Origin of the sequence: Microbacterium sp. zg.Y1084 (assembly GCF_024623595.1) — a bacterium.
Taxonomy (GTDB): Bacteria; Actinomycetota; Actinomycetes; order Actinomycetales; family Microbacteriaceae; genus Microbacterium; species Microbacterium wangruii.
This window is the reverse complement of record NZ_JANJGV010000010.1, coordinates 115,344-173,014: the sequence shown is the minus strand read 5'-3', so window position 1 is coordinate 173,014 and position 57,671 is coordinate 115,344. Positions and strand designations below refer to the sequence as shown.

At 71.1% G+C, this 57,671-nt stretch carries 49 protein-coding genes (2 of these 49 cut by a window edge); 26 read left to right on the top strand and 23 right to left on the bottom strand.

The features are described from left to right. A protein-coding gene (gene add, locus NQ165_RS12575; RefSeq protein ID WP_257533708.1) for an adenosine deaminase crosses the window boundary here: on the top strand, positions 1 to 762 show its 3' portion. It extends 279 nt beyond the left edge of the window; the window shows 762 of its 1,041 coding nt (coding positions 280-1,041); its start codon lies off the left edge, out of view; it ends in the stop codon at positions 760 to 762. Here the strand turns inward: add and NQ165_RS12570 are convergent. The 4 genes from NQ165_RS12570 to NQ165_RS12555 all read right to left on the bottom strand — a co-directional run bounded on the left by NQ165_RS12570 (position 683) and on the right by NQ165_RS12555 (position 7,040). Then, a complete protein-coding gene (locus tag NQ165_RS12570; RefSeq protein ID WP_257533707.1) occupies positions 683 to 1,300 on the bottom strand; it encodes a 13E12 repeat family protein in 618 nt (205 codons plus the stop codon). The genes add and NQ165_RS12570 overlap by 80 nt on opposite strands. A gap of 163 nt (positions 1,301 to 1,463) precedes the next feature. After that, a complete protein-coding gene (locus tag NQ165_RS12565) occupies positions 1,464 to 4,823 on the bottom strand; it encodes an ATP-binding protein (protein WP_257533706.1) in 3,360 nt (1,119 codons plus the stop codon). Next, the gene (locus tag NQ165_RS12560) at positions 4,820 to 5,578 is read right to left on the bottom strand and encodes a DUF4194 domain-containing protein (protein ID WP_257533705.1); all 759 of its coding nucleotides are present in this window, start codon (positions 5,576 to 5,578) and stop codon (positions 4,820 to 4,822) included. The genes NQ165_RS12565 and NQ165_RS12560 overlap by 4 nt, the downstream gene beginning before the upstream one ends. Beyond that, a complete protein-coding gene (locus NQ165_RS12555) occupies positions 5,571 to 7,040 on the bottom strand; it encodes a DUF3375 domain-containing protein (RefSeq protein ID WP_257533704.1) in 1,470 nt (489 codons plus the stop codon). The genes NQ165_RS12560 and NQ165_RS12555 overlap by 8 nt, the downstream gene beginning before the upstream one ends. Before the next feature lie 397 nt (positions 7,041 to 7,437). Between NQ165_RS12555 and NQ165_RS12550 the strand changes: the two genes are divergently transcribed. Continuing rightward, positions 7,438 to 7,572: a hypothetical protein gene (locus NQ165_RS12550; RefSeq protein ID WP_257533703.1), complete on the top strand. Its 135-nt coding sequence runs from the start codon at positions 7,438 to 7,440 to the stop codon at positions 7,570 to 7,572. 42 nt (positions 7,573 to 7,614) lie between these two features. Here the strand turns inward: NQ165_RS12550 and nagE are convergent, their stop codons facing one another. Together nagE and NQ165_RS12540 are read right to left on the bottom strand one after the other, a co-directional pair. Beyond that, positions 7,615 to 9,573 carry an N-acetylglucosamine-specific PTS transporter subunit IIBC gene (gene nagE, locus NQ165_RS12545; RefSeq protein ID WP_257533702.1) on the bottom strand — a complete coding sequence of 653 codons (1,959 nt, stop codon included), beginning with the start codon at positions 9,571 to 9,573 and terminating at the stop codon, positions 7,615 to 7,617. Between the two features lie 196 nt (positions 9,574 to 9,769). Next, a complete protein-coding gene (locus NQ165_RS12540; protein WP_257533701.1) occupies positions 9,770 to 10,453 on the bottom strand; it encodes a GntR family transcriptional regulator in 684 nt (227 codons plus the stop codon). 151 nt (positions 10,454 to 10,604) lie between these two features. Between NQ165_RS12540 and NQ165_RS12535 the strand changes: the two genes are divergently transcribed. Both NQ165_RS12535 and NQ165_RS12530 read left to right on the top strand, forming a co-directional pair. After that, the gene (locus NQ165_RS12535; RefSeq protein WP_257533699.1) at positions 10,605 to 12,335 is read left to right on the top strand and encodes an L-lactate permease; all 1,731 of its coding nucleotides are present in this window, start codon (positions 10,605 to 10,607) and stop codon (positions 12,333 to 12,335) included. Beyond that, positions 12,332 to 15,184 carry an FAD-binding and (Fe-S)-binding domain-containing protein gene (locus NQ165_RS12530; protein ID WP_257533698.1) on the top strand — a complete coding sequence of 951 codons (2,853 nt, stop codon included), beginning with the start codon at positions 12,332 to 12,334 and terminating at the stop codon, positions 15,182 to 15,184. Before NQ165_RS12535 ends, NQ165_RS12530 begins: the two co-directional genes overlap by 4 nt. 12 nt (positions 15,185 to 15,196) lie before the next feature. On the opposite strand, the gene NQ165_RS12525 is transcribed toward NQ165_RS12530, so the two are convergent. Further along, on the bottom strand, positions 15,197 to 15,670 hold the full coding sequence (locus NQ165_RS12525) for an acyl-CoA thioesterase (protein WP_257533697.1): 474 nt from the start codon (positions 15,668 to 15,670) through the stop codon (positions 15,197 to 15,199). A gap of 90 nt (positions 15,671 to 15,760) precedes the next feature. On the opposite strand from NQ165_RS12525, the gene NQ165_RS12520 reads away from it, so the two are divergent. Together NQ165_RS12520 and NQ165_RS12515 are read left to right on the top strand one after the other, a co-directional pair. Further along, positions 15,761 to 17,329 carry an MDR family MFS transporter gene (locus NQ165_RS12520; RefSeq protein ID WP_257533696.1) on the top strand — a complete coding sequence of 523 codons (1,569 nt, stop codon included), beginning with the start codon at positions 15,761 to 15,763 and terminating at the stop codon, positions 17,327 to 17,329. A 55-nt stretch (positions 17,330 to 17,384) separates the two neighbouring features. Beyond that, positions 17,385 to 19,058, top strand: coding sequence for an MFS transporter (locus tag NQ165_RS12515; protein WP_257533695.1), 1,674 nt, complete (start codon positions 17,385 to 17,387; stop codon positions 19,056 to 19,058). Between the two features lie 58 nt (positions 19,059 to 19,116). Here NQ165_RS12515 and NQ165_RS12510 read toward each other — a convergent pair whose 3' ends face one another. Continuing rightward, positions 19,117 to 19,515 (bottom strand): NUDIX domain-containing protein, encoded by a 399-nt coding sequence (locus NQ165_RS12510; RefSeq protein WP_257533777.1) that lies wholly within the window; start codon positions 19,513 to 19,515, stop codon positions 19,117 to 19,119. 37 nt (positions 19,516 to 19,552) lie between these two features. On the opposite strand from NQ165_RS12510, the gene NQ165_RS12505 reads away from it, so the two are divergent. The 3 genes from NQ165_RS12505 to NQ165_RS12495 all read left to right on the top strand — a co-directional run bounded on the left by NQ165_RS12505 (position 19,553) and on the right by NQ165_RS12495 (position 23,136). After that, entirely contained in the window at positions 19,553 to 21,097 is a 1,545-nt protein-coding gene (locus tag NQ165_RS12505) for an SDR family NAD(P)-dependent oxidoreductase (protein ID WP_257533694.1), read from the top strand. Continuing rightward, entirely contained in the window at positions 21,091 to 21,312 is a 222-nt protein-coding gene (locus NQ165_RS12500) for a hypothetical protein (RefSeq protein ID WP_257533693.1), read from the top strand. The genes NQ165_RS12505 and NQ165_RS12500 overlap by 7 nt, the downstream gene beginning before the upstream one ends. A 390-nt stretch (positions 21,313 to 21,702) precedes the next feature. After that, entirely contained in the window at positions 21,703 to 23,136 is a 1,434-nt protein-coding gene (locus tag NQ165_RS12495) for an HNH endonuclease signature motif containing protein (protein WP_257533692.1), read from the top strand. On the opposite strand, the gene NQ165_RS12490 is transcribed toward NQ165_RS12495, so the two are convergent. After that, positions 23,133 to 23,708: a GNAT family N-acetyltransferase gene (locus NQ165_RS12490; protein WP_257533691.1), complete on the bottom strand. Its 576-nt coding sequence runs from the start codon at positions 23,706 to 23,708 to the stop codon at positions 23,133 to 23,135. The two genes, NQ165_RS12495 and NQ165_RS12490, sit on opposite strands and share 4 nt — an antisense overlap. Before the next feature lie 65 nt (positions 23,709 to 23,773). After that, positions 23,774 to 25,492, bottom strand: a complete 1,719-nt coding sequence (locus NQ165_RS12485) for an FAD-dependent oxidoreductase (RefSeq protein ID WP_257533690.1) — start codon at positions 25,490 to 25,492, stop codon at positions 23,774 to 23,776. A 195-nt stretch (positions 25,493 to 25,687) separates the two neighbouring features. On the opposite strand from NQ165_RS12485, the gene NQ165_RS12480 reads away from it, so the two are divergent. From NQ165_RS12480 to NQ165_RS12465, 4 genes are all read left to right on the top strand, one after another. Beyond that, positions 25,688 to 26,341 (top strand): hypothetical protein, encoded by a 654-nt coding sequence (locus tag NQ165_RS12480; RefSeq protein WP_257533689.1) that lies wholly within the window; start codon positions 25,688 to 25,690, stop codon positions 26,339 to 26,341. Then, positions 26,338 to 28,185: a YhgE/Pip domain-containing protein gene (locus tag NQ165_RS12475; RefSeq protein WP_257533688.1), complete on the top strand. Its 1,848-nt coding sequence runs from the start codon at positions 26,338 to 26,340 to the stop codon at positions 28,183 to 28,185. Before NQ165_RS12480 ends, NQ165_RS12475 begins: the two co-directional genes overlap by 4 nt. Before the next feature lie 62 nt (positions 28,186 to 28,247). Beyond that, entirely contained in the window at positions 28,248 to 29,414 is a 1,167-nt protein-coding gene (locus NQ165_RS12470; RefSeq protein ID WP_257533687.1) for an acetyl-CoA C-acyltransferase, read from the top strand. Positions 29,415 to 29,451: 37 nt separating this feature from the next. Further along, on the top strand, positions 29,452 to 29,991 hold the full coding sequence (locus tag NQ165_RS12465) for a YaeQ family protein (RefSeq protein ID WP_257533686.1): 540 nt from the start codon (positions 29,452 to 29,454) through the stop codon (positions 29,989 to 29,991). 6 nt (positions 29,992 to 29,997) lie between these two features. On the opposite strand, the gene NQ165_RS12460 is transcribed toward NQ165_RS12465, so the two are convergent. From NQ165_RS12460 to NQ165_RS12450, 3 genes are all read right to left on the bottom strand, one after another. Next, entirely contained in the window at positions 29,998 to 30,999 is a 1,002-nt protein-coding gene (locus NQ165_RS12460; RefSeq protein ID WP_257533685.1) for a DUF2804 domain-containing protein, read from the bottom strand. Beyond that, on the bottom strand, positions 30,996 to 32,234 hold the full coding sequence (locus NQ165_RS12455; protein WP_257533684.1) for an MFS transporter: 1,239 nt from the start codon (positions 32,232 to 32,234) through the stop codon (positions 30,996 to 30,998). The genes NQ165_RS12460 and NQ165_RS12455 overlap by 4 nt, the downstream gene beginning before the upstream one ends. A gap of 171 nt (positions 32,235 to 32,405) precedes the next feature. Continuing rightward, positions 32,406 to 33,878, bottom strand: a complete 1,473-nt coding sequence (locus NQ165_RS12450; RefSeq protein WP_257533682.1) for a sodium:alanine symporter family protein — start codon at positions 33,876 to 33,878, stop codon at positions 32,406 to 32,408. Between the two features lie 59 nt (positions 33,879 to 33,937). Here NQ165_RS12450 and NQ165_RS12445 point away from each other — a divergent pair, with 59 nt between their 5' ends. From NQ165_RS12445 to NQ165_RS12430, 4 genes are all read left to right on the top strand, one after another. Continuing rightward, a complete protein-coding gene (locus NQ165_RS12445) occupies positions 33,938 to 34,447 on the top strand; it encodes a MarR family winged helix-turn-helix transcriptional regulator (RefSeq protein WP_257533681.1) in 510 nt (169 codons plus the stop codon). An 86-nt stretch (positions 34,448 to 34,533) separates the two neighbouring features. Next, entirely contained in the window at positions 34,534 to 34,770 is a 237-nt protein-coding gene (locus NQ165_RS12440) for a hypothetical protein (protein ID WP_257533680.1), read from the top strand. 78 nt (positions 34,771 to 34,848) lie between these two features. Next, positions 34,849 to 35,208, top strand: coding sequence for a hypothetical protein (locus NQ165_RS12435; RefSeq protein WP_257533679.1), 360 nt, complete (start codon positions 34,849 to 34,851; stop codon positions 35,206 to 35,208). A gap of 4 nt (positions 35,209 to 35,212) precedes the next feature. After that, the gene (locus NQ165_RS12430) at positions 35,213 to 35,530 is read left to right on the top strand and encodes an ATP-dependent DNA ligase (protein ID WP_257533678.1); all 318 of its coding nucleotides are present in this window, start codon (positions 35,213 to 35,215) and stop codon (positions 35,528 to 35,530) included. A 17-nt stretch (positions 35,531 to 35,547) separates the two neighbouring features. Here NQ165_RS12430 and NQ165_RS12425 read toward each other — a convergent pair whose 3' ends face one another. Beyond that, entirely contained in the window at positions 35,548 to 35,880 is a 333-nt protein-coding gene (locus NQ165_RS12425) for a hypothetical protein (RefSeq protein ID WP_257533677.1), read from the bottom strand. Positions 35,881 to 36,000: 120 nt separating this feature from the next. On the opposite strand from NQ165_RS12425, the gene NQ165_RS12420 reads away from it, so the two are divergent. After that, entirely contained in the window at positions 36,001 to 36,147 is a 147-nt protein-coding gene (locus NQ165_RS12420; protein ID WP_257533676.1) for a hypothetical protein, read from the top strand. Here NQ165_RS12420 and coaBC read toward each other — a convergent pair. Then, positions 36,135 to 37,361, bottom strand: coding sequence for a bifunctional phosphopantothenoylcysteine decarboxylase/phosphopantothenate--cysteine ligase CoaBC (coaBC, locus tag NQ165_RS12415; RefSeq protein ID WP_257533675.1), 1,227 nt, complete (start codon positions 37,359 to 37,361; stop codon positions 36,135 to 36,137). The two genes, NQ165_RS12420 and coaBC, sit on opposite strands and share 13 nt — an antisense overlap. Before the next feature lie 53 nt (positions 37,362 to 37,414). Between coaBC and NQ165_RS12410 the strand changes: the two genes are divergently transcribed. Further along, entirely contained in the window at positions 37,415 to 38,140 is a 726-nt protein-coding gene (locus NQ165_RS12410; protein WP_257533674.1) for an NRDE family protein, read from the top strand. Here NQ165_RS12410 and NQ165_RS12405 read toward each other — a convergent pair. The 5 genes from NQ165_RS12405 to NQ165_RS12385 are packed head-to-tail and all read right to left on the bottom strand — an operon-like array spanning position 38,130 to position 43,788. Further along, positions 38,130 to 39,302: an ROK family protein gene (locus NQ165_RS12405; protein WP_257533673.1), complete on the bottom strand. Its 1,173-nt coding sequence runs from the start codon at positions 39,300 to 39,302 to the stop codon at positions 38,130 to 38,132. The genes NQ165_RS12410 and NQ165_RS12405 overlap by 11 nt on opposite strands. Continuing rightward, positions 39,274 to 40,224, bottom strand: a complete 951-nt coding sequence (locus NQ165_RS12400; RefSeq protein WP_257533672.1) for a sugar kinase — start codon at positions 40,222 to 40,224, stop codon at positions 39,274 to 39,276. Before NQ165_RS12400 ends, NQ165_RS12405 begins: the two co-directional genes overlap by 29 nt. Next, complete coding sequence (gene manD / locus NQ165_RS12395) at positions 40,221 to 41,459, bottom strand: D-mannonate dehydratase ManD (RefSeq protein WP_257533671.1); 1,239 nt, start codon at positions 41,457 to 41,459, stop codon at positions 40,221 to 40,223. The genes NQ165_RS12400 and manD (NQ165_RS12395) overlap by 4 nt, the downstream gene beginning before the upstream one ends. Next, positions 41,456 to 42,808 (bottom strand): mannitol dehydrogenase family protein, encoded by a 1,353-nt coding sequence (locus tag NQ165_RS12390; protein ID WP_257533670.1) that lies wholly within the window; start codon positions 42,806 to 42,808, stop codon positions 41,456 to 41,458. The genes manD (NQ165_RS12395) and NQ165_RS12390 overlap by 4 nt, the downstream gene beginning before the upstream one ends. Continuing rightward, a complete protein-coding gene (locus NQ165_RS12385; protein ID WP_257533669.1) occupies positions 42,805 to 43,788 on the bottom strand; it encodes an acetylxylan esterase in 984 nt (327 codons plus the stop codon). Before NQ165_RS12385 ends, NQ165_RS12390 begins: the two co-directional genes overlap by 4 nt. A gap of 175 nt (positions 43,789 to 43,963) precedes the next feature. Between NQ165_RS12385 and NQ165_RS12380 the strand changes: the two genes are divergently transcribed. From NQ165_RS12380 to NQ165_RS12355, 6 genes are all read left to right on the top strand, one after another. Beyond that, positions 43,964 to 44,974: a sugar ABC transporter permease gene (locus tag NQ165_RS12380; protein WP_257533668.1), complete on the top strand. Its 1,011-nt coding sequence runs from the start codon at positions 43,964 to 43,966 to the stop codon at positions 44,972 to 44,974. 17 nt (positions 44,975 to 44,991) lie between these two features. Then, positions 44,992 to 45,915 (top strand): carbohydrate ABC transporter permease, encoded by a 924-nt coding sequence (locus NQ165_RS12375; protein WP_257533776.1) that lies wholly within the window; start codon positions 44,992 to 44,994, stop codon positions 45,913 to 45,915. Positions 45,916 to 45,941: 26 nt separating this feature from the next. Beyond that, positions 45,942 to 47,630 carry an extracellular solute-binding protein gene (locus NQ165_RS12370; RefSeq protein ID WP_257533667.1) on the top strand — a complete coding sequence of 563 codons (1,689 nt, stop codon included), beginning with the start codon at positions 45,942 to 45,944 and terminating at the stop codon, positions 47,628 to 47,630. A 72-nt stretch (positions 47,631 to 47,702) separates the two neighbouring features. Beyond that, on the top strand, positions 47,703 to 49,730 hold the full coding sequence (locus NQ165_RS12365; protein ID WP_257533666.1) for a beta-galactosidase: 2,028 nt from the start codon (positions 47,703 to 47,705) through the stop codon (positions 49,728 to 49,730). A 29-nt stretch (positions 49,731 to 49,759) separates the two neighbouring features. Next, positions 49,760 to 50,446 (top strand): DUF624 domain-containing protein, encoded by a 687-nt coding sequence (locus tag NQ165_RS12360; protein ID WP_257533665.1) that lies wholly within the window; start codon positions 49,760 to 49,762, stop codon positions 50,444 to 50,446. Between the two features lie 175 nt (positions 50,447 to 50,621). Next, positions 50,622 to 52,769: an endo-1,4-beta-xylanase gene (locus NQ165_RS12355; protein ID WP_257533664.1), complete on the top strand. Its 2,148-nt coding sequence runs from the start codon at positions 50,622 to 50,624 to the stop codon at positions 52,767 to 52,769. A gap of 61 nt (positions 52,770 to 52,830) precedes the next feature. On the opposite strand, the gene NQ165_RS12350 is transcribed toward NQ165_RS12355, so the two are convergent. The 3 genes from NQ165_RS12350 to uxaC are packed head-to-tail and all read right to left on the bottom strand — an operon-like array spanning position 52,831 to position 57,532. Beyond that, entirely contained in the window at positions 52,831 to 54,798 is a 1,968-nt protein-coding gene (locus NQ165_RS12350) for an alpha-glucuronidase (protein ID WP_257533663.1), read from the bottom strand. Between the two features lie 20 nt (positions 54,799 to 54,818). Next, positions 54,819 to 56,042, bottom strand: a complete 1,224-nt coding sequence (gene manD / locus NQ165_RS12345; protein WP_374679394.1) for a D-mannonate dehydratase ManD — start codon at positions 56,040 to 56,042, stop codon at positions 54,819 to 54,821. A gap of 8 nt (positions 56,043 to 56,050) precedes the next feature. Next, positions 56,051 to 57,532, bottom strand: coding sequence for a glucuronate isomerase (gene uxaC, locus NQ165_RS12340; RefSeq protein WP_257533661.1), 1,482 nt, complete (start codon positions 57,530 to 57,532; stop codon positions 56,051 to 56,053). Positions 57,533 to 57,650: 118 nt separating this feature from the next. On the opposite strand from uxaC, the gene NQ165_RS12335 reads away from it, so the two are divergent. After that, positions 57,651 to 57,671: the start of a LacI family DNA-binding transcriptional regulator gene (locus tag NQ165_RS12335; protein WP_257533660.1), read on the top strand. Its footprint extends 975 nt past the window's final position; the window shows 21 of its 996 coding nt (coding positions 1-21); it begins with the start codon at positions 57,651 to 57,653; its stop codon lies off the right edge, out of view.

Below are 57,671 nucleotides of genomic sequence, written 5' to 3'. Positions count from 1 at the left end.
CAGGGCGTCGTGCACGCCGAGATGTTCTTCGACCCGCAGGCGCACACGAGCCGCGGCGTGCCGTTCGAGACCGTCGTCACCGGCTACCGTCGCGCCGCCGTGCGCGCGCAGGATGAGCTCGGCATCTCCGCAGAGCTCATCCTGTGCTTCCTGCGCGACTTCTCCGCCGAAGACGCGATGGCGACCCTCATGGAAGCGCTGCCGTACAAGGCATGGATCCTCGGCGTCGGCCTCGATTCCGACGAGCGCGACAACCCGCCCACGAAGTTCGCGGAGGTGTTCGCCCGCGCCAAGGCGGAGGGCTTCTTCCTCACGATGCACTGCGACATCGACCAGGTCGGATCGATCGACAACATCCGCGCCGTCCTGGAGGACATCGGTGTGGACCGCATCGACCACGGCACCAACATCGTCGAAGACCCGGCGCTCGTCGCCCTGGCCAAGGAACGCGGACTCGGCTTCACCACGTGCCCGGTGTCGAACTCGTTCGTGACCGAGCAGATGAAGGCCGACGAGATCGTGGGTCTGCTGCGCGAGGGCGTGCGCGTCATGGTGAACTCCGATGACCCGGCCTACTTCGGTGCGTACGTCGGCGACAACTACGTCGCGCTCGCCGAGCAGGCCGGCCTCGCTCCCACCGACCTCGTGCAGCTCGCGATCAACTCCTTCGAGGCGGCGTGGCTCACGCCCGCCCGCCGGGCGGCGCACATCGCGTCCGTGCAGGAGTATGCCGCTGCGCACGGAGTGGCCCTGCCCGCGTAGGCGCTGAGCACGCGGTGGCCGCGGCGCGGGTCGTGGCCACCGCCGGGTGCTGCACGGCGGGTGCTGCACGGCGGTGCGTGACATCGGCATACCACTCGGCGCGTCGGCGGCAGATGGGCGCCAGCCGGGTGGCCGCTTCGCTCTCGGCATAGGGGAGGACGGCGTCTTCGTACTCCGCGCGCAGCACCCGCTGGGTGATGATCGCGCCGTTGCCGACGATCACGCGCGCGTGGGCCAGCGAGATGCGACCGGCTTCGAGGGAGGCGAGCGTGGCGGGGTAATCGTTGACGAGTGTCGCAGCTTCGCTGATCTGCCGCTGCACGGTGCGGTCGCTGACCCGCCAGGCCGCAGCGATCTCGGTCGCGGCGATGCGATGGGGCATGTCGGCCTCGGAGCGGCGCTGCAGCCCCGCATCGGCCACCCAGTCCTCCACGATGCCGTCCGCCTGCGCCAGCAGTCGCGCTTCGCGTGCCTGCAAGCGGGCCACCTGCTCGCGCACGCCGATGAGGTCGGGCAGCACCTCGCCGAGACGGCTCATCGCTCGCGCGGCCGCCTCGTCGGGTGGAAGATATGCGCTGCTCCGCATTGGGGTTGCTCTCCCGCGAACCTCCGACACTTCTTCGAATCGGAAGTGCAACTGTGGACAACCCGTCGATCTGAGGTCTTCCGGAGGAGGCGCGGTCGGCGCCCGCTCGCGGCGGCTACGGCGCCGACGCCGGCAGCCCCACCTTCGGCTTCGCCCAGGACCGACCCTGCGTGTCCTTCAGGATGTCGTATTCGACGTCGACGTGCGGCTCGATGGCGCTGTACTTGTCGTTCGGTGCGCCGATGATCAGCTGGAAGCCGAGCCCGCGCCATGCGCCGATCGCCCGCTTGGTGAAGTGCGCGTCGGCCTTGATGAGCGCCTCGTCGAGGAACACCGGTGCGTAGCGCGGACGCTCGGCCCCGGCATCCCCCAGTTGATAGCGCAGCGCGGCGCCGACGATGAACGCGATGAGCTCCTGCGACTCGCCGCCGGACTTCTCGCCGATGTGGTCATACAGCGCGACGTGCTGGTGCGTCACGGCGTGCACGCGTTCGGCGCTGACCCGCACGTGGTTGCGGACGTCGACGAGGTCGGCGAAGTCCGGTGCGGTGCGGCGCAGCCGGTTGATGAGCCGGGACATGCGCTGGTAGACGCGCTCGCGGTCGTCGTCGGTCTCGGCCGCATCGATCAGCGCCCGCACGTCGCGCAGCTCCTTGCGGAAGCGCCGCCGCACCTCCGACTGGGTCTCGCGCGGCGAGATCTGCAGACGGTGATGGTCGTCGTAGAAGGGCAGGTCCTGCATGATGAGGTTGATCGGCTCGATGCGATCGCGGATTTCGCGCAGCGACCTGCTGAGCGTCGAGTCGAGGTTCGTCAGATCGTTGCCCGAGAGCTTCAGCAGGCTGTCGCGCCACTCCGCCTCGAGTTCGTGCAGACCGCTGGTCTCGAGTTCGGCGAGGATGCGCTCGAAGTCGCCGAGCGACTGGTCGGGGTCGGCCAGCAGGTTGGGGTTGGGCCAGCGGTCGAGGAACCCGGCGAGGGTGCGCCGCAGGCTGTCGCGCTGATCGCCGACCGCCTCCTGCGCAGCCCGCTGGTCGTCGAGGAAGCGTCGTGACGCCGAATCGAGCGCGGCGTCGAATCGGGCCAGGTCCTGCATGCGCGTGGTGGGACCGGTGCCCTCCGGCAGCAGGAACTGCCCGTCGAGGTAGGCGGCCTGGGCCTCGGTGAGCGCGCGCCCGGCGGCGTCGGCCGCGTCGATCGCGGCCTGAGCGGCATCGACCTCATCGGTGACGGCCGCCCATGCGTCGGCGAGCCGCTGCTGCTCGGCCTTCGCACGGCCGATGCCCTCACGCAGCTCGGCCGCCTCGGCGCGCTTCGCGGCGATCTGTGATTGGATGCTGGCGATGGTCGGGTTCTCGGCGGTCACCTCGTCGATGATCGCGGACCAGCGCTCGCGCTCCTTCTCGACGGATGCCACGTCCACCTGGTCCCAGGTGAGGTCCTGGATCTTCTCGTACGCCGCCCGGCGGGCGTCGAGCGCGTCGAGCTCGGCTTCGGCATCATGGGTGGCCGTCTGTGCCGTCTCGAGCTCGGCACGAAGCGCCCCGAGCTGCGCGTCGAGCTCACCGACGCGGCGGTGCGTGGAGAACCCCAGCACGTTGCGTCGTCCGTGCCCGCCGTGCGCACCACGGGCGCCCTGCGACGTCTGCCCCGCGAGGGTCAAGGCCATCCGGTGCTCCGACAGCTCGGCCGAGGTGTCGACGCAGACGTAGCCGTAGCGGCGGGAGAGCTCGTCCTGCAGCCAGCCCGTGAAGGGCGTGCTCTTGTAGTCCAGGCGTCCGGGGAGCGTCTGGGGATCGCCGGGCGCGGCGTCGGGAAGCCCGGTGTGCACGCCCTCGTAACGGAGGCGCTCGGGGATGCGGATCGTGTCGATGGCGGCGCGGAACGCCGGCAGGTGCGCCGCATCGATGAGGAGCGTGGTGGCGAAGCCGCCGAGGGCGAGGTTGAACGCCTCACGCCACGGCTCGAACTCGGTGCGCACCTCGATCAGCTCACCGACGAACGGCAGCTGGTCGGTGCGGAGCCCGGCGGCGCGGGCGAGGAGCTCCCGCGATTCGCGCAGGCGTGCGGGGATGTTGTCGTGGCGCTCCGCGGCCTCCCGGCGTTCGGCTTCGAGCGCGCCCACGCGTGCCGCGAGGGTGTTGCGCGCGCTGATCGCCTCGCCATACGCCTCCCGCAGCGTCGCCTTGGCGTCGGGGTCGGCCAGCGCCTGCCGGGCGCGGTCGGCCAGCGCCTCGAACTCGCGCGCCGAGGCCACCTGCACCTGCAGCACCTCGAGTGCGGCGTCGAGCCGCTCCCGCTCCCGCGCCACGTCGGCGAGGCGGCGCTCGAGGCCGCGAAGCTCGCGGTGCGCGGTCTCGAGCCGGTCGCCTCCGGCGGCGCGGAGCACCTCGCCGAGGCCTTCCCGCTCGATGTCGGCGGCATCCGCCAGCGCCTGGTGCTCGCGCACCTTCGCCTCGGCGGTGCGGGTGGCCGCCTGCAGCTCGACCTCGACCTCGCGCAGCAGATCGAGGCGGCGCGAGGCGCGCCAGAGGGTCGCCAGCGAATCGGGCTCGCTGAACCGCCCGATCTCATCGATCAGGCGCAGGCGCTCGGCGGCCTCTTCGATGCGTGCGCGCGCCGCGCGGATCGGCTGCAGCGCCCGCACCTGCTGCTGCGCGGTCAGCATGCGGCTGCGGGTGCTCTCGAGCCCGTCGAAGTGGGCCACGACGGCGTCGGCCGTCGCCATCGTCTCGGGCTCCTCGAGCACCATGCGCTTGTAGAGGTCGTCGACGGTCGTGATCTGCTGGCCGGCCTGGATGCGGGCGAGCAGGCTCATCGCCTTCGAGCCGCCGCCCGCGGCGCCGATGCCGAGCACGGCATGAAGCCGCGCGGAGAACTCGCGATCGGTCGCCACGGTGTCGAGCCCGGCGGCCTTGACCGCGGCATCCGCCAGACGCTGGCGGGCGGCATCCTCGAGCGAACTGAGGTCGAAGGGGCCCGTCACGGTCGCGCGGACCCGCACGGTGTCTTCGACCAGACGCGCGCCGGCAGGGATGTACCAGGCGCGCACCGCCGTGAAGCGCGATCCGTCGTGGTCGAGCCACGTCATCGACACGGCGGTCCAGGTGTCCACGCCGTCGCCGCGCAGCACCGTCACCTTCGTGCCGTCCTCGGTGCGGGTCTCGTCGGTCTTCCCGCGGGCGTAGGAGAGGATGTTGCGCTGCTCCTGGCCGCGCGGGCGCCCCACGACGGCGCCGTTGGAGGCGCCGTTGAACGGGGTGGTGTGCGGCATCATGAGCGCGACGTACGCGTCCATGAGCGTCGACTTGCCCGAGCCCGATCCGCCGCACAGCAGCGTCGCGGTGGGGGAGAAGCGCACGCGGTGGGCTCCGTCGTAGCCGCCCCAGTTCACCAGCTGCAGCTCGTCGGCCACCCACTGCTGGCCTCGGGATGCCGCGGGGATGAGCCCGAAGAGGGTGTCGAGCATCGTCATCGTGCCGCCTCCGCAAAGCCGTCGGCATCCGCACCGTCGGTGTCGTCCGCCGCGTCGTCGAGATCGATCGCCGTCGAGTGCTGCGACCGGTCTGCGAGCCAGTCGCGCAGTTCCCGCAGGCGCTCGGAGGAGAGCAGGATCTCGACGAGCGGGCTGATGCGGTAGCGCCCCTCCGACTCCTCCTCGATGATGCCGTCCTGGCGCAGGCGCGAGACGGCCGCGCGGATGGCCTTCTGCCGGCGCGCGGTGCTGCCGTCGGCCTCGGCGAAGTACGTGAGCACCGTCTGCTCGATGTCCTCGATGTCCACGCGTGCCGAGGGCTCCCCGGCGGTGCTCTCGCGCTGGTAGACGGTGCGCAGGTGGACGAGCACGAGGGTCTCGGCGCGGGAGTATGCCTCGTCGCGCAGGAGGATCGGGACCTCGAGCTCGTCCGAGCGCACCTGCTCCTTGTAGGCGACCCCGCGGTCGTGGTCGACCACCAGCCGCACGAACAGGTCGTTGAGCCGCGACTCGATCGCGTGCCGGTGGTCCATCAGCACCGTCCACTCGCCGCGGTTGCGGTCGGCCAGCAGGAACCGGCGCTGCAGCAGCCGCACGAGCACGCGCCGGGCTTCGGGGTCGAGCACGCCCCGGTCGCCGGGGAACAGCTCGTCAGGGTCGTGCTCCATCGCGACCGGCGCGATGAACGGCTCCTCGGTCGCAGGGTCGGCGACGGCGTCAACGACGGTGTCGGCAACGGGGGCGGTGTCAGTCATGCGGGAGTTCTTTCACGGTGCTCGCGGTCACGGTGCCGAAGGCGAAGCGGCGGCTGGTGCCGTCGGGGCGGCGGGCCTCGGCGATGGAGATGTCGTCGCTCTCGGTCATGCCGTTGCGGTGGGCGATCTCCAGCAGGCCGAGAAGGTCGACCGGCCGGCGGGTGTCGTCGGCGGCGCCCTCGAACGCCGCGGCGAGATCGAAGCGGTCGCCGAGCGTCGCGACGTAGGCTTCGAGCTCGGCGTAGCGAGGGCCGCCCCAGGCGCGCGTGTCGGCATCCACGAACTCGACATCCTCCGGCGCCGGGAGCGGTGCCGGCGCGCCGGGCGGATGCAGGTCGCTGAGCGACTGGCGCAGGTGCCCGATGTCGGCGACGGGGAACGTGTGCAGCGGCTCGACGCGGTCGCCGGCCCTGGAGTCCTGCATCCACAGCTGCAGCCCGGACATGACGCCCCGCAGCAGCTCGTCCACCTGCCGGTCACGCGCCGGGTCGTGGGTGCGCACCTGGGCGGTGATCACCTGCGACGCCCGCCGCTGCGCGGTCAGCACCTCCTGCACGCCCTGCTCGACCTGACGGCCGATGGCGTCGAGGTCGGCGCGCTGCTCGGGCGCCATCAGGCGGGAGAACGGCTGGGTGAGCAGCGTGTGCAGCTGCTCGGTGAGGCGGTCGATGTTCTCCGCGTCGCCGATGAGCCGCAGAGCGCCCTCGAACGCCCGGCCCTCCGGGGTCGCCTGCATGACATGGCGCCCCCGTTGCAGGTACTCGCGCAGGATCTCGCCCGTCGGGCGCACATCGCGGCGGAGGTCGGCGACGACGTCGCGCTGCATCGCTTTGATCGACTCGGCGACGCGGGAGAAGTCCGCCGGCAGCTCACGGGCCAGGTGCAGCACGTTCTCGGCCTCTTCGAACAGCTGCTCGTCGTCGATGGGCTCGGCTTCGTCATTGCGCAGCCGGGCGATCGCGGCATCCAGCGCCTCTCGCTCAGCCAGCAGCATGGCGATGCGCTGCTCGGGGTCGGTCTCGGCGTCACGGGCCAGGCGCTCGACCGCGTCGAGCAGCGTGCGCACGCGGGAACGGGAGACCCGTGCGCGGCCCCCGCCGGTGCGACCGGCGATGTCGAGGGCCCCGACCGCGTGCGCGGTCAGGCGGTAGACCTCCACGTCGTTCTCGATCTGCGGGGCCAGCCATCCCACGCGCACCCAGTGGCGGCAGATCTCACGGGCGGTGCCCACCGGGAGGCGTCGGTCGTCCTCGTCGTAGCCCGCGGCGCGCAGCTCGTCGAGCGCTTCACCGATCTCCGCGTGGGCGTCGGCGACGGCGACGGCGGGGCGTTCGGGGGTGAAGACGAGCGACAGCACGGCCACGACGAAGGGCGCGTGGCGGCCATGGAGAAGGTCGAGCGTCGGGTTTCGGAACGCGGCGACCGAGCGCTGATACGCGGCCTCCGCGCGAGTTTTCGACATCGGGGACAAGCCTAATCGACCCCTCCGACGGCTCCCGCCGGGCGCTGCTCGCGTGGCGTGGGGCCTGTGGGGCTGCTCGAGTGTCACGAATGGTGGGTGCGCGGGGTGTTGACCCGCCGTTTGTGACACCGGAGCGGCGCGGGGTGGTGGCGTGGGGGCCGTGGGGGCCGTGGGGCTGCTCGAGTGGCGCGAATGGTGGGTGCGCGGGGAGTGACCCGCCGTTTGCGACACCGGAGTAGCGCGGGCCGGGACCGGCGCGGCGCGGGACCGGCGCGGCGCGGGACCGGCGCGGCGCGGGACCGGCGCGGCGCGGGCGGATGCCGCGGCGAATTGACTTCGCCGGGAAGCGGGCTATGGTCAGGGGTTCACCCGCCAGCCGAAGAGGGGAAGCGAGTCCATGTCCGCTAAGTCACCGCAAGCGCGCGACGGTAAGAAGGTCGCCCAGCAGTCACTCAAGGAGAAGCGCGCAGCCAAGCGTGCCAAGCGAGAGCCCGAGGGGCTGCTGAAGCCGCGCAAGGGCGCCGGCGCCTGAAAGCGGAGGCGGGCGGCTCCTCGCGGAGCCGCCCGCTCTCGCTCAGCGCAACTCGACGGTGGCGTTCGCGTTGTTGAGCACCACGATCGCGGTGATCGCGGGGTGACCCGCGGCGGCGATCTTGGCGCGGTCGAACCGCAGCAGCGGGGTGCCCTCGCTGACCGACTGGCCCTTCATGGCGAGCGTCTCGAAGCCGTCGCCCTTCATCGCCACGGTGTCGATGCCCACGTGGATGAGCAGCTCCGTGCCGTCGGCCAGCACCAGCGCGATGGCGTGGCCCGTGTCGAACGTCGCGCCCACGGTGGCGGCGGCCGGCGCGATAACGGTGTCACCGGTCGGCTCGACCGCGATGCCGGGGCCCATGATCCCGTCGGCGAAGGTGGGGTCGGGCACCTCCGACAGCGGCACGACCCGCCCGGCGACGGGCTGGCGCAGCACCAGGGTGGGCGCCGGGGCCTCGGTCAGCACCGCGCTTCCGCCGGCATCCGTCGACGCATCGGGTGTCGCCGTGGCCCGGTCGGGCTGCGCGCCGGCTCCGCCGACGGGAGCCTTGGTGCGCCCGGCGATGAGCTCCTCCATGGCATCCTTCACGAACTGCACGTTCAGCCCGTAGACCACCTGCACGGACGTGCCGCCCGGCTTCATGGTCCCCGCCGCGCCGGCGCGCTTGAGTGCGGCGTCGTCGACCTTCGAGACATCGGCGACCTCCATGCGCAGCCGTGTCGCGCAGTTGTCGAGGTCGGTGATGTTGTCCTTGCCGCCCAGGCCGTCGATGAAGCGGGCGGCGGTGACGAGGTAGGGGTCGTCCGCGGTGTGCGTGTCGTACTCGGTGCCGGCCTCGAGCGTGTCGTCGTCCTCGCGGCCGGGGGTCTTCAGGTTGAACCGCTTGATGAAGAAGTAGAAGACGCTGAAGTACACGAGGAACCAGAACACACCCATCACCAGGATGAGCCAGGGGTTCTGGGCCATCGGGTTGGTCCAGTTGAGCACGAGGTCGATGAAGCCGCCCGAGAACCCGAAGCCCATCCTCACCGGCAGGATCGCGGCGATGGCCATCGAGATGCCCATGAACAGGGCGTGCACGACGTAGAGCACAGGCGCCAGGAACATGAACGCGAACTCGAGCGGCTCGGTGACGCCGACGAAGAACGAGGCGAACGCACCCGAGAGCAGGATGCCGTACGCCAGCTTCTTGCGCGTGGTCTTGGCGGTCAGGTACATCGCCAGCGCGGCGCCGGGGAGACCGAACATCATCACGGGGAAGAATCCGGTCATGTACTGCCCGGTGACGCCGTAGGTGCCCACGCCGGCGAGGAAGTTGTTGAGGTCGTTGATGCCGGCCACGTCGAACCAGAACACCGAGTTCAGCGCGTGGTGCAGACCGACGGGGATGAGCAGCCGGTTGAGGAAGCCGTAGAGACCGGCCCCGAGGGGGCCGAGGGTGACGATCCACTCACCGAAGCCCACGAGACCGCCGTACACGAACGGCCAGACGAAGAACAGCACGATCGCCAGCACGAGCGAGAAGGCCGCCGTCACGATCGCCACCGAGCGCTTGCCGGAGAAGAACGACAGCGCGTCGGGCAGCTTGGTGTCCTTGAACCGGTCGTAGCACCACGCGCCGATGAGGCCGCACAGGATGCCGACGAAGACGTTCTCGACCCGCAGGAAGGCGGGATCCACCTCGTTGACGTCACCCACGCCGGTGAACAGCAGCACCGTCTCGGGCCGGAGCAGCGTCGTGACGACCAGCCACGACACCAGGCCCGCCAGGGCGGCAGTGCCGTCGGCTTTCGTCGCCATGCCGATCGATACACCGACGGCGAAGAGCAGTGCGATGTTGTCGAGCAGCGCACCGCCCGCCGCGCTCAGGAACGCGGAGACGAGGTTGCTGCCCGCCGCCGACGTGATCCAGTAGCCGATGCCCGAGAGGATCGCCGCCACCGGCAGCACGGCCACCGGCAGCATGATCGATCGACCGAGCCGCTGCATGAATTTCATCTTCTGTCTCCCGTGTGGGTGGCCGTGTCGATGCGCCCCGCGGTCGCGTCGGGCACGGCGATCATCCAACCGCATCCGGGCTCTGCAACTCAATGGCCATGCACCGTGACAAAAACCGCGGGAGCTGCTGTGGGCCCCGCTCCGGCGGCATCCGCGCGCCGCTTCCGTGGTGTGCGGGCGCTGCCGGGGTGCCGGCTCAGAGGGTGGAGGGGAGTGCGGCTTCCGGCCCGGCGACGCCGCCCAGCCGCGCGGCCAGCCGCTCGCGCGCGCGGCCCACGTGCACCGCGAGCAGCTCGGCCGCGGCCTCGCCGTCGCCGGCTTCGACCAGTTCCATGATGCGCTCGTGCTCTCCGGCGATCAGCTCCGTCGGCAGCAGCGACGCGCCCTGCACCTGCGACATGCAGAAGACGACTTCGGATGCCAGCGACTCGTACACGCCGCTGGTGCGGGCACTCCCGAGCGCGTCGACCAGGCTGCGGTGAAAGCGCATGTCCGGCTCGACGATGTCGCGGGGGGAGGCGTCGACCAGCGCGGAGATCTCGCGGTTCGCGGCGCGCGCGGCCTCCGGCACGTGTCGCTCGGCGGCGAGCAGGCGCAGCACCTGCGCCTCGATGACGACCCGCGTGCGGTAGATGTCGCGGGCATCCTCCGGGGTGAGGCGCACGACGCGCGCCGTCTTGTGGGCGCGCCGTTCGAGCAGCCGGTCGCGCACCAGGTTCTCGATGGCGGCCTTCGCGGTGGGGCGGGCCACGTGGTACCACTCGGCGACGTCGACCTCGCCCAGTGCGGTGTCGGGAGCGAGCTCCCCGGAGAGCACGCGGCGACGCAGGTCGTCGGTGACAGCCTCGATGACCGAGACCACGGCGATACGAGCAGCCATCGCACACTCCTTCGTTGTGCCCCGGGGTGAGAGCACCCCCCGAGTTTATGGTTCGTCCGACAATGACTCTTGACTGACGTGTCTACATGTCTAACAATAAGGCAACCGTTGGCGCGATACATGCGCTTCTCACGACTCGAAGGAGAGTCCCGTGTTCCAGCAGATCCTCGATCCGGTCTTCGGGTCACTCGCGCTCTCCGCGCTGGTGGCCGTCATCCCCCTCGCCACCCTCTTCGTGCTGCTGGGCGTTTTCCGCGTCAAGGCGTGGAAGGCCGCGCTGGTCGGGCTCGTCCTCTCGCTGGTGCTCGCGGTGCTGGTGTGGCAGATGCCGCCCCTGCAGGCGCTGAGCGCCACGGCGGAGGGTGCGCTGTACGGCATCGTCCCGATCCTCTGGATCCTCGTGAACGCCCTCTGGGTCTACCGCCTCACCGTGGTCACGGGATGGTTCGAGGTGCTCGGCGACCGCATCCGCGCCATCAGCGACGACCAGCGCATCCTCGCGATCCTCATCGCCTTCTGCTTCGGTGCGCTGCTGGAGTCGCTCGCCGGGTTCGGGGCACCGGTCGCCATCTCCATCGCCATGCTCATCGCGGCAGGCATGAAGCCGCTGAAGGCCGCCATCGTCTCGCTGCTGGCCAACACCGCGCCCGTGGCCTTCGGCGCGATGGCCGCGCCGATCATCGCGCTGTCGGGCGTCACCGGGATCGACATCCACCTGCTGTCCCAGATGGCGGGCCGCCAGACACCGTTCCTGGCGATGATCGTGCCGCTCATCCTCGTGTTCATCGTCGACGGCATGCGGGGGGTGCGCCAGACGTGGCCCGTCGCCGTCGTCGCCGGCATCGCGTTCGCGGTGGCCCAGTTCGTCACGGCGAACTTCATCGCCGTGGAGATCACCGACGTCGTGGCATCCGTGGTCACGGTCGCGGCGGTGCTGATCATGCTTCGGTTCTGGAAGCCCTCCGAGACGCTCGTCTTCGATGCCGCCGACCGTGAGGCCGGCATCGCCTCGGCCTCCGCCGCCGCGGCGGCCGGCACCAGCCAGAGCCGCACCGGTTCGGACACCGGCTCCGGTACGCGCTCCGACTCCCGGGTGCGGGTGGCCGAGGCCGTGCGGGTCGACACGGCCTCGCGCTCGCGCGGCAACCTGACCTGGAACGCCGTCATGCCCTACGTGGTCATCATCGCGGTGTTCTCGGTCGCGCAGATCCCCGTGATCAAGCAGTTCCTGGCCCAGTCCGTGACCCTGATGTTCCCGTGGCCGGGGCTCGAGATCGCCAACGCCGCGGGCGACCCGGTGGGCACCACCTTCTCGCTGAACGTGTTCGGCACCGGCGGCACGCTGCTGCTGCTGTCGGGCATCATCGTCGCGCTCATCTACCGGATCCGCCCCAAGGACGCCGTGGCCGCGTACGGTCACACCCTGAACCAGCTGCGCTTCACGATCGTCACGGTCGTCGCGGTGCTCGCCCTCGCCTACGTCATGAACCTCTCCGGGCAGACCCAGAGCCTGGGTGCGGCGCTCGCCGCCACCGGCGGGCTGTTCGCCCTGCTCTCGCCGGTCATCGGCTGGCTGGGTGTCGCGATCACCGGATCGGACACGTCGTCCAACGCGCTGTTCGGGCTGCTGCAGGTGACCGCCGCCGAGAAGGCGGGGCTGAATCCGATCCTCATGGCGGCGACGAACTCGTCGGCCGGCGTGCTCGGCAAGATGCTCTCGCCTCAGAACCTCGCCGTCGCCGCGGCCGCCGCGGGCATGGCGGGCAAAGAGGGCGACCTCTTCCGCAAGCTCATCTGGTGGAGCCTGGGGCTGCTGGTCGTCTTCACCGGCCTCATCTACCTGCAGTCCACCGTGCTCGCCTGGATGGTGCCCACACCGTGACCACCGCCGTCCCCGCCTCGTCCATCGCCCTGGTCGGCGGCGTCCCGGACGCCGTCGCCGAGGCGGTGGGTGAGCCGTCCCGCATCAAGACCAGGGCGATCGACAGGGTGGCCTACGCCAGCGACGCGTCGCACTTCCTGCTCACCCCGAACGCGGTCGTCGTGGCCGAGGACGCCGCCGAGGTCGCGCGCGTGCTGCGCGCCGCGAACGCGAGCGGATCGCGGGTGACCTTCCGCTCCGGCGGGACGAGCCTCTCGGGCCAGGCGTCGGGCGACGACCTGCTGGTCGACACGCGTCAGGGCTTCCGTCGCATCGAGGTGCTCGACGGCGGCGCCCGGGTGCGCGCGCAGCCCGGGGCGACGGTGCGGCAGGTCAACATGCGGCTGCTGCGCACCGGCCACCGGCTCGGGCCGGACCCGGCCAGCGAAGCCGCGTGCACCATCGGCGGCGTCGTGGCCGACAATTCCAGCGGCATGGCGTGCGGCATCACCGAGAACACCTACCGCACGCTCGAGTCGCTCGTGTTCGTGCTGCCCTCGGGCACGGTGGTTGACTCCGCCGCCCCCGACGCCGACGCGCGGCTCAAGGCGCAGGAGCCGGAACTGTTCGACGGTCTCGTGCGCCTGCAGCGACGCGTGCGCGAGAACCCCCAGTCGATGGCGATCATCGCCCGGCAGTTCTCGATGAAGAACACGATGGGCTACGGCGTCAACGCGTTCGTTGACTTCGACTCCCCGGTGCAGGTGCTCACGCATCTGCTCATCGGCAGCGAGGGCACGCTGGCCTTCATCGCGGAAGCCACCTACCGGACGGTGCCGATCCAGCCGAAGGCGGCGACGGCGCTCGCCGTGTTCGCCACGCTCGACGACGCCACCCGTGCGCTGCCCGATCTCGTCGCCACCGGCGCGGCGACGATCGAGCTGATGGATGCCACGAGCATCCGCGTCGGCCAGTCCTTCGCCGACGCTCCTGCGCAGATCCTCGGCTTCGACGTCGCCGCGGAGGCGGCGCTGCTCGTGGAGTACCAGGGCGCGACCGACGAGGCGGTCGCCGAGCTCACCGCCCGAGGTGCACGGGTGCTCGGCGAGGCTCCGCTGCGGGCCGCCGCCGCCTTCTCCGCCGACCCGATCGCCCGCGCCACCGCGTGGAAGCTGCGCAAGGGCCTGTACACCTCGGTGGCCGGTGCCCGTCCGAGCGGCACGACCGCGCTGCTCGAGGACATCGTCGTGCCGGTGCCCGCCCTCGCCGACACCTGCGAGTCGCTGCACGTGCTGTTCGAGCGCTACGGATACCGCGACAGCGTCATCTTCGGCCACGCCAAGGACGGCAACATCCACTTCATGCTCACCGACCGCTTCGCGGGCGACGCGGCGATGGGGCGCTTCGTGGGATTCACTGACGAGATGGTCGACCTCGTGCTGCAGGCGGGCGGCAACCTCAAGGCCGAGCACGGCACCGGGCGGGTCATGGCACCCTACGTGCGACGGCAGTACGGCGACGAGCTGTACGACGTGATGCGCGAACTCAAGCGCCTGTGCGACCCGGCCGGCATCCTCAACCCCGGCGTCATCATCGACGACGGCACCGACGCGCATCTGCGCGACATCAAGCTGCCGGAGCCGGTGGAGGCCGAGGTCGACCGCTGCGTCGAATGCGGGTACTGCGAGCCGGTGTGCCCGTCCAAGGACCTCACCCTCACTCCGCGCCAGCGCATCGTGGTGCGCCGCGGCATGGCGAGGGCCGAGGCCGCGGGCGATCATGCGCTCGTCCAGGCGCTGGAGCGCGACTACGACTATGAGGGCGGGCAGACGTGTGCCGTCGACGGCATGTGCGTGACGGCGTGCCCCGTGCTGATCAACACCGGGTCCCTCGTCAAACGGCTGCGGCGGGAGAACGCGAACCCCGTGCTCGCGGCGGGGTGGAAGGCCGCAGCCCAGGCCTGGGGGCCGGTGACGCGCATCGGTGCGGTCGCCCTCACCACCGCCGACGCCGTGCCGGCGGGCCTCGTCGGCGCGGCGACCCTCCTCGGTCGCGCGGTGCTCGGCACGGACACCGTGCCCGCTTACACGGATGACCTGCCCGCAGGCGGGGCGAAGCGCCGTGCGAAGGCCGGTTGCCAGGGCGGCGGCACCGGCGACCCCGTCGCGGTGTACCTGCCGGCCTGCGTCAACAGCATGTTCGGTCCCGCCGGCGACGGCATCGGGGTGACCGAGGCGTTCACCCGGCTGGTGGAGCGAGCGGGGATCCGCGTGCTCGTTCCCGAAGGGATCGAGTCGCTCTGCTGTTCCACGCCGTGGACGTCGAAGGGGTTCGCCGGCGGTCGTGACGTGATGGCCCAGCGGGTCGTCGACGCGGTGCGGGAGGCGTCCGGCGACGGCGAGCTCGTCGTCGTCAGTGACGGGGCGAGCTGCACCGAGGGCTTCGCGCACATCTTCGCCGACGCCGGGCTCGACTATCGCACCGAGGATGCCGTCGACTTCGTGGCCCGCCTCGTGCTGCCGGTGCTCGGCGCCGTGGCGCCGATCGTCGACTCGCTCGTGCTGCATCCGACGTGCTCGTCCACGCAGATGGGACTGAACCCGGCGCTGCAGGCGGTGGGCGCGGCGGTCGCCTCGACCGTGACCGTGCCCGACGCCTGGGGATGCTGCGGCTTCGCCGGCGACCGGGGGATGCTGCATCCCGAGCTCACCGCATCGGCGACCGCGGCCGAGGCGGCCGAGGTCGCCACGATCGACGCCGACGCGCACGCGTCGTGCAACCGCACGTGCGAGATCGGCATGACCCGCGCCACCGGCCGGGAGTACCGGCACGTGCTGGAGCTGCTGGAGCAGGCGACCCGGCCGCGCTGACGGCGCCCGCCGTCAGATGTTGGGCAGCTTCACCGTGCCGGTGTTGGAGTGCTCGCGCGGCATCCGGTCGCGGTCGTAGGTGATGTCGGTGAAGCCGTGCGGCACGGGCCGACCGTCCTCACCGAGGTTCACGAAGACGATCTTCTCGATCGTGAGGATGCGCTGGCGCGTGATCATGTTGCGCACCACGGCGCGCATGGTCAGTGACGTGCGCCCGAAGTGGGTGGCGGTCAGCCCCATCTCGACGAGGTCCCCCTGCACGGCGGACGCCTCGAAGTTGATCTCCGAGATGAACTTCGTGACCACGCGGTAGTTGCCGAGCTGGATGATGGCGTAGATCGCCGCCTCCTCGTCGATCCACCGCAGCAGGCTCCCGCCGAACAGCGTGCCGTTCGCATTGAGATCCTCGGGGCGCACCCACTTGCGCGTGTGGAAGTTCACGCCTTCCTCGGACCAGTACCAGGATGCTTCGGGCTTCTGCGTCATGCCGCCCACGGTACGCCTCGAGCCTGAGCGGGACGATGGAGCCGGTGCGTGGGCCTTCTGAGCGCAGGGTTTCGGTGGTAGACCGTACGCGTGAGCGCGTCCGCGGCGTCGATCGACCGGTCCGGGGTGGATCTGACCAGACGGCAGGTCTACACGATCTTCGGCGCCCTCCTCGCGGCGATGCTGCTGTCGGCACTCGATCAATCCGTCGTGAGCACGGCGCTGCCCACGATCGTCGGCGACCTGGGGGCGGCCCAGGGGGAGGGGTGGATCGTCACGGCGTACCTCCTCGCCATCGCCATCGTCATGCCCATCTACGGAAAGGTCGGCGACCTCTTCGGCCGTCGCACCCCGTTCCTCCTCGCCATCGCCCTGTTCATCGTCGGCTCGACGGGCTCTGCGCTCTCGGGGTCGTTCGAGGGCCTCATCACCTGGCGGTCGCTGCAGGGGCTGGGCGCCGGCGGGCTGGTGATCCTCTCGCAGGCGATCATCGCCGACATCGTCTCGCCTCGGGAGCGCGGCAAGTTCATGGGACCCATGGGGGCGGTGTTCGGCATCGCCACGGTGGCGGGCCCGCTGCTCGGCGGCTGGCTCACCTCGGGGCCGGGCTGGCGCTGGTGCTTCTGGCTCAATGTTCCGGTCGGCATCGCAGCCCTGCTCATCGCATGGTTCACCCTGCGGATTCCGGAGCACCGCAGGCAGCATCGGTTCGACCTCGCCGGGGCGGTGCTGCTGGCCGCGACGACGGCCGGCATCGTCTTCCTCACCAGCTGGACCTCGCTCACCCGCACCACCTCGTACGACTGGGCCAGCCCAGGGCTCCTGGCACTCCTGGCCGGGACGATCCTGGCATTCGCACTGTTCCTGGTGGTGGAGTCCAAGGCCTCCGACCCGCTCGTGCCGCTGGACATCTTCCGCAGCCGGACGTTCGCCGTCGCCGCGACGCTCTCGCTCATCCTCGGCGTGGCGATGTTCGCCGCGCTGACGTTCCTCCCGACGTTCCTCCAGATGGCCGAGGGCGCGAGCGCCACCGACTCGGGGCTGTTGATGCTGCCGATGACGGTCGGCCTCATGATCACCGCGCTGGCGTCGGGACTGCTGATCACCCGCACGGGCCGCTACAAGGTGTTCCCGATCGCGGGGTTCGGCATCGCGACGCTCGGGCTGCTGTGGCTCACCCAGCTCTCGGCCGACATGTCGATGGTGACCTTCGGCGCCATGATCTTCGTGCTGGGGTTCGGGCTCGGATTCGTGATGCAGACGCTCGTGATCGCCGCCCAGAACGCGGTGAACCCCGAGCGCATCGGCGTGGCCACCTCGACGAACAATTTCCTGCGCGAGATCGGCGCGGCGGTGGGCACCAGTCTGTTCTCCACCGCCTTCACCACGTCGCTGCGCGACGACCTCGAGCAGACGATCAGCCGGCTCCCCCGTTCGCAGGTGCCCTCGGGGTTCGGGGCCGAATCGCTCACCCCCTCCGCCGTGCAGCAGCTCCCTGCCGAGCTGCGCGACCGGGTCGTCGAGGCGTACGCCGATGCCCTCGCGACCTCGTTCTGGTACCTCCTTCCGCTCGGGGTGGCCGGGTTCGTGGTGGCGTTCTTCCTGAAGGAGCTCCGCCTGTCGGACAAGCCCGGCCTCGCCGCCCGAAGCGGAAGCTGACACCGTGTCGGTATCCGTCGTCCAAAACCCGGAAGCAGGAGTAGTGTGACCCGACGTGAACCAGGACACTGAGCGTTACCACCGCCTTCGCTGGTGGGGTCTGGCGGCCATCTCCGTCGCCGTCGCACTGATCATCATGGACTCGACGATCGTCTCGGTCGCGGTCCCGAGCATCGTCGAGTCGCTCGATCTCACCACCACCCAGATCCAATGGGTGCAGGAGGTGTACACGCTCGTCTTCGCCGCTCTGCTCATGGTGTGGGGCACGACGAGCGACCGCCTCGGCCGTCGCCGGCTGCTCGTCATCGGTGTCGTGGTCTTCGTCGCGTCGAGCATCCTCTGCGCCTTCGCCATCGACGGCACCTGGCTGATCGCCGCCCGCGCCCTGCAGGGCGTCGGCGGCTCGATGATCCTGCCGACCACCCTGGCCCTCCTCAACGCCACGTTCCGGGGCAAGGAGCGGGGCATCGCGTTCGCGGTCTGGGGTGCGACGATCGGGTCGATGGCCGCAGTGGGACCGGTGCTCGGCGGCTGGCTCACGAGCGCGTTCTCGTGGCACTGGGCGTTCTGGATCAACCTGCCGTTCGGCGTCGTGGTCATCATCGGCGTGATGCTCTGCATCCCCGAATCCCGCCAGCGCGACGCCGGCCGCTTCAGCGACTGGATCGCCGTGGGCACCTCGGTGCTCGGGTTCGGCCTGCTCGTGTTCGCCCTCATCGAAGGGCGCGCTTACGGGTGGTGGGAGGCGACGGACTCCGCACCGATCAGCCTCGGCGGATTCAGCGTGATCCCGGTGCTGTTCGTCCTCTCGATCCTCGTGCTCGCCGCCCTGGTGTGGCGGGAGCGCCGGCGTGTGGCCGCGAGCAAGTCGGTGCTGATCGACGTGTCCCTGTTCCGCATCGGCACGTTCGCGAACGGCAACATCACCGCCCTGACCGTCTCGCTCGGAGAGTTCGGCCTGATCCTCTCCCTGCCGCTGTGGTTCCAGTACGCCCGGGACATGAACGCCCTGGAGGCGGGCCTGGCCCTGCTGCCGCTCGCGGTCGGCTCGTTCCTCGCGAGCGGGTCGATCCAGTCGCTGTCCAAGCGCCTGTCGCCGGTGCAGATGGTGCGCCTGGGCGTGATCCTGGAGATCGTCTCGCTCGCCGCGCTCGCCCTGCTCATCCGCCCCGACTCGAACCTGTGGGTCACCGGCGTTCCGCTGTTCTTCTACGGCATGGGCGTCGGCTTCGCCACGGCGCAGCTGACGCAGCTCATCCTCATCGACGTGCCCGTGGAGAAGTCGGGACAGGCGTCGTCGGTGCAGTCCACTTCGCGTCAGGTGGGGTCCGCCCTCGGCATCGCGGTGCTCGGGACCGCGCTGTTCACGACGCTGCGCATCGGCACCGAGTCGCGCCTCAGCGACCAGATCGCGGCGGATCCGAAGGTGGGCGAACTGGTGGATGCCGTCTCGACGTCCGCCGGTGCTCTCATCGGCGAGCTCGGCAAGAACCCGGCCACGGCCGCGATCGCCGACGCGGCGCGAGACGCGCTGACGCAGGGCGTATCGGTGGCCGCGTGGGTCGCGGTGGCTGCGCTCTTCGTGGGTCTGCTCACGACGATCCCGCTCGGCCGGCGCGCCCGCGAGGAGGACGTCCCCGGGAAGGTCGGCGAGACGGCGGCGCCGGATGCCGCGTCGCACCGGCCCGGCGCGGCGGACTCCACGACGGCGGACGGCAGCGCCCCGTAGATCGACGCGCCTCGCTGCTGCGGCACCCGCGGCCGCCGCAGCGACGAGGCGATCGGCTTCACTCGGGCAGGAAGTTCTCCCGCGCCAGCGGGGCGATGTCGAGCTCGTCGGCATCCGCTCGCGTCACCCACCGCAGTTCGGCGATCTCGGCTGCGGCGCGCGGCTGCTGACCGCCGATGTCGGCGGCGAACACGTCGGCTACGACGAGGAAGCCCGGCTCGTTGGCCGCAGCGGCGGTGAAGACGCCGAGCGGGCGCAGGGCGTCGGGCGCGATGCGGATTCCGATCTCCTCGGCGAGCTCGCGACTGAGCGTCTCGCTCGCCGTCTCGCCGGGCTCGGGCTTGCCGCCCGGCTGCATGAACGCGGTCGTGCCGGTCTTCCGCACCACCAGCAGCCGCCCCTCGGCATCGACGATGACCGCCGCCGAGACGCGGATGCTGCGCGGCGGGGCATCCATCGCTGTCGTCACGCTGGCACGGTAACAGGTTTCGCCCATGCGGCCCGTCGTAGAATTCCTTGTGCCCGCTGCGATATCACCCACGTCCGACGTGACCTCGAGCGGGATCGATCCCGCCGACCTCGAGACCACCCTCCGGGTGCTGGCCGAGATGGACCGGGTGGATCAGAGTCACCCCGACTACATCGCCGTGCGCCAGGCGACGGCGGCCATGTTCAAGGCCGTCAAGAAGGTGCGCCGTCGTGAGATCCGCGACGCCGTGGCTCAGGCCGACCGCGCCGTGGTCGCCGCGACCGCCACCGGAGCCCCCGATCGCATCGATGACGAGACCCGAGGCATCCCGATCTCGACGACCACGACCGCCCCGACGGCCGGGACGCTGATCAAGCCCCGCGGCTGCTACATCTGCAAGCAGCCGTACACGATCGTCGACGCGTTCTACCACCAGCTGTGCCCTGCCTGCGCGGCGATGAGTCACGCCAAGCGCGACGCCCGCACCGACCTGACCGGCCGGCGGGCGCTGCTGACCGGCGGCCGCGCCAAGATCGGCATGTACATCGCGCTGCGACTGCTGCGCGACGGCGCGCACACCACGATCACCACACGCTTCCCGCGCGACGCGGTGCGCCGGTTCAGCAGCCTGCCCGACTCGGCCGAATGGCTGCACCGCCTGAAGATCGTCGGCATCGACCTGCGCGACCCCGCGCAGGTGATCGGCCTGGCCGACGACGTCGCGGCCGCCGGCCCCCTCGACATCCTCATCAACAACGCCACGCAGACCGTGCGGCGCTCGCCCGGCGCGTACCAGCCGCTGGTGGATGCCGAGCTGGCGCCCCTCCCCGACGGGCCGCTGCCGGAACTGATCACCTTCGGTCACACCAACGACCGGCATCCGCAGGCGCTGGAGCGCTCGGTGAGCGCGCACCCCATCCTCGCGGCCGCCGCCTCGCGCGCCGACGAGCTGACCGCGCAGGCGGCCGTCGTGTCGCGGGCCGAGGAGCTGACCGAGCAGGCCATGGCTGCGGGCTCGAGCTCGCTCGAGCGGCTCGCCGCCGGCACGGCGATCGACGCCGGCGGGCTCATCCCCGACCTCGACGGCATCAATTCGTGGACCCAGCGCGTCGAGCAGGTCGATCCGCTCGAGATGCTCGAGGTGCAGCTGGCCAACACCACGGCGCCGTTCCTGCTGGTGTCGAAGCTGCGGCCGTCCCTGGCGGCCAGTGCCGCGCGCCGCACCTACATCGTCAACGTCAGTGCCATGGAGGGTGTGTTCGGCCGGGGCTACAAGGGTCCGGGGCATCCCCACACCAACATGGCCAAGGCCGCGGTGAACATGCTCACGCGCACGAGCGCGCGGGAGATGTTCGAGAGCGACGGCATCCTCATGACCAGCGTCGACACCGGTTGGATCACCGACGAGCGGCCGCACCCCACCAAGGTGCGCCTCGCCGAAGAAGGCTTCCACGCGCCGCTCGACCTCGTCGACGGCGCGGCCCGCGTCTACGACCCGATCGTGCGCGGCGAGGCCGGCGAGGACCTGTTCGGGGTGTTCCTGAAGGATTACGCTCCCGGCTCATGGTGACCCTGCCCGAGCCCGGTCGGCGCGTCGCGGTGCGCTACCTGCTGCCGACCGGTCAGGCGACCGATGCGCTGGGCGAGCTGCTGAGCGCGGATGCCACGACGGTGGTCGTCGACGGCAAGCGCGGCGTGGAGCGCATTCCCCGCGGGGCGATCATCGCGGCGAAAGAGGTTCCGCCGCCGCCCCCGCCGCGGGTGCGGCGGAGGCTGGGGGACTGACGGGCTGAGGGCCGGCGGGGGCGTGCGCGGTGCGGGGGCGTCCGCGGGCTGGGGGACTGAAGGGGTGGGGCCGGCGTGGCCGCACGCAGGGCCGGCAGCCCGATCCGGCGGCTCGCCCGCTTGCGGTGCTGGCGTCGTCCGCCTGCCTGCTGCCGTCGTCCGCCTGCCTGCTGCGCGTCGTCCGCCTGCCTGCTGCGCGTCGCCCGCCTGCCTGCTGCGCGTCGCCCGGCCGCCTGCTGCGCGTCGCCCGGCCGCCTGCTGCGCGTCGCCCGCCCACCTGCTGCGGCCGCGCCTTCTGCACAGGTCGGGTACGGTCTGAGTTGTCCACAATAGTCATCTGACCGGGGAATTCCCTGCCTCAATGTCGGAGGGTGCGAGGAGAATCTCCTTATGCACACCTCCTCCGCCGCTCTTCCCGAGCCGACCCATGCGCGGTCGATGAGCGACGTGGTGGAAGGGCTCGAGGAGAACCGGCGGGCGATGGCGGCGCTCCATGCTCGCGAGCTGCAGCTGCTGGGGCGCGCCGGCGAGATCGCCGCGGCACAGACCGCACGCATCCCGGTGTCCGCGCAGCGGGAGCGCGAGCTGCCCCTACGGTCGATCGCCGCCGAAGTGGGGGCCGCGCTGCGGCGGTCCGATCGAGGGATGCAGGAGCGCATCCACCGCACGGCCGCGCTGCTGGTCGCGTTCCCGCTGGTCGTCGCTGCGCTGCGCGAGGGGCGCATCGACGCAGCGCACGTGCGCGTCATCGATGAGGCGGGGTCCCGCATCGTCGATCCCGAGGCTCGCACTCTGTTCGAGCAGGCGGCGCTGGTGGTGGCCGAGCGCGAGACGCCCGGCCGGGCGCGGCCGATCATCGCGATGCTGGCACAGCGCATCGACCCTGCGCCGCCGACCGAGCGGCACGTCGATGCCGCGCAGGGGCGGCGGGTGTGGGTGCGCGATCTCGACGACGGCATGGCCGAACTGGTGGCGCTGCTCCCCGCGGCGCTGGCGCACGGCATCCGCGACCGCATCGACCGGTACGCCCGGGCTCTCCGCGATGCGGCAGGCGGCGCGGCAGGCGGCGACGAGGGGCGTGGCAGCGATGCGGCTCACGATGCGACCGGGTGCGGCGGTCGTGGCGAGGCGGGCGCGGGAGAATTCGGCGGACGTGGCGAGGGTCGCGAACCCGGCGACGGCGGCGAGGCTGACCTCGGCGGCGCTGTCGACGCGCGCACGATCGATCAGCGTCGCGCCGATGTGCTGGCGGACCTGCTGCTCACCGGACACGCGACGGCCACGGCGTCCGATGCGACGAGGTGCGAGACCGAGGCGATCGTCGCGCACGTCCAGGTGACGGTTCCCGCGGCGACGCTGAATGGGGGCGACGGTGTCGCCCTCATCCCCGGCCACGGCTCGGTGGATCCGGCGACGGCCCGGCACCTCGCCGGCGGTGCGCCCTCGTGGGACCGGCTCTTCGTGGATGCCGGCACCGGCGCCGTGACCGCGAGCGATTGCTACCGACCGACGCAGGCGCAGCGGCGATATCTGCGGGCGCGCGACGAGCACTGTCGGTTCCCGGGGTGCCGCTCCGGTGTCTGGCGCTGCGACATCGACCACACGGTCGACTTCGCGCGCGGCGGCGCCACGGAGGTCTGCAATCTCGCGCACCTGTGCCGGCGACATCACAGTCTCAAGCACCACTCCGCGTGGACGGTGGTGCAGCGCGCAGGGGGAGCGCTGGAGTGGACCAGCCCGACGGGCAGGGTCTACCCCGACGTGCCGGCACGGGTGCTGGCATTCAGCGCGGCGGGTAGCGCGGGGGTGCCGCCGCCGTTCTAGCCCAGGCCCGTGAGGGCGTCCTCTGCGGTGGAGAAGAGGGTCACGGGGGGCGACGACGGCTGCGCAACGACCTGAGGGTCGGTGGCCAGGCGGGCGTGCGTCTCGACGTCGAAGCGTTCGTCGCCGTAGCGGAGCTTCTCGCGCTCGATCCCCTCGGCGCGGAAGCCGGCCGCGGTCGCGACCCGGCACGAAGCGGGGTTGTTCACGCGGTGCCCCAGTTCCAAGCGGTGCACTCCCTGCCCGAACGCCCAGTCGCACACCGCGAGAAGAGCGCTGGTCGCGTACCCCTTGCCCCGAGCGGGGGCGGCGAGCCAGTACGAGATCCATGCCGTCCCGTGCCGGAACTCGATGCCGGACGCGCCGACGTTGCCGACGGCGACGCCGTCGTCGACCAGCGCCCAGTTCTTCGTCCGCTCGTCGAAGCGCAGGTTCGCCTCGATGAAGGATGCCGCCGCTGCGGGATCCGATAGATCGCCGCCGTTGAACTGGATGGAGAGGTCCGGGTCGCGGTGCGCAGCACGGGCGAGCGCCGCGGCGTCTTCGCCGGTCCACGGACGCAGGAGCAGAGCCATGGCCTCCATCGTGCCGCACGGGACGACCCGGTGGCGACCTGCCCGCCGACGTGTCAGCTGTGCTGTCAGGCAGGCTGCAGAGCGGCGGCGACGGCGGCACCGGCCTTCCAGGTGAGGTATCCGCCGTCGAGGTTGCGGGCGGGACGTCCCAGCTGCGCGAGGATGCGCGCGGCGGTATGGCCGCGCTGACCCACCTGGCAGTGCACGATCAGTTCGCCGTCGGGCAGCGACGCGATGCTCTCGCGCAGCGCGTCGACGGGAATGTTGATGCTCCCCGGGATCCCGCCCGCGGAGAACTCCTGCGGTGAGCGCACGTCGATCAGGGTTGCTCCCGCGGCGAGCGCCGCCGGCAGCTCATGCCACTGCACCGAGTCGGTCACACCGGTCGCGAGGTTCTCCGCGACGTACCCCACCATGTTCAGCGGGTCCTTCGCCGACGCATACTGCGGCGCGTAGGCGAGCTCGAGGTGTGCCAGCTCGGCAGCGGGCAGTCCCGCGTGCATCGCGGTCGCGATGACGTCGATGCGCTTGTCCACGCCGTTCCCGCCGACGATCTGCGCGCCCAGGATCAGACCGGACAGGGGATCGACCATCACCTTCATCGCCATACGCTGCGCCCCGGGGTAGTACCCGGCGTGGTCGGTGGGGTGGGTGTGGATCGCCCGGTGCTCACGGCCCGCGGCGATCAGGCGCTGCTCGCTCCAGCCCACCATCGCCACCGTCACGTCGAACAGGCCGATGATGGCCGTCCCGAGCGCGGGGCCGGCAAGCCGGGGAGCGGCATCCAGTCGGCCGTTGTCCCACGCGATGACGTCCGCCGCCGCACGCCCGTGGCGGTTCGCCAGCCCGGCCATCGTGACCAGGGTGGCTTCGCCCGAGACGGCATCCGTCTTCTCGGCGGCATCGCCGACGGCGAAGATCCGCGGGTCGTCGGTGCGCTGATGCCCGTCCACGACGACCCCTCCCGTGGCACCGATGCGCAGGCCGGCCGCCCGGGCCAGGCCTGCCGCGGGGGCGACGCCACGCGCATCCACCACGAGGTCGGCCGTGACGACGGTGCCGTCGGACAGATGCACGCCGGCCGCGTCGATCGCGTCGACGGTGGTGCTCGTGCGCACATCCACACCGTGAGCCACCAGCGTGTCCATCACCGCGGCCGCCATCTCGGGGTCGAGCGGCGACATCGGGCGCGTGCCCTGCTGCACGAGCGTGACCGCCAGGCCTCTGTGCACCAGGTTCTCGGTCGCCTCCAAGCCGATGAAGCCCGCGCCCATGACGACGGCGCGACCCTGCTCTTCGCCGCGAGCCGCGAGCACGGCCGTGATCCGATCGACGTCATCGATCGTCCGCAGCGTCACCACGGGCGCGGCGTCCGGCGCGGCGTCCACGTGCATGCGCGGCGCGGCACCGGTCGCCAGGATCAGGTGGTCGTACGCCGCGACGACCGTCTCCCCGCTGGCGATCTCACGTGCCGTGACGGTGCGTGCGTCACGGTCGATGGCGACGACCTCGTGGCCCACCCGCACGTCCAGGTCGAAGCGCGCGCGCAGTGACTGCGGAGTCTGCAGAAGCAGCGAATCACGGTCGGCGATCACCCCGCCCACGTAGTACGGCAGCCCGCAGTTGGCGAAGCTCACGTACCGACCCTGCTCGAGCACGGTGATCTGAGCCGTCTCATCCAAGCGGCGCAGGCGGGTGGCGGCGGACATGCCGGCGGCCACGCCGCCGACGATCACGACCCGCGGTCCCGTGGCGGATGCAGTGCGGCTGGGGGATGACGTCATCGCGTACTCACTTTCCTTCGGGGCAAGATACCCCCAGGGGTATCCTGCCGCCGGTCGTCCCGGATGGCAAATCGGGCGTGCACGCCCGACGCCGAGCGGGGCTATGGACGGCGGGGGTGCCGCCGGGGAGACTCGGTTTCCACGCCGGCGCGCAGGAGCGCAGCGGTCGGGAGCCCAGCACCGGGAGGTTACGCCATGAAGATCGAGCTTCGCGGAGTGAGCAAGGGGCGCAACGGCGAAGCCCTGCCGCAGACCGACCTCTCGTTCGAGACGGGCCAGGCGGTCTTCGCCCGCGCCGAGACCGAGCAGCGCCCGACCGTGCTCGGTCTGCTGGCCTCCGGCCGGATGAAGCCGGACGAGGGCACCATCGAGATCGACGGCATGGCCGACGCCGCGGGCATGCGCCGGCGGATCGCCCTGGTGGATGCGCCCGACATCTCCGAACCCGCGCCGCGTGTCACGGTCGGCGCCGTGACGGCGGAGGAGCTCATGTTCGCAGGCGTGTCGTCCGGCCGCCGCACGGTGCATCGCTGGCTCAGTCACCATCATCTCGACCACCTCATGCGCCGCCCCATCGCCACGGTCGCCCCCCGCGCGCGGATGCACCTGCTCACCGAACTGGCGGTGCTGCGCGCCGACGTCGAGGCGCTCGTCGTCGTCGCCCCCGACCGTCACGGCGGCGACCCGCGCATCTGGTGGGACCAGGCACTCGCGCTCGCCGACCGGGGCTTCGGAATGCTCATGATCGCCGGGTACTCCTCGGCCAAGGTCATCGGGGCCATCACCGACGACACCGACCGCGAGGCCGGCGATCCCGGCGAGCCCGCCGTCGAGGATGCCCGCTCATGAGGGCCGCGCCGATCCCGGTGCCGCACCTCAAGGTGCCGCAGATGATCCTCGCCGAGCTGCGCCGGCTCGTGTCGACGAAGATGTCGGCGCTCGCGCTGTTCGCCCTCATCATCGTCCCCATCCTGTACGGGGGTCTGTACCTCTGGGCCAACCAGGACCCCTACGCGAAGTTCCCCGACGTCCCCGTCGCCCTCGTCGTGGAGGACGAGGGGGTCGCCGCCGAGGGGGACACCCCGGCCCGCAATATCGGCGACGAGGTCGCGAACGAACTCCTCAAGGGGCGCGACTTCGACTGGAGCCGCGTCTCCGCGGCCGAGGCCAGGGAAGGCCTGGAGCGCGACCGGTTCGACTTCGCCATCACGCTGCCGACGGATTTCACCGCCTCCCTCGAATCGGTCTCGGGAGATGATCCTCAACGCGCGAAGATCCTGCTGGAGACCTACGACGCCAACAGCTACCTCGCCAGCAACATCGCCTCGCAGGCGGTGGACCGCATCCGCGCGGCCGTAACCCAGCAGGTCAGTCGTGAGGCGGCCGCCACGCTGCTCGATTCGATCTCGACCATCCGCGGCAAGATCGTCGAGGCCGGCCAAGGTGCCGATCAGCTGGCCTCCGGCGCCGCGGAGCTGGCCGATGGCACGGTGCGCATCGCGGAGGGAGCAGTGAGCGCCGTCGACGGCACCGCGCAGCTGCAGGCCGGCGCCGCCCAACTGGCCGACGGTGCGGCCCAGGTGGCGGGCGGCGATGAACAGATCGCCGCGGCCGCCGACCGCGTCGGATCGGTGGTCGCGCAGCTGACCGCCGATCTGCCGCAGGCCCGCGCCGACATCACCGCCGAACTGGTCGCGCTCGGCCTCGACCCCCCCACCGTCGATGCCATCCTGTCGCGGCTCGACACCGTCGCCGACGGCATCCGCGTCGGCGACCAGCGCGTGCAGGAGGTCGTCGGCGAGATCGACGAGCTCTCCCGCGGCAGCGCGGAGGTGGCCAACGGTGCGGTGTCGCTGCGCGACGGGCTGGGCACGCTCGCCTCCGGCCTGCAGGAGCTGTCATCGGGGACGGCCACGCTGCGGGACGGCGCAGGCACGCTCTCCTCGGGCACGGTGGAGCTGCGCGACGCCCTCGTCAGCGGCGCGGGCGAGATCCCCGACAGCAGCGCCGACGTCCGCGCCGCGCAGGCGCGCATCATCGCCGACCCCATCACGATCGACACGACGGCGGCTGCAGAGGCCGCGAACTACGGTGCCGGGCTCGCGCCGTTCTTCGGCGCGCTCGCCGGCTGGATCGGCATCTACGCGCTGTTCCTCATCGTCCGGCCCATCTCCCGCCGCGCCGTCACGGCGCTGCACTCGCCCATCCGGATCACGCTCGCCGGCTGGCTGACGCCCGGACTCTTCGGGATGCTGCAGATGGCGCTGCTCTTCCTCGTGCTGGTCTACGCGCTCGGGTTCCCGATGGTCTATCCGCTCGGCACGCTCGGCATCATGCTGCTGGCGACCCTGACGTACACCGCGATCATCCTCGCGCTCAACGTGTGGTGGGGGGAGGTGGGCCAATTCCTGGGACTCGTGCTGATGGTGCTGCAGCTCGTCAGCGCCGGCGGCACCTTCCCCTGGCAGACGCTCCCCGGCCCTCTCGCCGCGCTGCACCAGGTGCTGCCGATGAGCTTCGTCGTCGACGGCATGCGGCAGTTCATGTACGGCGGCGACCTCAGTCGCACCATTCTGGATGCCGCGGTACTCCTGGCCTGGCTCGTCGCCGGGTTCGTGATCGCCGCCATCGGCGTGACCCGGCAGACGCACTTCCGGGCGCTGCGCGATCTGGAGCCCAGCATCCTGGGCTGAGCTAGCGTGGCACCGTGGGTGCCGGCGCTGCCGGCCGCAGCCGGTGCGAGGGAGGACCGCGGATGTCGAGTGCCGTGATCGTGGATGTGGTGCGCACGCCGTCGGGGCGCGGCAAGCCGGGAGGGGCGCTCAGCGGCGTCCACCCCGTGGATCTCACCGCCGGGGTGCTGACAGCCCTGCTCGAGCGCAACGGCCTGGAATCCCGCCAGATCGACGACGTGCTGCTGGGCTGCGTCAGCCAGGTGGGGGAGCAGTCGGGCAACATCGCACGCCAGGCGGTGCTCGCCGCCGGCTTCGACGAGACCGTGCCGGCCGCCACCATCGACCGCCAGTGCGGCTCCAGCCAGCAGGCGGCCCATTTCGCGGCACAGGGTGTCATCGCCGGCGCGTACGACATCGTCATCGCGGGCGGGGTGGAGTCGATGAGCCGCGTGCCGTTGGGGACCGCGGCTTCGGGCGCTTCGGCGTTCTCGCCCCGTCTGCGTGAGCGCTACCCCGACGGGCTCGTGAACCAGGGGGTCTCGGCGGAGCTCATCGCCGCGCGATGGAACCTCGGCCGCGACGATCTCGATCGCTTCGCCGTGGCATCCCACGAGCGCGCCGCCCGCGCCGCGGCGGAGGGGCGCTTCGCGTCGCAGCTCGTCGCGGTGGGAGACGTCGCGACCGACGAGACGGTGCGTCCGGGCACCACGGCCGACGCGCTGGCCGGTCTGGCTCCGGCGTTCCGCACCGACGCCGCCGCCGCGCGTTTCCCCGAGCTGGACTGGCGCATCACCCCCGGCAACTCGTCCCCCCTCACCGACGGCGCGTCGGCAGCCCTCATCATGAGCGAGCAGACGGCCGCCGCGCTCGGGCTCACCCCCCGCGCACGCTTCCATTCCTTTGCCGTCGTCGGCGACGATCCGCTGATGATGCTCACCGGTCCCATCCCGGCGACGGCGCGCATTCTGGAACGCAGCGGCCTCGGCATGGACGACCTCGACGTGTACGAGGTCAACGAGGCCTTCGCCTCGGTGCCGCTGGCGTGGGCGGCCGAGACCGGGGCCGACCCCGCCAAGCTCAACCCGTGGGGCGGCGCCATTGCCCTCGGCCATGCGCTGGGCTCATCCGGCACGCGACTGCTCGGCACGATGCTCGCCCACCTTGAGGCGACCGGCGGCCGATACGGGCTGCAGACGATGTGCGAGGGCGGCGGCATGGCCAACGCCACGATCATCGAGCGCCTCTGACCGCAGCGGCGCCGCGCGCCGCGTAGGCTCGATCGTTATGGCCGCAGGCGCAGTGATCCACACCTTCACGGTGCAGTTGGCCGACGTCGACCGCGGGGTCTACGACGAGCTGGCCCTGCGCGTCGCGCGGCATCCGTCCGAGACCGACGCGTTCATGGTCACGCGCCTGCTGGCGTACTGCCTCGAGTACGAGGAGGGCATCGCGTTCAGCGAGGGCATCGCGGCCACCGACGAGCCCGCCGTGCTCGTGCGCGACCTCACCGGCCGCGTCACCGCGTGGATCGAGGTGGGCGCCCCGGATGCCGCGCGCCTGCACTACGGCAGCAAGCTCGCCGATCGCACCGCGGTGTACACCCACCGCGACCCCGAGAAGCTGCTCGCGCTGTGGACCGGCAAGCCCATCCACCGGCCGGAGTCGATCGGTCTGCACAGCTTCGACCCCGGGTTCGTCGACGCCGCCGCCGCTGTGATCGCGCGGCGCAACACCGCCACGCTGTCGGTCACCGAAGGTCAGGTGTACCTCGATCTGAACGGGGTGTCCCTCACCTCGCAGATCCACCGTCGCACGCTGGCGTAGCGCCGCTCACCAGCGGTTGTGGACGTCCTCCGCCCAGCCCTCGAGCCCGTCGACCGTGATCCACTCGCCCTCGTCGGTCTGCACCCGCCCCGTGAACGTGCCGAAGCACTGGTGGGTCGTCGAGCGGATGACGAGCAGGTTCGTGCGCGCATACCGGTCGTAGAAGGGCGTGAACTCCAGCTCGATGCGCGCCGTGCGCATGCGCCACGGGGCCATCCAGTCGCTCGGATCGAACTCCCACTCCAGCGCGGTCGGGATCTTGTGCACCCGGCCGTCGACGGTGAGCACGGTGTGCGAGAGTCCGTGACGCAGACCCCGCGGGCCCCCGCCGCCGAGGTTGATGCCGATGCGCCGACCGCCGACGGCGCCGACGGCCGCGCCCCAGTTCCAGTCGGTGCGATACGGCGGGCGGGAGCGGGCGTGGTCGAGCACGGCGAATCCCTCGACGCCGTGCGTGACGCCGTCCACGGTGAGGAGGCCCTGCACCGGCCGGTCGACGTCCTTCACCGTGTAGTCCACGAGCCGGTCGCTGTGCGGCGAGGCGATGCCCATCGCCTCGTGGCCGGGCAGGGCGCGCGCCAGCAGGTCCACCCGCACGCGGTCGCTCTGCGCCCGCAATCGCGTGCCGCCCTTGGTCTCCTCGAAGCGCAGGGTGAGCCGCCGCCCGCGTGAGGTGTTCGGGCCGCCGCCGTGGGTGCCCGCCATGCGCACGCCGCGACCGAGCGGAGAGATCTCGAAGCGGTTGACCGCGGTGCCGGTCTCCCTGTCGAGGACCCAGAGCTGCCGCACGTTGGCGAAATCGAGCGCCGCGATGGTCATGGCCACCACGTGCGTCGGCGTCATCACGCCCCAGTACTCCCAGCGCTTGTTGCGACCCCAGCCGTACCAGCCCCGCCCGATGCGGTCGGTGTCGTGCAGCTGCCGGCGGGTCCAGCCGATGGATGCCGGATCCAGCCGTCCGCGCCGGTCCACCAGCGCGACGGGTGAGGTGATCTCCCGGCCCGTCATCGGACGCTCCGGATCGGCAGCACCGACAGTGCGCCGGCCACGGCGCAGACGATGCCTGCGGTGAAGACGGCGGTGTAGCTGCCGGTCAGGGAGATGAGCGCCCACACCACCACCGGCGTCAGCGCCTGCGGCAGGGTCGTCGCGATGTTCAGGATGCCGAGGTCCTTGGCCGCCGCCTGGGCGGTGGGGAGCACCTCGGTCATGAGAGCGGCGTCCACGCTCAGGTAGATGCCGTAGCCCAGCCCGAAGACGGCGGCCAGGGCGAACATGCCCGCGACCGTGGGCGACAGCAGCGGGATGACGAGGGCCGACCCCATGATGAGCGACGCGATGATCACGAAGACCTTGCGGCGTGCCAGGCGGTCGCTGAGCTTGCCGACAGCGAACGCCGTCGCCAACGCCCCCACCAGCATCACCGCGGTGAGGGGCGTGCTCAGAGCGGTGGACGCCTCGTCCGAGACGCCGATGTAGTCGCGCAGGATGTAGAGCAGATACGACTGCACGCTCTGGTAGGCCAGGATCAGCAGGAAGCGCCCGGCGAAGGCCCACCAGAAGTCGGGATAGGAGCGCGGGTCGACCCAGAAGCTCGAGAAGAACGCCTTCCACCGGAAGGGCGCCACCTCCATGTCCCGCGAGGAGAAATCGCGGTTGAAGACCGTGAACAGCAGCGCGGCGATGAGGATCATGCCGCCGAAGGTGGCGTAGCCGACGCCGAGGCTGTTGATGAAGATCCCCGCCCCGGCGACGCCCAGACCCATGCCGAGGAACGTCCCCATCGCGAGCACTCCGGATGCCGCGCCGAAGCGCTCCCGGGCGATACGGTCCGGCACGATCGCGGCCTGGGCTGTGGCCAGGGCGTTCAGCGCCAGCATGACGAGCACCCAATACACCCCCAGGGTCCACAGGTCGGCGGCGCCGGAGAGCAGCACCATCATGATCGCCGCGGTGGCCGCGCTGATGACCATCCACGGCGCCCGTCGCCCGAACCGGCTGCGTGTACGGTCCGAGAATGCGCCGATGAGCGGGTGGATGATGATCGCGCCGATCGATGACGCCGTCATCACCAGAGCGAGGTTGCCGACCTTGTTCGCAGGATCGATCTGCTGCACCTGGTCTGGGATGAAGATCACCATGAACCCCGCATAGCAGGTCAGCAGCGCCGCGTTCATCACGAACATCCACGTGAGGAGGCGGCGGTCCGTCGTGCGCGGCAGGGCGGGGGAGAGCGTGCTCACAGTGCTCCTTCTGCGCGGCGACTCTGCCGCGCTGCGAACTCACGCGCCGGTCGGGTCGCCGGCGCGTGAGCATCACTGTAGTGGCCCCGCCCGCGCCGGTGTGAGCAGCCCGTCGATGATCGTGTCGACGGCATTCGCCCGACGTCGCGCGCCTCTGCGGGCGGGCCCGACTCAGCGGCGCGCGTGCTTCCTGCCGGTGACCACCGGGAGCACGCCCGTGACGGTGCGCTCGTCCTCCCAGCAGGAGATGCCCGTCACGTCGGGGAGACGGTCGCGCGTGAAGACCGGATTCCGGCCTTCGCGGCGCTGCCTGGTGTAGTCCTTCAGCAGCCGGAAGACGAGCCCGGAGAGCAGGGCGATCGCCACCAGGTTCACCAGGGCCATGAGGCCCATGATCCCGTCGGCCGTGTTCCAGATGAGGTCGGCCGACGCGATGGAGCCGAGGAAGACCACCAGCACGACCAGCACGCGGTAGGTCAGCAGGAAGCGCCGCTGCGGCGAGATGAACTCGATGTTCGACTCGCCGTAGTAGTAGTTGCCGAGGATCGAGCTGAACGCCAGCAGGAAGATGATGATGCTGAGCAGGACGTTCGACCAGGGGCCGAGCGTTCCCACGACGGCGCTCTGCGTCAGCCCGATGCCGCGGCCGGCGCCGGCGAGGTCGGGCGTCGAGACGAGGATGATGAACGCCGTGATCGAGCACACCAGCAGCGTGTCGAAGTACACGCCGAGGGTCTGCACCAGGCCCTGCTTGACGGGGTGGGTCACCGCCGCCGTCGCGCTGGCGTTCGGCACCGAGCCGAGCCCGGCCTCGTTGGAGAACATCCCGCGCTTGACGCCGTTCATGATGATGACGCCGAGCGTGGCCGCCGCCACTTCGTTGAACCCGAACGCCTGGGTGTAGATCGACAGGAACGCCTCGGGGAGTCGCTCGATGTTCAGGGCGACGATCACCAGGCCCAGCAGCAGGTAGGCGAGGGCCATCGCCGGCACGACGGCCTCGGTGACGTGCGCGATGCGGCGCAGCCCGCCGAACACGACGAGGCCGGTGAGGGCGGCCAGCGCCGCGCCGACCACCCACGGCACCCACGAGACATCGCCGCCGAAGCTCGACGACACGGTGGCGCTGATCGTGTTCGCCTGCAGCGAGCTGAAGGCGAAGGGGAAGCAGACGATGAGGATGACGGCGAAGACGATCCCCATCCACCGCGCCTTGAGGCCGTACTGCATGTAGTAGGCGGGGCCGCCGCGGAAACCGTCGGCATCGCGCACTTTGAACAGCTGGCCGAGGGTGGACTCCACGAAGCTCGACGCGCCCCCGATGAACGCCATCGTCCACATCCAGAACACCGCGCCGGGACCGCCGATGGCGATGGCGGTGCCGACCCCGGCGATGTTGCCGACCCCCACGCGGGATGCCGCGGAGAGCGTGAACGCCTGGAACGCCGACACCGACTGCGGGGTGCCGTCCTCGGAGCGTGGCGTCCGGTCCCCGAGGGTGCGGAACATCTCCGGGATGAGCCGCAGCTGCACGACGCCCGAGCGCACGGTGAAGTAGATGCCGAGCACCGCCAGGATGGGGAGCACTGCCCACGTCCACAGTGAATCGCCTGCGACGAGGACGGCATTGTTCACGGCATCCATGCCGACAGTATCGTTCGGGTGGCCCGGGGTTGCGAGCGGGTGTGCCATATGATGCCGTCGTGGCCAATCCCGACGCTCCGACGGCTCACTACTGGTACGGCGATGGTGAAGACGACCGTCGCCGCCGTGCGGTGGACGTGCTCCAGGCCTTCCGGCTCTACCGCGCGGCCGAACTGGCCATGCGCCGCCGTACCCGCGAGGCCATGGCGATGGGGGAGAACGAGCTGCTGGTGCTGCGCTACCTGCTCAAGGCGCAGGGCGAGGGCCGCATGGTCTCGCCGTCCGAGCTCGCTCGCTACCTCGCGGTGTCCACCGCGTCGACGACCGCCATCATCGATCGCCTCGAGAAGTCCGGCCACATCGTGCGCCGCCCTCACCCGACCGATCGGCGCAGCATCCACGTCATCGCCACGGACAAGTCCGATCAGGAGGTGCGGGACACCCTCGGTGCGATGCACGCGCGCATGATGGCGGCGGTCCAGGACATGACCCCCGAGGACAGCCGCGTCGTCATCGATTGCCTCAACCGCCTGCAGGACGCCGTCGACCAGGTCGACGCCCACGAATAGGTCCATTCGGACTAGTTACTCGCCCGCCGAGTTACCCGCAGGATTGACAGTCGCCCGACGCGGGATCTGCGTGGAAACATGGGGGTGTGAACGACCTGGAATCCGCCCCCGCAGACGGCGCCTTCCCCCATGTCGAGGGCTTGGCGGTCGTCACTTTCGCTGCCGCAGCCGCCCGGCTCGCCGGCGAATTCCCCGGCATCCCGGCCGCGCGCATCGAGGCGCTGCTGGTGCGCGAGTGGGAGGCGTTCTGCGCCGGCCGGCCCCTCGTCATCCCCGCCGCTGTGGAAGACGGCGCCCGCGAGATGCTCGGCGACGCCGGGTGATCATCGCTCTCGCTTTTTGCTAGATAAACTAGTAATCTCGCCGATAAGCCACTCTGGCCGCACGGGGGAGAGATTCGCATGGGTGATCTTTATTACGGAATGAACGCGTCACCCATCCAGGTGCCCGATCGGCTGCTCGCCCACCTGAAGGTGGTCATCGCGACGAAGCTCCGCCGCGGCGAGAGCTTCACCCTCACGTGGCAGCACGCGGCGGACGAGCCCGCGGGCCGCAGCACGATCTGGATGCAGCCGGCGATCCCGATGCGCTTCGTCTTCGGCTCGCCCGAGCCCGAGACGCTCAACGCGGATGTCGTCCGCGACCTCGCCGCCGCGGCGAACTCCGCCAGCGGACTGACGGTGTCGCTGACGGACCGGATCCCCGACGCAGGCCCCGAGGACGGCCTGGTCGGGCGGTCACAGTCCGGAGCGCTACGCTGACCCCATGGGCCGATTCATCTACGACACCGTGGGCAACGCGGTGGAGATCGAGGACCGCACCCTCGCTCACCTGCGCATCGTCTTCATGAACAAGCTGCGCCGCGGCGAGCCGTTCATGTTCGATGTGGATGCCGGTCCCGGGGGAGATCGCCGCAGCTTCTGGATCCACCCCTCGGTGCCGCTGCAGTTCCTCTTCCACGGCAGCCGCGCGCCGCGCATCAACCGGGTCTGGGTCGAAGCGCTGATGCAGTCGGCCAGCGGCCCCAACGGACTCGCGGTGGTGCCGGAGCCCAAGGAGGACTCCCTCGTCGAAGAGGGCTGAAGCCCTCCGGCGGCGGCCTAGGCCGACGACTCGGCGTCGCGCTGCTGCGGGTCGAGGTGCTCCGCGACGAGCATGATGCCGCCGGACGAGTTCGCAGACCCGGCCAGCTCCTCGATCCACTCGCGGCTGAGCACCGCCGGCTCGGGGTCGTCGAAGACGAACCGCAGGGGGATGGAGGGATGCACCCAGATGGTGCTGCGTCCTTCAGGATCGCCTTCGGGATGCCGCCACGACACCGTGAAGCTCTCCCCACGCCGCAGCTTGGTCGCGATGACGACCTTCAGGTGTGCCAGCGCCCTGTCGTCGATGGTGATCGGCGTGCTCTCGCCGCCGTAGTACATGATGCCCACGGCCGTCACGTTACCGGCGCCCGGGGTTGCTCGCACCTGTCCGACGCTTTGTCAACACCTCGCCGCGGTCCCCTGCGGGGTGTGAGTGTGGGGGAGCAGGAGATGCGAGGAGGTGCCATTGTGCGTTACCCATCCGACGAGCCGAACCAGGCCGAGACGGACGCCGCTGAGGCGATCTTCGCCAGGCTCCCCGAGTTCGATGTGGTCGAGGGTGAACTCATGCCCCGCAGCGCACGCCCGGGCGGCGGTCGCGCTCAGCGGCGCTGAGCCCGCAACGCCACCACCGCATCCCAGAGGGCGTCCGCCGTGCGCCGCTTGCTCCCGGACGCCTCGGCGGCCACGTCGCCGGACGCGCCGATGATCGTCACCGCGTTCTCGTCGGATTCGAAGCCTCGGCGCCAGCCCACCTCGTTGAGCACCAGCAGATCGACCTGCTTGCGCTCGCGCTTGCGGCGCGCACGCTCCAGGCGCTCGGCGGGATCGCCGTGGGTCTCCGCAGCGAACGCGACGATCGTCTGACCCGGCCGGCGCGCCGCCGCCAGCTCGGCGACCACGTCGGGGTTCTCCACCAGGCGCACCGACAGTGTGCCGCCGCCCGCCTCCTTGGTGATCTTCCCCTCGGACACCTCCGCCGGGCGGTAGTCGGCGACCGCGGCGGCCATCACGACCACGTCGGCGCCGACGGCCGCCGCAGTCATCGCATCCCGCAGCTGCAGCGCCGTCTCCACCTGCTCGAGACGGATGCCGTCGTGCGCGCGGACTCCCGCCCTCACGTCGCCGTCGAGGTGCGCGGCGACGAGGGTGACCTCGGCGCCGCGCGCGGCGGCCGCGTATGCCAGCTGCACGCCCTGACGACCACTGGATCGGTTGCCGAGGTAGCGCACCGGGTCGAGCGGCTCCCGCGTGCCTCCCGCGCTGACGACCACGCGGAGTCCGTCGAGGTCGCCCGCGCCGCCGCCCTCGACGACACTGAGAGCGGCGGCGACGATCTCCTCCGGCTCGCTCATGCGGCCGGGCCCGGTGTCGCTGCCCGTGAGGCGGCCCGATGCCGGACCCACCACGTGCACGCCCCGCTCGCGCAGGAGGGCGATGTTGCTGACGGTGGCGGGGTGCTGCCACATCTCGGTGTGCATGGCCGGGGCGACGACGACCGGCGCCCGCGTGGCCAGCAGCGTCGTTCCGAGCAGGTCGTCTGCCAGGCCTACGGCCATCTTGGCGAGCGTATGAGCGGTCGCCGGTGCGATGATGACGAGGTCGGCGCGCTGGCCGAGGGCGACGTGACGCACCTGCGCGACGTCGTCGTGCACCGACGTCGTGACCGGATTGCGGCTGATGGCCTCCCACGTGGGAAGGCCGACGAACCGCAGCGCCGTCTCGGTCGGAATCACGTGCACGTCGTGACCGTTGAGGATGAGGAGGCGCACGAGATGCACCGTCTTGTAGGCGGCGATGCCGCCGGTCACGCCGACCACGATGAACACGGCTCGATTGTCGCACGTGGGCGCGTCGCGCCGGCCGGAGAGGGGAATGAGCGATGTGCACGGTGATCGTGCGGGTGCCAGAGGAAGCAGGCGCCCCGGTGCAGCTCATCGCGGTCCGCGACGAGGACCCCGGTCGGCCGTGGGATCCGCTGGGGCGGTGGTGGCCGCAGACTCATCCGGGCGTGGTCGGCGTGCGCGACCGGCGTGCGGGCGGGGCGTGGCTCGCTGCCGACCCGATGGCGCATCGCCTGGCGGTGGTGCTGAACCGCGCCGACCTCTCCGACCGCGGTGACGACGAGGTCACGACGCGTGGCCGGCTGGCCCTGGAGTCGGTCGCCGGGAACCCGCCCGCGCCGACCCCGACCGAACGCGGCTTCAACCTCGTCGAGGTGGATGCCGCCGGCGTGCGCGTCGTCTCGTGGGACGGGGTGCGCCGGCGGGAGCAGCGCCTGACGCCCGGCACCCACATGATCGCCCACGACGACGTCGACGACCCGAACACACCGCGCATCGCCGCGTGGCTGGACAGGTTCCGCGACGCCGCCGACGGCGCCGGGCCCGATGGCTTCGCGCCGTGGCTGGCCGTGCTCGACGCCTCCGCGGCGCTGGACCCGGAGGATGATCGCGCGATCATCCGCGACAACCGGCCGTTCGGCTACCCGACGCTGTCGCTGCTGCTGTGCACCGCGACGGTCGGCTCCGACGGGGTGGACGTGCGATACGGGGCGTTCGACCGCCCGGGGCACTGGCAGCGCGACGCGCTGGGCGTCAGCCGCTGAGGGAGGGGTCCCGCAGGAGCGGTTCGAAGGCGGCTTCCGCGGCGCCGACGAGCAGGCGGTCCTCGGCAAGCAGCGCGGGCCGGATCTGCAGGTCCTCTGCGCATGCCGGCATCGCCTGGGCGCGCACCAGCTGCAGCATGCCGTCGAGGTCGGATCCGGCGAGCGTCGCGAGGAATCCGCCCAGCACCACCACCGACGGGTTCAGCACGTTGACGGCGTTGGCCAGCGCCGTGGAGAGGATCCGGCGCTGTCGGGCGACCTCCTCGGTGACCGAGGGCGAGGTCGCGGTGCGCAGCGCGGCGGCGAGCGTCTGTTCGTCGGCGGCGGCGAGTCCGGTCACGGCGAGCAGCCGTGCACGGCTGACCTCGTCTTCGAGCACGCCCCGGCCGGCGCGGCGGTCGGTGACGGTGGCGATGCCGGGGCGGTTCTGCCCGAACTCGCCCGCGTAGCCGCCGGCGCCCGCCACCGGCATCCCCTGCACGATCAGTCCGCCGCCGATGCCGCTCGCGCCGCCGTTGAGGTAGACGAGGTCGTCGATGCCGCGTCCCGCACCGAAGAGGTGCTCGGCGACGGCGCCCAGGGACGCATCGTTGCCGACGGTCGTCGGCAATCCGGTGGCAGCGGCGACCAGCTCGGCCACCGGGGCATCGGTCCACCCCAGGTGGGGGGCGTTGCGCACGAGTCCGTCGCCGGCGCGCACGAGCCCGGGAACGGCGAGTCCCACGGCCGACAGGCGGGCGCCCGCGAGCTCGCCGGAGCGCCACGTCGCGACGCGATCCGCCAGCAGGCGTGCGATCTCGTCGGGGCCGGCGAGGTGGTCGAGCTCGATGCGCTCACGCAGGCGCACGGTGCGGTCCAGGCCGATCGCGGCGATCTCGAGCGCGTCGACCTCGGGGTTGGCGGCGACGGCGACGGTGTCGGCGGATGCCGCGACGACCGGCGACGGGCGTCCCACCCGGCCGACGGCGGCCGGTGCCTGCTCGACGGCGAGCCCTCGACGGCACAGCTCCGAGACGAGGTCGGCGATCGTCGAGCGGTTGAGTCCCGTCATCTCCGTGAGCGCCGCGCGCGAGTGCGGGCCGTCGTGGTGCACGAGGCGCAGCAGCCGTGACAGGTTGCGCTGGCGCACGCCGTCACCGGGCGTGTGGAGAAGGTCGCTCACCGCACCACTGTACTGACGCGCCGGTGGCGGCCCGCTCGGCTGCGGGGGCGACGTCGCCCGCGCTGGCGAGCACCCGCGCCGCTTGGCGGTGTCCTTCCGACAGCCGGCCCGCCGCGTCGGTGCCGGCGATCAGGGCGGCCAGCCACCCGGCGGCGAACGCGTCGCCGGCGCCGACCGCGTCGACGATCGTGGCCGGTCCCGCCGTCACCCGCACGGTACCGTCGGGGCCGTACTCGGAGGCGTCGGCGCCGGCGTCCTTCACGACGAGATGGCGCGGTCCCGACAGGTGCCGGGGGATGTCATCTGCGGCCACCCCCCACGTGGTCTGGGCTTCGTCCGCGCCGACGAACACGACGTCGCTCGCCCGGGCGAGGTGCCGCAGGGTGCCGGGGGTGGCAGGGCCTGCCAGCGCGGGGCGGTGGTTCACGTCGAAGCTCAAAAGTGCCTCGCCGAAGACGCGGTCTACGCACACGGCATGCAGGAACTGCGCGCCGGCCTCGGAGATCTGCGCCGTGATGCCCGACACGTGCACGATGCGCGGCGTCGCGGCCTGCGCCCAGCGGCGGGCCAGCGCGGCATCCATCGTGGAGCCGGCGGAGCCGCGTCGGTAGTAGAGCGGCCTGACCATGCCGTCGGGACCGGTGGCCTTGACGTAGAGCCCGGTGGGCAGCGGCCGGCGCTCGTGCAGCGAGATGTCCACATCGCGCGCGGCGAGGAAGCCCGCGACGACGTCGCCCAGCGGGTCGTCGCCGAGCAGCCCCGCCCAGGCGGCATCCACGCCGGCGCCGCGCAGCGCGACGGCTGTGTTCGACTCCGCCCCGCCCACCCCCAGCGTCAGCGCGGAGCCGGGCTGCAGCGGCTCGCCCGGCGAAGGGGCGAGCAGCGCCATCGTCTCGCCGAGGCACAGCACGTCGGGGCTCACCAGTCGTGCACCGTCCCGTCGGCGAGGCGGTTGTACGGCAGGTAGGCCTGCGCGTACGGGTACCTTCCGGCCTCGTCGACGTCGAGGTCGACACCCAGCCCCGGCTGGTCGCCGGGGTGCAGGAAGCCCTCGGCCCAGGTGAACGACTGCTGGAACACGGCATCGGTCTTGGCGCCGTGGCGCATGTACTCCTGGATGCCGAAGTTGTGGATCGACAGCCCCAGGTGCATCGCCGCGGCCATGCCGACGGGCGAGATGTCGGTGGGGCCGTGCATTCCCGACTTGATCTGGTACTGCGCGGCGTAGTCGAGCACCTTCTTCAGGTGCGAGATGCCCCCGGTGTGGGTGACGGCGCTGCGGACGTAGTCGATCAGCTGCTCGCGGATGATCTGCTGGTAGTCCCAGACCGTGTTGAAGATCTCGCCGATGGCCAGCGGTGTCGTGGTGTGCTGGCGCACCAGCCGCAGGGCCTCCTGGTTCTCCGCAGGGGTCACGTCCTCGAGCCAGAACAGGTCGTACGGCTCGACGGACTTGCCCAGCCGCGCGGCCTGGATGGGGGTGAGCCGGTGGTGGGAGTCGTGCAGCAGCGGGATCTCGGGCCCGAACTCGGCGCGCACCGCCTCGAAGACCGTGGGCACGTGGCGCAGGTAGGAGCGGCTGTCCCAGTCCTCCTCCGCCGGCTTCGCCCCCCGCTGGGCGGGCTCGTGGTCGTAGCGCACGCCGGTGTTGGCTTCGAAGGTGGCGTTGGACGCGATGCCGTAGATGGATTTCAGTCCCGGCACGCCCGTCTGGATGCGGATCGCGCGGTAGCCCTGAGCCTGGTGCTCGCGCACGCTGTCGAAGAGCTCCGGCAGATCGCGGCCCGATGCGTGCCCGTACGCCAGCAGCCCGGTGCGCGATGCCCCGCCCAGGAGTTGGTACACGGGCATGCCGGCGGCCTTGCCCTTGATGTCCCACAGCGCCATGTCGACGGCGGCGATCGCGGCCATCGTCACCGGACCGCGGCGCCAGTAGGCGCTGCGGTAGAGGAACTGCCAGGTGTCCTCGATGCGGTGGGCATCGCGCCCGAGCAGCAGCGGCACGACGTGGTCGCGCAGGTACGACACCACGGCGAGCTCCCGGCCGTTGAGGGTCGCGTCGCCCAGCCCCGTCAGCCCGTCGTCGGTCGTGAGCTTGAGGGTCACGAAGTTGCGGTCGGGGCTCGTGACGATGACCTCTGCGCGGTCGATCTTCATGTCGTTGTCTCCTTCGCGTCGAACGGTGCGGCCAGCGCCGCGGTGAGGGGGGCCGCCTCGGCCGGGGAGAGCCCCGACGTCAGCGCGGCGTGCAGCTGCGCGGCATCGGCGCCGGGCTCCAGTGCCCCGGAGCGGATGCCGCCGGCCCAGTCGGCCACGACCCCCAGCGCGCCGCGCGCCTCGCGCCCGGCGGCCCGCTCGGCCGCGATGACCGGCAGCACCCGCAGCCGCAGCTTCGTGGCCGTGTCGACGGCGATCTGCGCCAGGCGGTGCGCGATGCGCCCGTTCTCGAAGCGCTCGACGAGGGCCGGGCGGTACGCCGCCGGGTCGGCGGCGGGATCCACGACGCGCTCGGCGTCGTCCCAGAACCGCTCCAGGGCGTTCCGGCACACCGGGTCGGCCATCGCCGCCGCAACGGTGTCATGACCGCGCTGCAGCCCCCGGAACGCCAGAGCCAGGTGCCCGCCGTTGAGCAGCAGCAGCTTGCGCTGCTCGTACGGCTCGATCGCCGCGACGAACCGCGCGCCCGCCCGCTCCCACTCGGGGCGGCCGGCGGGGAAGTCGCCCGAGAGCACCCAGTCGGTGAAGGGCTCGGCCACCACGGCGGCGGTGTCCCGCCAGCCGGTGGCATCGGTCACCAGCTGCAGGTCGGCGTCGGTCGTGTGCGGCGTGATGCGGTCGACGCTCGTCGCGACGAACGACGCCGGCCACGCGGACGCGTCCCAGCCGCACGCCGCTGCGACGTCGGCGACGGCGCGGCGCAGGGTGCCGCCGTTGTCGGGGATGTTGTCGCACGACACCACCGCCACCGGACCCGCCGCCGCGCCGTGCCGACGGTGCAGCGCATCGGTCAGGCGGCCCACGGGCGTCTGGAGCGCCTGGACGTCGCCGCGCCGCAGGGTGGCGACGTCGGATGCCACCGCGGCGTCGGCGAGGTCCACCCGCCCGTGCGGGCCGAGGTGGTAGCCCGCCTCGGTGACGGTCAGGGTGATGATGGCCGTCCGAGGCGAGGTCGCCAGGGCGAGGAACCGGTCGTGGGCGGTCGCGGGATGGGCTTCGCACACGCTGTCGACCACGGTGAACCGGTCGCGGCGCGGGCCGCGCTCGACGAGGGTGAACAGGCCGTCCTGCGCCGTGAGGTGCTCGGCCACCCCGGGGGACCGGCCTGTGAACGCCGCGATCCCCCACGTGCGGGCGTCATCGACGCGGGCGGTGTACCAGGCCTGGTGGGCGCGGTGGAAGGCCCCCACGCCCATGTGCACGATGCGCGGCGAGGGGGAGGGGCGGCCGCCGCCGCGGCCGACGAGTGCCTCGCGCGTCAGCAGGGGCGTGGCGCTGGCGACCGTCACGCCGTCACCGTGGCGCCCAGGCGCTCGGCGAGCCACTGTGCCTGCCGCAGCCAGTGCGTGCCTTCGCCGCCCTCGTGCCCGTTCCAGGGATATGCGACGGTCTGCGCCCCCGCCGCCCAGTGGTTGGCCGCGGCGAACACGCCCGACGGCGGGGCGACGGTGTCGAGCAGGCCGGCGCCGAAGAGCGCGGGCGCGGTCGCGCGGGCGGCGAAGTTCACGCCGTCGAAGTAGGACAGGGTCGCGAACGTGCGCTCGGCCGCCGCGCGGTGCACCGACAGGTAGCGCGTGATCTCCGCATGCGGGTCGGCGTCGGTCAGCCTGATGACCCGCGGCAGGTCGCACAGGATGGGGGCCGTGGGCAGGGCGGCCACGAGGCCCTCGCTCAGCGCCGCCGCGGCGATCGCGATGGCTCCGCCCTGGCTGTTGCCGGTGACCGAGACGCGGTCGGGGTCGACTTCGGCCAGCGTGCGCACGGCATCCACCGCCCGCACCGCGTCGACGAAGACCCGGCGGTAGTAGTAGTCGTGCGGGTCGTCGATGCCGCGCGTCAGGAACCCGGCGCCCGACGGTCCCGCACCGTGCGGGTCGGGGGTGTCGCCGCCGGTGCCCCAGGTGGATCCCTGACCGCGGGTGTCGACGATGAGCTGCACGTGACCGGCCGCCGGCCAGTACAGCCGCTCGTGCGGGAGGCCCCGGCCTCGCCCGTAGCCGATGAACTCCACCATCGCCGGCAGCGGCGTCTCGGCGGTGCGGGGCACCACCAGCCACGCCCGCACCGGGTCGCCGTCGAACCCGGGGAAGGTCACGTCGTGCACGTCGACGAGGGTCAGCGGCGAGGGGGCGCGACGCCGCGTGACGGCGCCGCCGGCAGCGCGCGCGAGCGCGATCGACTCCCGCCAGAACGCATCGAAGTCGGCCGGCTCGCGGCGCTCGGGGAGGTAGGCCCGCAGCTGCTGCTCGGGGAGATCGAAACGCGCCATCGCGGTTTCCTTCCGTCGTCCGGGCCTCCCGTGCGAGGGAGGAGGTCACGTCCAGGACGATACAATGAAAACGTTGACATCGCCTCCGCCAGAGGTTACCGTCAACGTGTGCCGGGGGCTAGTCCAGCCTTTCGAAACCGTTTTTCACCCGGATGACCGTACGCGAAGGAGCGCATTGTCCGTCAACAACAGCGTCGTCGTCGCCGGCGCGATCGAGCTGAACTCCGAAGAGGAGGAACAGCGCGAACGCGGAGGCGGGGAGCCGACACGCACCCCCACGCATCGCGTCACGTGGCGCAAGGCGCTCAAGCGCGACTGGCGGCTGTACTCCCTGCTGCTTCTGCCGCTGCTCTTCCTGCTCATCTTCCGCTACCTCCCGATGGCGGGCAACGTCATCGCGTTCCGGCGTTTCCGCCCCGGTGGCAGCATGTTCGGCGACGAGTGGGTCGGCCTGCGCTACTTCGAGCTGTTCATCAGCGACCCGACGTTCTGGCGGGCCTTCTGGAACACGCTCATGCTCGGCGGACTGTCGCTCGTGATCGTCTTCCCTCTGCCGATCGTGCTGGCACTGATGTTCAACGAGCTGCGCTCGCGTCGGTTCAAGCGCATCGCCCAGTCGATCTCGTACCTGCCGCACTTCATGTCGATCGTCATCGTGGCGGGCATGGTGCTGCAGCTGACGGCGCTGCGCGGCTCGATCAACCAGGGCATCGAGGCGCTCGGCGGCGGCGCGATCCCGTTCATGCAGCTGCCGCAGTGGTTCCCCACCATCTACGTCACATCGGAGATCTGGCAGACGGTGGGCTGGGGCACCATCCTCTACCTCGCGGCGCTGACCACGATCGACCCGCAGCTGTACGAGGCGGCGCGCATCGACGGCGCCAGCCGGTGGCGACAGATCTGGCACGTGACCCTGCCCGGCATCCGGCCCACGATGATCGTGCTCCTGATCCTCAACATCGGCACGTTCATGGCCGTCGGGTTCGAGAAGATCCTGCTGCTGTACAACCCGCTGCTGTATCCGACCGCTGATGTGATCGCGACCTATCTGTACCGGGTCGGCATCATCTCGAGCAATTTCTCCTACGCCACCGCGATCGGCCTGTTCGAGGCCGTCATCGGACTGACGTTGATTCTGACCGCCAACGCGATCTCGCGCCGAGCAGTGGGGACGAGCCTGTGGTGACCTCGAGTGTCCGCACCATGCCCCGCCGGATGTCCGACCGGCTGTTCCGCCCCGCGGTGCAGGGCGGCATCAAGGACTCCCGCAGCTACACCGTGTTCCGCATGGTCAACGCGGGCCTGATCGTGGTGATCTGCTTCGTCACGCTCTACCCGTTCCTCAACGTCATCGCGCAGGCGTTCAGCTCGGAGGCGTACATCAACTCCGGCCAGGTGAACCTCATCCCGCGCGGATTCAACGTGACCACGTTCGGGTACGTCATGGGCGACCCGATGTTCTGGCGCAACTACGGCAACACCGTGCTGTACACCGTGGTGGCCACCGTCATCGCGATGATCCTCACCACGACGTTCGCGTACGCGCTGTCGAAGCGGAACCTCAAGGGCCGGTCGTTCTTCATCGGCGTGGCCGTGTTCACGATGTTCTTCAACGGCGGGCTGATCCCGAACTACATCCTCATCAACACCCTCGGGTTCAAGAACACGCTGTGGGCGATCGTCATCCCCAATGCCATCAGCGTCTTCAACCTGCTCGTGATGAAGGCGTTCTTCGAGAACTTCCCCGAGGACCTCGAGGAGGCCGCCGCCATCGATGGCCTGAACACGTACGGCATCCTCTGGAAGATCGTGCTGCCGCTGAGCAAGGCGGTGATCGCGACCATGGTGCTGTTCTACGCGGTCTCGTTCTGGAACCAGTGGTTCACCGCCTTCCTCTATATGGACAGGGCGGAGCTGTATCCGGTCACGGTGTACCTGCGCAACATGCTCGCCGCGGCCACCGGCACCGAGGCGCTCGGCACGGGAGGCACCGGCGAGGCCTCCCAGGTCGCATCGAACGTCAAGGCCGTGACCATGCTGCTGACCGTGCTGCCGATCGTCTGCCTCTATCCGTTCATCCAGAAGTACTTCGTCTCGGGCGTGATGCTCGGCTCCGTGAAGCAGTGACGCTTCGACCTCAGAAAGGGAAGACCATGACACAGCAGATCCGAGAGGCCACGCGGCGCCCCGTGCGACGCGGCGCCCTCTACGCGGGGGTGGTGATCGCCGCGAGCGCGCTCGTCCTGAGCGGATGCGACGCCGGTGGCGGCGGCGGGTCCGGCGACAGCGAGGGCGACTTCGACTTCACCGGTAAGGACGTCGGCGCCATGTCGGACTACGGCGTGGGCGACACCTTCTCGGCCACCGAGCCGGTCGAGTTCGGGCTCTTCTACCGCGACCACCCGAACTACCCGCTCAAGGAGGACTGGCTGATCCTCCAGGAGCTGGAGGAGAAGCAGAGCGTCACGTTCGACATGGTCAGCGCGCCGCTGTCGGAGTGGGACCAGCGCAAGTCGCTCGTGATTGGCGCGGGCGACGCCCCCGAGATCATCTCGGTGACCTACCCGGGTCAGGAGGTCGCGTTCGTCTCGGGCGGTGCGATCCTGCCCGCCAGCGACTTCGTGCAGTACATGCCCCACTACATGGACAAGGTCGAGAAGTGGGACCTCGAGCCCGACCTCGACCAGATGCGCCAGGAGGACCGCAAGTACTACGTCTTCCCCGGGTTCCGTGAGGAGCCGCGCGCCGAGTATTCGTTCGCCGTGCGCTCGGACGTCTGGGAGGAGCTGGGCCTCAGCCTGGAGCCCGCGACCTTCGATGAGCTGCGCGACCAGCTGCGCACCGTCAAGGAGGCGTACCCGGACGTGTACCCCATGACCGACCGGTGGTCGGCCAACGGTCCGCTCGAGGCGACGCTGTCGTTCGTCTCGCCCAACTTCGGCACGTCCGCCGGCTGGGGCTTCGGCGAGGGTCTCACCTGGAACGGCGACGAGTTCGTCTACACCGGGGCGAGCGACGAGTACCGCGATCTCATCGAGTTCTACGCATCGCTGGTCGAAGAGGGTCTGCTGGACCCCGAGGCGGTCACGCAGGACGACGACCAGGCGGTGCAGAAGTTCGCCTCGGGCAACGCCATGTCGATCGCCACGAACGACCAGGAGATCGTGCGGTACCGCACAACGGTCGACGAGCTCGGCAGCGATGTGGAGATGACGCAGATCCGGGTGCCGGCCGGCCCCGCCGGTGACAACTTCCAGGCCGGGCAGCGCACGGTCGGCGGCTTCATGCTGTCGGCCAAGGCGGCCGAGAGCGAGAACTTCCTCGCCATGCTGCAGTTCCTCGACTGGCTGTACTACTCCGACGAGGGCCTCGAGTTCGCCAAGTGGGGCGTCGAGGGCGAGACCTACACGAAGGATGCCGACGGCACGCGGGTGCTCGCCGAGAACATCACCGCCATGGGTCTGAACCCCGAGGCGCCCGAGAACCTGCAGGCCGACTACGGCTTCTCCAACGGCGTCTGGACGCTCGTGCACGGCTCGACGGTGGAACTGGACCGTTCGATGCTGCGCCCCGAGGTCATCGACTTCGTCGAGGCGATGTCGACCAAGGAGGTGCTGGAGCTGCCCCCGCCCGCCCCGCTGAGCGAGGTCGAGCGCGAGCAGGTCTCGCTGTACCAGTCGGCGCTGAAGGACCACGTGTGGCAGAACACCGCCGCGTTCATCCTCGGGCAGCGCTCGCTGGACGAGTGGGACTCCTACGTCGCCGAGCTCGAGGGCATGAACATGCCGCAGTACCTCGAACTCGTCAACGGCGCCCAGCAGCGGTACGCCGACGCCAACTGATCCACCCGCAGACGGCCCCGCGCCCTCGACGGCGCGGGGCCGTCTGCGACCCGGCGCCTGAAGGAGCCCGGCATGACCCTGCCCGCTGTCGCCGGCATCCCCTACGGGGGCGACTACACCCCCGAGCAGTGGGCCGAGCAGGTGTGGGATGCCGACTATCGGGCGTTCGACCTCGCGGGGATCGACCTGCTGACGGTCGGCGTCTTCACCTGGGCGCTCACGCAGCCCGATGAGGACACCTACGACTTCTCGACCCTCACGCGCATCCTCGACCGCGCGCACGCCGAAGGCCGCCGGGTGTGCCTGGCCACCGGGACCGCCGCGGTGCCGCCGTGGCTCGCGCACCGGCATCCCGATGTCTGCCGCACCGATTTCGAGGGCAGGCGCCATGTGTACGGGGTGCGGCACAACGCGTGCCCCTCCTCGCCCGCCTATCGCCGGCTCGCGGCGGCCGTCGCCGGCCGCATCGCCGAGCGCTTCGCCGACCACCCGGCGGTCGTCGCCTGGCACATCAACAACGAGTACGGCGGCGTCTGCTACTGCGACCTGTGCGCGGTGGAGTTCCGGCAGTGGCTGCGCGATCGCCACGGGTCGCTGGAGCGCCTCAACGACGCCTGGAACACGACGTTCTGGTCGCACCGCTTCAGCGACTGGGATCAGGTCGTGCCGCCCAATGCGCTGTCGGAGCACTGGCGCGGGCCCGACCACACCGCGTTCCAGGGTGTCACCCTGGACTACCTGCGGTTCAACACCGACAACCTGCTGCGCACGTTCCGCGAGGAGAAGGACGCCATCCGCGCCCACTCGCCGCTGCCGGTCACGACCAACATGATGGCCATCTACCGCCAGCTGGATTACCACCGCTGGGCTCCGCACCTCGATTTCGCCTCGTGGGACAACTACCCCACCGACGGCTCGCCGGTCTCGCGCATGGCGCTCAGCCACGCGCTCATGCGGGGGCTCAAGGACGGTCAGCCCTTCTGGCTCATGGAGCAGACGCCCACGATGACGGCGACGCGCGACCACAACCCCGTCAAGCGCCCCGGCGTCATGCGCCTGTGGTCGTGGCAGGCCGTCGCGCACGGCGCCGATTCGGTGCTGTTCTTCCAGATGCGCCACAGCCGCGGGGCAGCGGAGAAGTATCACGGCGCCGTGCTGAACCACGCCGGGCGCACCGACACCCGCGCCTTCCGCGAGGTCGCCGGGCTCGGCGCCGAGCTGCGCCGGGTGGGGGACCGGCTGCAGAACGCCCGCACCCCGGCGCGTGTGGCGGTGCTGTTCGACTGGGACTCGTGGTGGGCGCTGGAGATGTCCGACGGCTACAGCCGCGCGGTGAAGTACGAGAAGCAGCTGGTGTCGTACCACGAGGCGCTGTGGCAGGCCGGGGCGATCGTGGACGTCGTCGGCGTGGGTGCGGACCTGTCCCGCTACGACGTGGTGGTCGCACCCTTCCTGCACCTGCTGAAGGGCGACATCGCCGCACGCGTCGACGACGTCGCCCGTCGAGGCGGCACCGTGCTGACCACGGTGATGTCGGGCCGTGTCGACGAGGACGACAACGCCTTCCTGGCCGACGTGCCCGGGCCCTTCGCCGCCACGTTCGGCGTGCGCGTGGACGAGACGGACTCCCTGCCCCCCGATGCGGCGAACCCCGTGGTGCTCTCCCTGCCCGGTCAGGAGCAGGCCACGGCGCAGGCACGGCTGGTGTTCGACCTCGTCATGCCGCAGGGCGCAGAGGTGGTGGGCCGGTACACGGAGGACTTCTACGCCGGCACGCCCGCGGTCACGCGCAACGCCCATGGCCGGGGAAGCGCCTGGTACGTCGGCGCCGTCCTCGACCAGGCCGGCGTCGACTGGGTCGTGCGCCGGGTGCTGGCCGAGCAGCAGGCGCTCGGCCCGTTCGCTGACGTCGCCGACCTCGAGCACACGACCCGCACCGTCGACGGGGCGAGGTACGAGTTCGTGCTGAACCACCGCGCCGGACCGGTGCGCGTGTCGTCGCCCTTCGCCGGCACCGACCTGCTGACCGGCCGACACATCGCCGTGGGCGACGACCTCGACCTGGCGGCGACCGACGTCGCCGTCATCGCGGTGTCGTGATGGCCGGCCGGCCGGGCAGGATGGAGGCGATGAGCACCCCTGCCGCTTCCCCCGACCCGCGCCGCAGCGCCCTGGCGGCCGCGACCGGCGCGCTCTACTGGCTGCTCGTCGTCGAGGGCTGCTTCCTGCTGGCCGCGCTGCCGGGCTTCGCCGGCATCCTGCTGCTGGAGCGCGCGGCCAGCAACATCCCGCTCTACGCCCTGTGCCTGCTGCCGGTGGCGCCGGCGTTCTCGGCGGCCATGGCGACGCTCGAGAGCCGCACACGCGCCGAGGACCTGTCGGTGTGGCCGCGGTACTGGCGCGCGTACGCCCGCAACGTCGTGGACGTGCTGTGGGTGTGGGTGCCCGCGCTGGCTGCCGCCACGGTGCTGGCCACGACGATCGCGTTCGGCGCAGCGGCCGACGTCGACGGCTTCTTCGTCGGTGCCGCGGTGGTCTTCCTCGTGCTCGTCGCGGTGTGGGCCTTCCACGCCCTGGTGATCGCGTCGCTGTTCCGCTTCCGCGCACGCGACGTCGCGCGGCTCGGGCTGTTCTACATCGCGGCGAAGCCCCTGGCGACGCTCGGGGTGCTGTCGTGCCTGGTGCTGGCGACGGCGGTGGTCGCGTTCGCCTCGGACGTCGTGCTGGCCGCGCTCGCATCCGCGTTCGCCGCCTTCGCGCTGGCGACCGAGCGCCGTGTCATCGCCGACGTGCGCGAGCGCTTCGTCGCTCCCTGACCCAGCGCGACGCGGACAGCAGCCGGAAGAGCGAGCGTACGCGCGCCCCCCGCAGCCGTCAACCTGTCGGTAAACGTTGTCGAAAACGTTTGACGACTCGGCGGGCGCTGGTTACGTTCGGACGACCTCGCGGGGTGACGCCTCGCACATCGGGACTCAAGGAAGAGGTCGCACGATGCAACATTCACCATTCCGTGCTCGCGCAGGCGACGGCGGCAGGCGACGCTCAGCGGGAGGCGTCGCTGCGGCGGCCGCGCTCGCGCTGGCGCTGACCGGGCTCGTCACGCCGGCGCAGGCAGCCGAGACGTACGACGTGGAGATCCGCGCCACCGGCGGCGGGGAGACCACGGGCGCCGGCACCTATGCCCCGGGCGAGACGGTGCAGCTCGGCGCCACGCCCGCCGACGGCAACGTCTGGGGTGGCTGGACGTCGGAGCAGCTCGACTGGCTCCGCGCGCGTCTGGACACGTTCACCATGCCGGCATCCGACGTCGTCATCGACACGTCGTTCCGGCCGCAGGCGCGTCCGTTGAAGGAGGTGTACGACGGTCTGTTCCAGATGGGCAACATCTGGTCCGGCCCCCAGACCTACGAGGCCGGGTCGCCGGCATCCGCGCGGATGGAGCGCGACTTCGAGGTGATCACGGCCGAGAACGCCATGAAGCCGGAGTCGCTGCTGCCCAACGCCAACATCGACGACACCACCGGCGCCTTCACGTTCAACTTCGGTCAGGCCGATCAGTTCGTCGATGAGACCATCGCCCGCGGATCCACCGTGCACGGCCACGTGCTGGTGTGGCACGGTCAGTCGCCGCCCAAGCTGAACTCCGGCACCACGGGAGGCACCCGCGAACTGGCGCGCGAGAACATGCGCCGCTACATCGAGGAGGTGCTCACGCACTTCAGTGGTCGGGTTCCCACGTGGGATGTCGTCAACGAGGCGTTCGTCGACGGGCTGGACTCCTTCGACCCGGCCACCCAGAGCTGGCAGGACTTCCTGCGCGGCGGCCCGAACGGCGGTCAGTCGAACTGGTACAAGGTCTACGCCGAGGGTGCCGACGCCGACGCGGGGGAGACCCCCGGCGACTTCATCTACGACGCGTTCGTGTTCGCGCGCCAGTACGGCCCCGAGGTCAACCTGCAGTACAACGACTTCAACATGTTCCAGTCGGCCGGCAAGGGTCGCGCCGCGATCGCCATGGCGAAGGACCTCAACGCCCGGTATGCCGCCGAGCACCCCGAGGACCCCCGCCTGCTGATCGAGACGATCGGCATGCAGTCGCACAACTACATCAGCCAGACGCCGGCCTTCGCCTGCGCAGACCGCACCCAGCTGGGCGGACTCGTCGACGAGGATGCCGAGGCCTGGCAGGCGGGCGCCTGCTCGAACGCGGCATCGGTGGAGGCCACGATCCAGCAGATCATCGACGCCGGGCTGCGGGTCGCGATCAGCGAACTCGACCTGTTCGTGTGGGAGGCCTGGAACGCGGAGCCCGAGACGTCGAACGCGGCGAACTACCGGGATCTGAACGACCCCGAGGTGCGCGAGCGCATCTCGCGGGGTGAGTTCACCTACTGGGTCGACAAGATCTCGCACCGTGCCGAGCTCGAGGAGATCCAGGCCCAGCGGTTCGCGGAGTACTTCTCCGTGTACACGAAGTACGCCGACGCGATCGACCGGGTCACCTTCTGGGGCCTGAACGACCAGCGCAGCTGGCGTGCGACGCACAACCCGTTGCTGCTCAACGGAGACTGGTCGGAGAAGCTGGCGATGTGGGCGGTGTCCGACCCGCAGGGCTGGTACGACCGCGATGCGGCCGACGGCGACGGGATCGTGGTCGAGGCCACCGTGCCCGAGGCCACCGAGCCCGGCACCCTCACGCTGACGGTCGCCGACCACGGCGACGCGGTCACGCTCGAGGAGGCGCGCAACGCCGGCGACCGGCTGCGGTTCACCGGACAGCTGCCGACGGTCACCGTCACCGACTCCCGCAACGACGAGCAGGCGCGCGACGGCGGGTGGTCGACCTCCGGCCAGTCGACCTCGCTCGTCTCCGGTGAGCGCACGCTGACCGCCGATCACCTCGGCTGGACGCCCAAGGTGCTCACCCCCCGCCCCGGCGTCACCGCCGGTGCATGGGTGGCGACCGCGCTGAGCGACGGGCCGGGCCTGGCCACCGCGCAGCGTCTGGCCTCCGCGAGCAGCGACGGCCGGTACGGGTCGACGCAGCTCAGCGCCGGCCTGGTGCTCGACGTGCCCGTCGGCACGGCTCCGGGCACCTACCGCGGCACCCTCACGGTGTCGCTGTTCCCGGTGGACTGACACCGGGGGACGCAGAAGGGGGTGGATGCCGGCCCGAAGGCATCCACCCCCTTTCGCGTGCTCAGTGGACCGTGCGTCCGGCTTCGTCGGGGATGCCGGACTTGCGCAGGAAGTACGTGTTGATCTGATCGCGCCACTCCACAGCGGAACGCAGCTGCTCGGCCATGCGCTCGCTCACCCGCGCGTGCAGATCGTCGTCGACGGCGCCGGCGAGCCCGCGCCACCGCTCCACCACCCGCTCGACCCGCTCGACGCCATCGAAGTGGGTGTCGTAGATGTGCTGGATCACCGTGCGGCCGCTGCGCAGCCGGTGCGTGTACGGCACGTGGTGGAAGAAGAGCACCAGCTCGTCGGGCACCGTCTCGAGAGACTCATACCTGCTCGCCCACGGCTCGGGGTATTGGCCGGCGAAGCCGGTGCCGGTCGCCACGGTGCGGTCCACGCCGATCCCGTCGCGGTCGGCGAAGTGGTATGTGCCCCAGGGCGAGTACTCGTAGCCGTCGACGGACGGGCCGTAGTGGCCCTGCGGGTTGACCATGAAGCAGACCCCCAGTGGAGCGGTGTGCGCCTCGTAGGTGAGCCACGACTCGTCGAGCACGTCGTGGATGCCGCGGCGCACCGCCGCGTCGTCGCCGAAGGTCAGGGCGATCCACTCGTCGAGGATGCCCTCGGCCGTCAGCGTCGAGTCCCATGCCAGGCGGCCATAGGCGTAGAGATTCGCCTGGGCGAGCGGATGACCGGTCCAGTACGCGTCGTCACCGACGTTGGCGACGGCGGCCATGCCGCCCCGGGCCAGCTGCGCGATGCGCGGCCCGTCGTCGCCGAAGGGGGCGAAGTCGAGGATCTCCCGCCATTGCGGGGCCAGGTACACCGCATGGCGCTGATGGCCGGTGTACTCCTGCGTGATCTGCAGCTCGAGGGTCACCCGGGTCTGCCGCATCGCCGGAATGACGGGGGACACCGGCTCGCGCGTCTGGAAATCCAGCGGTCCGTACTTCACCTGCAGCAGCACGTTGTCGTCGAACCTGCCGTCCAGCGGGGCGAAATGGTCGTGCGCGGCGCGGGCGCGGTCGGTCTTGCGGTCGCGCCAGTCCTGCCGGTGGTCGTACACGAAGGCGCGCCAGTGCACGAGTCCGCCGTGCGGGGCCAGAGCGCGGGCGAGCATGTTGGCCCCGTCGGCGTGGTCACGGCCGTACGCGAACGGACCGGGCTGGCCCTCCGAGTCGGCCTTGACGACGAATCCGCCGAAATCCGGGATCGCGCCGTACACCTCGGCCGCAGCCGCCGCCCACCACTGCTGCACGGCGGGATCGAGCGGGTCGGCACAGGGCATGCCGGAGAGCGTCATGGGCGCCGCGAAGCTGACCGACAGGTGCACGCGGATGCCCCACGGTCGCAGCGCCGCCGCGATGCGAGCCACGTCGGGCAGGCCGTCGGTGAGCAGCCGCGCCTCGCGGGCGTGCACGTTGACGTTGTTGATCGCGACGCGGTTGATGCCGATCGATGCGAGCAGCCGGCCGTACCGCTCCACGCGGGAGAGGTCCTCGCGCACCCGGCCGTCGGCGAAGAAGATCGACCCGCCGGCGTAGCCGCGCTCGACCTGGCCCATCACCGGATGCACCGCGACGTTGTCCCAGTGGTCGAGCATCCGCAGCTCCCGCTCGGGCTCGTGCCGTGCCACCACGGCGGGATCGCCGGGGGCGACCGCGTCGCGCAGCAGCTGGAACCAGCCGTAGAGCGCCCCAGCCCCGCCGCCGCAGGCCACCACGATGCGCTCGGGGTCGAGGCGCGAGATCGCGAAGCCCTCGTGCCCGAGGTCGGCGATGTCGTCGTCGAAGCCGTACCGGCCCGCGGCAGCCGATGCGGGGACGAAGGCGATCTCCGCCTCATCGGTGTCGACGGGGCGCAGCCCGTGAGCGGTGGCATCCGCCCGCACCGAATCGAGCAGTCGGTGCTCGCCCGCCAGGTGCAGGGTGCGTCCGCGCAGCGGCGTCTGCTGCGTCAGCCACATCGGGTGGACTCTCGTCATCGCCGTCTCCTTCATCCAGGTCACCAATCGTGCACGGTTCCGTCGACCAGCCGTGCTGCCGGAAGGTACGCCGGCGCGTAGGGGAAATGCTCAGCGGCATCGTCGTCGTACCCCACGCCCAGCCCCGGTGCGTCGCCGGGGTGCAGCGAGCCGTGCGCGAACCGGTAGGAGGTGCGGAACACCTCGCCGGCCAGCGGCTGGTGCTGCATGTACTCCTGGATGCCGAAGTTGTGGATCGCGAGGTCCAGGTGAAGCGCCGCGGCCATCCCCACGGGGGAGATGTCGGTCGGCCCGTGACTGCCGGACCTGATCTGGTACTGGGCGGCGAAGTCGAAGACGCGGCGCAGGCCCGTGATGCCGCCGGTGTGCGTGACCGACGCTCGCACGTAGTCGATCAGCTGCTCCTGGATGAGCACCCGCAGGTCCTCGAGGGAGTTCATCACCTCGCCGATCGCCAGAGGGGTGACGGTGCTGCGGCGCACGAGGCGCAGTGCCTCGGGGTTCTCGGCCGGAGTGCAGTCCTCCAGCCAGAACAGGTCGTAGGGCTCGAGGTCCCGGCCCAGGCGCGCAGCCTGGATCGGGGTCAGCCGGTGGTGCGCATCGTGCAGCAGCATGAGCTCGTCGCCGAACTGCTCCCTCGCCCAGGCGAACACGCCGGGGAGGAACCGCAGGTAACGGGCGGAATCCCAGCCCTCCTCGACGCTGATTCCGGCCCGCTTGGCCGGCTCGTATGCGTAGCGCCCGGGGGCGGCTGCGCCGCCGACGCCGTACATCGCCCCCATGCCGGGCACGGCCACCTGCAGCCGCACGGCCCGGTAGCCCTCCGCCAGGCGGCCGCGTACGGAGTCGCCCAGCTGCTCGAGATCGCCCCCGGAGGCGTGCGCGTACACGAGCACGCCGTCGCGCGACGCGCCGCCGAGCAGCTGGTACAGCGGCACCCCCGCCCGGCGGGCGGCGATGTCCCACAGGGCCATGTCGACCGCCGCGATCGCCGACATCGTCACCGGGCCGCGGCGCCAGTACGCGGAGCGGTACAGCAGCTGCCAGGTGTCCTCGATGCGCGAGGCGTCGATGCCGACCAGCAGCGGCGCGACGTGGTCGCGCAGGTACGACGCCACGGCGAGCTCCCGGCCGTTGAGCGTGGCGTCGCCGAGGCCGATCAGCCCGTCATCGGTCGTGATGCGCAGGGTGACGAAGTTGCGCGAGGGGCTGGCCACGAGCACCTCGACGAGTCGGATCGTCACGGCGGCGGTCATGCCGAGACCGCCGCGGGGCGGGGGTAGCTCTCCTGCGGCAGCCGGTAGGCCAGGTCGACCGCGGTCTCGAGTGCCTCGTCGAACTCGAGCCGGTGCTCGGCCACCAGGCGCGCGAGGAAGCCGGCATCCGCCCGTCGGGACAGGTCGTGCCGTGCCGGGATCGAGCAGAACGCCCGGGTGTCGTCGACGAATCCGCTCGTGTTGCGCAGTCCCGCGGTGTCGGTGGTCGCCTCGCGGAACCGCCGGATGGCGTCGGGGGTGTCCAGGAACCACCAGGGCGCCCCGAGACGCAGGGCGGGGTACACCCCGGCGAGCGGCGCCAGCTCGCGGGAGTAGACCGTCTCGTCGACCGTGAACACGATCATGCGGAAGCCGGGATGGTGCCCGAAGGCCTCGAGCAACGGCCGCAGCGCGCGCGTGAACTCTGTCGCGACCGGGATGTCGTAGCCGATGTCGGAGCCGTAGCGCGCCGCGACGCCGCGGTCGTGGTCGCGCACGACACCGGGATGCAGCTGCATCACGAGACCGTCGTCGGCGGCCATCTCGGCGGTCTGGAAGAGCATGTGCGCCGTGAAGGCGGCCGCAGCGGCGGGGTCGGAGTGCCCCCGGCGGGCGACGTCGAAGAGGATGCGCGCCTCGGCGGCGGGCAGAGGGGTGGTGTCGGCGCGCAGATGCCCGTGATCCGAGGCGCGGGCGCCGGCGCGGATGAAGGCGCGCCGGCGCTCGCGCAGCGCCAGCAGGAAGCCGTCGTAGTCATGCGCGTCGATGCCGCTGACCGCGCTCAGCTCGTCGAGCAGGGCGGGCCAGCCGGGGCGGGCGATCTCGAACAGCGGGTCCGGGCGGAAGGTCGGGATGACCCGCTCGCCCCACCCCTGCTCGCCGAGCCGGCGGTGCGCGTCGAGCGTCGAGACGGCGGAGTCGGTGGTGGCGAGCAGCTCGATGCCGAACCGCTCGAAGAGGGCGCGCGGGCGGAAGGCGGGCTCGGCGAGACGGTCGGCGAGGTGGTCGAACAGCGCGTCGGCGGTCTCCGGCGACGGCGACGCCGGGGCGTGGAACACCTCGGCGAGCACGTGCTCGAGCCAGAACCGCGTCGGGGTGCCCCTCAGCGCGCTCCACCCCGCGCAGAACCGGCGCCAGATGACGCGCGGGTCGCGCTCGCCGTCGTCGCCGACGCCGAGGTCGGCGACACTGCGCACGCCCGCATCGCGCACCGGTCCCGGGGAGGTCGCTTGGGACACCAGCATGCGCACGAGGTAGTGGTCGGGCGTCACCAGCAGCCGCGCGGGGTCGGGGAAAGCCTCGTCGTCGGCGAGCAGGGCGGCGTCGACGTGGCCGTGCATCGAGACGATCGGCAGCGCGCTCGTCTCGCCCAGGATGCGCCGCGCCACGGCGCGCACCTCCGGCTCGGCCGGCAGCGCGCGGTCGGCGTGCAGGGTCCAGGGGCGTTGGTCGACACCGATCGTGCTCGTCACCGTCATTGGTGCACTCCCTCGCTATGTAAACGTTATTATCGTAGCTGTTATGCGAAAGTGTCCATAGCGCCCGGCGGGGACCGGGCGCTTCGGCTGGATCGACACGAGGTGGCTCAGAGAATTGGTGACCGTACACGACGTCGCC

Coding starts and splice junctions, on each gene's coding strand:
- NQ165_RS12570 (WP_257533707.1), bottom strand. CDS start 1,300: ATGAGCCGTCTCGGCGAGGTGCTGCCCGACCTCATCGGCGTGCGCGAG.
- NQ165_RS12565 (WP_257533706.1), bottom strand. CDS start 4,823: ATGACGATGCTCGACACCCTCTTCGGGCTCATCCCCGCGGCATCCCGA.
- NQ165_RS12560 (WP_257533705.1), bottom strand. CDS start 5,578: ATGACTGACACCGCCCCCGTTGCCGACACCGTCGTTGACGCCGTCGCC.
- NQ165_RS12555 (WP_257533704.1), bottom strand. CDS start 7,040: ATGTCGAAAACTCGCGCGGAGGCCGCGTATCAGCGCTCGGTCGCCGCG.
- NQ165_RS12550 (WP_257533703.1), top strand. CDS start 7,438: ATGTCCGCTAAGTCACCGCAAGCGCGCGACGGTAAGAAGGTCGCCCAG.
- nagE (WP_257533702.1), bottom strand. CDS start 9,573: ATGAAATTCATGCAGCGGCTCGGTCGATCGATCATGCTGCCGGTGGCC.
- NQ165_RS12540 (WP_257533701.1), bottom strand. CDS start 10,453: ATGGCTGCTCGTATCGCCGTGGTCTCGGTCATCGAGGCTGTCACCGAC.
- NQ165_RS12525 (WP_257533697.1), bottom strand. CDS start 15,670: ATGACGCAGAAGCCCGAAGCATCCTGGTACTGGTCCGAGGAAGGCGTG.
- NQ165_RS12510 (WP_257533777.1), bottom strand. CDS start 19,515: ATGGATGCCCCGCCGCGCAGCATCCGCGTCTCGGCGGCGGTCATCGTC.
- NQ165_RS12505 (WP_257533694.1), top strand. CDS start 19,553: ATGCGGCCCGTCGTAGAATTCCTTGTGCCCGCTGCGATATCACCCACG.
- NQ165_RS12500 (WP_257533693.1), top strand. CDS start 21,091: ATGGTGACCCTGCCCGAGCCCGGTCGGCGCGTCGCGGTGCGCTACCTG.
- NQ165_RS12495 (WP_257533692.1), top strand. CDS start 21,703: ATGCACACCTCCTCCGCCGCTCTTCCCGAGCCGACCCATGCGCGGTCG.
- NQ165_RS12490 (WP_257533691.1), bottom strand. CDS start 23,708: ATGGCTCTGCTCCTGCGTCCGTGGACCGGCGAAGACGCCGCGGCGCTC.
- NQ165_RS12485 (WP_257533690.1), bottom strand. CDS start 25,492: ATGACGTCATCCCCCAGCCGCACTGCATCCGCCACGGGACCGCGGGTC.
- NQ165_RS12480 (WP_257533689.1), top strand. CDS start 25,688: ATGAAGATCGAGCTTCGCGGAGTGAGCAAGGGGCGCAACGGCGAAGCC.
- NQ165_RS12475 (WP_257533688.1), top strand. CDS start 26,338: ATGAGGGCCGCGCCGATCCCGGTGCCGCACCTCAAGGTGCCGCAGATG.
- NQ165_RS12470 (WP_257533687.1), top strand. CDS start 28,248: ATGTCGAGTGCCGTGATCGTGGATGTGGTGCGCACGCCGTCGGGGCGC.
- NQ165_RS12465 (WP_257533686.1), top strand. CDS start 29,452: ATGGCCGCAGGCGCAGTGATCCACACCTTCACGGTGCAGTTGGCCGAC.
- NQ165_RS12460 (WP_257533685.1), bottom strand. CDS start 30,999: ATGACGGGCCGGGAGATCACCTCACCCGTCGCGCTGGTGGACCGGCGC.
- NQ165_RS12450 (WP_257533682.1), bottom strand. CDS start 33,878: ATGGATGCCGTGAACAATGCCGTCCTCGTCGCAGGCGATTCACTGTGG.
- NQ165_RS12435 (WP_257533679.1), top strand. CDS start 34,849: ATGGGTGATCTTTATTACGGAATGAACGCGTCACCCATCCAGGTGCCC.
- NQ165_RS12430 (WP_257533678.1), top strand. CDS start 35,213: ATGGGCCGATTCATCTACGACACCGTGGGCAACGCGGTGGAGATCGAG.
- NQ165_RS12410 (WP_257533674.1), top strand. CDS start 37,415: ATGTGCACGGTGATCGTGCGGGTGCCAGAGGAAGCAGGCGCCCCGGTG.
- manD (WP_257533671.1), bottom strand. CDS start 41,459: ATGAAGATCGACCGCGCAGAGGTCATCGTCACGAGCCCCGACCGCAAC.
- NQ165_RS12385 (WP_257533669.1), bottom strand. CDS start 43,788: ATGGCGCGTTTCGATCTCCCCGAGCAGCAGCTGCGGGCCTACCTCCCC.
- NQ165_RS12375 (WP_257533776.1), top strand. CDS start 44,992: ATGCCCCGCCGGATGTCCGACCGGCTGTTCCGCCCCGCGGTGCAGGGC.
- NQ165_RS12370 (WP_257533667.1), top strand. CDS start 45,942: ATGACACAGCAGATCCGAGAGGCCACGCGGCGCCCCGTGCGACGCGGC.
- NQ165_RS12365 (WP_257533666.1), top strand. CDS start 47,703: ATGACCCTGCCCGCTGTCGCCGGCATCCCCTACGGGGGCGACTACACC.
- NQ165_RS12360 (WP_257533665.1), top strand. CDS start 49,760: ATGAGCACCCCTGCCGCTTCCCCCGACCCGCGCCGCAGCGCCCTGGCG.
- NQ165_RS12355 (WP_257533664.1), top strand. CDS start 50,622: ATGCAACATTCACCATTCCGTGCTCGCGCAGGCGACGGCGGCAGGCGA.
- NQ165_RS12350 (WP_257533663.1), bottom strand. CDS start 54,798: ATGACGAGAGTCCACCCGATGTGGCTGACGCAGCAGACGCCGCTGCGC.
- uxaC (WP_257533661.1), bottom strand. CDS start 57,532: ATGACGGTGACGAGCACGATCGGTGTCGACCAACGCCCCTGGACCCTG.